The organism is Actinokineospora sp. NPDC004072 (assembly GCF_053604195.1).
Genome location: NZ_JBSGHB010000005.1, coordinates 224,752 through 278,147, shown reverse-complemented (window position 1 = coordinate 278,147; position 53,396 = coordinate 224,752). Strand labels below are relative to the sequence as shown.

Annotated in this window: 55 protein-coding genes and 1 pseudogene (1 of these 56 running past the window's edge); 28 read left to right on the top strand and 28 right to left on the bottom strand. The window is 67.4% G+C overall.

Annotated features, from left to right (window positions below; translation table 11 throughout):
* Positions 1-993 precede the first annotated feature (993 nt).
* Complete coding sequence (locus ACWEPX_RS10265; protein WP_451896793.1) at positions 994-1,368, top strand: winged helix-turn-helix transcriptional regulator; 375 nt, start codon at positions 994-996, stop codon at positions 1,366-1,368.
* A gap of 26 nt (positions 1,369-1,394) precedes the next feature.
* Here the strand turns inward: ACWEPX_RS10265 and ACWEPX_RS10260 are convergent, their stop codons facing one another.
* The 13 genes from ACWEPX_RS10260 to ACWEPX_RS10200 form a co-directional block, all read right to left on the bottom strand.
* Entirely contained in the window at positions 1,395-4,439 is a 3,045-nt protein-coding gene (locus ACWEPX_RS10260; RefSeq protein WP_451896792.1) for a BTAD domain-containing putative transcriptional regulator, read from the bottom strand.
* Between the two features lie 91 nt (positions 4,440-4,530).
* On the bottom strand, positions 4,531-4,968 hold the full coding sequence (locus ACWEPX_RS10255; protein ID WP_451896791.1) for a hypothetical protein: 438 nt from the start codon (positions 4,966-4,968) through the stop codon (positions 4,531-4,533).
* A gap of 54 nt (positions 4,969-5,022) precedes the next feature.
* Positions 5,023-5,475, bottom strand: coding sequence for a pilus assembly protein TadG-related protein (locus ACWEPX_RS10250; RefSeq protein ID WP_451896790.1), 453 nt, complete (start codon positions 5,473-5,475; stop codon positions 5,023-5,025).
* Positions 5,472-5,969: a TadE/TadG family type IV pilus assembly protein gene (locus tag ACWEPX_RS10245; protein ID WP_451896789.1), complete on the bottom strand. Its 498-nt coding sequence runs from the start codon at positions 5,967-5,969 to the stop codon at positions 5,472-5,474. Before ACWEPX_RS10245 ends, ACWEPX_RS10250 begins: the two co-directional genes overlap by 4 nt.
* A complete protein-coding gene (locus ACWEPX_RS10240) occupies positions 5,966-6,385 on the bottom strand; it encodes a TadE/TadG family type IV pilus assembly protein (RefSeq protein WP_451896788.1) in 420 nt (139 codons plus the stop codon). The genes ACWEPX_RS10245 and ACWEPX_RS10240 overlap by 4 nt, the downstream gene beginning before the upstream one ends.
* A gap of 76 nt (positions 6,386-6,461) precedes the next feature.
* Positions 6,462-6,647 carry a hypothetical protein gene (locus tag ACWEPX_RS10235; protein ID WP_451896787.1) on the bottom strand — a complete coding sequence of 62 codons (186 nt, stop codon included), beginning with the start codon at positions 6,645-6,647 and terminating at the stop codon, positions 6,462-6,464.
* 50 nt (positions 6,648-6,697) lie between these two features.
* Positions 6,698-7,591 carry a type II secretion system F family protein gene (locus ACWEPX_RS10230; protein ID WP_354709439.1) on the bottom strand — a complete coding sequence of 298 codons (894 nt, stop codon included), beginning with the start codon at positions 7,589-7,591 and terminating at the stop codon, positions 6,698-6,700.
* Positions 7,588-8,511 carry a type II secretion system F family protein gene (locus tag ACWEPX_RS10225; RefSeq protein WP_451896786.1) on the bottom strand — a complete coding sequence of 308 codons (924 nt, stop codon included), beginning with the start codon at positions 8,509-8,511 and terminating at the stop codon, positions 7,588-7,590. Before ACWEPX_RS10225 ends, ACWEPX_RS10230 begins: the two co-directional genes overlap by 4 nt.
* Positions 8,508-9,959: a CpaF family protein gene (locus tag ACWEPX_RS10220; RefSeq protein WP_451896785.1), complete on the bottom strand. Its 1,452-nt coding sequence runs from the start codon at positions 9,957-9,959 to the stop codon at positions 8,508-8,510. The genes ACWEPX_RS10225 and ACWEPX_RS10220 overlap by 4 nt, the downstream gene beginning before the upstream one ends.
* Positions 9,956-10,798 carry a chromosome partitioning protein gene (locus ACWEPX_RS10215; RefSeq protein ID WP_451896784.1) on the bottom strand — a complete coding sequence of 281 codons (843 nt, stop codon included), beginning with the start codon at positions 10,796-10,798 and terminating at the stop codon, positions 9,956-9,958. Before ACWEPX_RS10215 ends, ACWEPX_RS10220 begins: the two co-directional genes overlap by 4 nt.
* Entirely contained in the window at positions 10,798-11,511 is a 714-nt protein-coding gene (locus ACWEPX_RS10210) for an SAF domain-containing protein (protein WP_451896783.1), read from the bottom strand. Before ACWEPX_RS10210 ends, ACWEPX_RS10215 begins: the two co-directional genes overlap by 1 nt.
* A 118-nt stretch (positions 11,512-11,629) precedes the next feature.
* Positions 11,630-12,673, bottom strand: a complete 1,044-nt coding sequence (locus tag ACWEPX_RS10205; RefSeq protein WP_451896782.1) for a hypothetical protein — start codon at positions 12,671-12,673, stop codon at positions 11,630-11,632.
* Entirely contained in the window at positions 12,667-13,023 is a 357-nt protein-coding gene (locus ACWEPX_RS10200) for a hypothetical protein (protein WP_451896781.1), read from the bottom strand. Before ACWEPX_RS10200 ends, ACWEPX_RS10205 begins: the two co-directional genes overlap by 7 nt.
* A 517-nt stretch (positions 13,024-13,540) precedes the next feature.
* Here ACWEPX_RS10200 and ACWEPX_RS10195 point away from each other — a divergent pair.
* Entirely contained in the window at positions 13,541-14,185 is a 645-nt protein-coding gene (locus ACWEPX_RS10195; protein ID WP_451896780.1) for a prepilin peptidase, read from the top strand.
* Here the strand turns inward: ACWEPX_RS10195 and ACWEPX_RS10190 are convergent.
* The 5 genes from ACWEPX_RS10190 to ACWEPX_RS10170 form a co-directional block, all read right to left on the bottom strand.
* Positions 14,166-15,203: a helix-turn-helix domain-containing protein gene (locus tag ACWEPX_RS10190; RefSeq protein WP_451896779.1), complete on the bottom strand. Its 1,038-nt coding sequence runs from the start codon at positions 15,201-15,203 to the stop codon at positions 14,166-14,168. The genes ACWEPX_RS10195 and ACWEPX_RS10190 overlap by 20 nt on opposite strands.
* Before the next feature lie 44 nt (positions 15,204-15,247).
* On the bottom strand, positions 15,248-16,231 hold the full coding sequence (locus tag ACWEPX_RS10185) for a sigma-70 family RNA polymerase sigma factor (RefSeq protein ID WP_451896778.1): 984 nt from the start codon (positions 16,229-16,231) through the stop codon (positions 15,248-15,250).
* A gap of 88 nt (positions 16,232-16,319) precedes the next feature.
* Positions 16,320-16,844, bottom strand: a complete 525-nt coding sequence (locus ACWEPX_RS10180; protein ID WP_451896777.1) for a hypothetical protein — start codon at positions 16,842-16,844, stop codon at positions 16,320-16,322.
* A gap of 566 nt (positions 16,845-17,410) precedes the next feature.
* On the bottom strand, positions 17,411-17,965 hold the full coding sequence (locus ACWEPX_RS10175; protein ID WP_451896890.1) for a bifunctional DNA primase/polymerase: 555 nt from the start codon (positions 17,963-17,965) through the stop codon (positions 17,411-17,413).
* A gap of 83 nt (positions 17,966-18,048) precedes the next feature.
* Positions 18,049-18,300 carry a hypothetical protein gene (locus ACWEPX_RS10170; RefSeq protein WP_451896776.1) on the bottom strand — a complete coding sequence of 84 codons (252 nt, stop codon included), beginning with the start codon at positions 18,298-18,300 and terminating at the stop codon, positions 18,049-18,051.
* 1,347 nt (positions 18,301-19,647) lie between these two features.
* Here ACWEPX_RS10170 and ACWEPX_RS10165 point away from each other — a divergent pair.
* Both ACWEPX_RS10165 and ACWEPX_RS10160 read left to right on the top strand, forming a co-directional pair.
* Positions 19,648-20,508, top strand: coding sequence for a helix-turn-helix domain-containing protein (locus ACWEPX_RS10165; RefSeq protein ID WP_451896775.1), 861 nt, complete (start codon positions 19,648-19,650; stop codon positions 20,506-20,508).
* A gap of 37 nt (positions 20,509-20,545) precedes the next feature.
* Positions 20,546-20,767, top strand: a complete 222-nt coding sequence (locus tag ACWEPX_RS10160; protein WP_451896774.1) for a DUF397 domain-containing protein — start codon at positions 20,546-20,548, stop codon at positions 20,765-20,767.
* A 145-nt stretch (positions 20,768-20,912) separates the two neighbouring features.
* Here the strand turns inward: ACWEPX_RS10160 and ACWEPX_RS10155 are convergent, their stop codons facing one another.
* From ACWEPX_RS10155 to ACWEPX_RS10135, 5 genes are all read right to left on the bottom strand, one after another.
* Entirely contained in the window at positions 20,913-22,241 is a 1,329-nt protein-coding gene (locus ACWEPX_RS10155) for a GGDEF domain-containing protein (protein ID WP_451896773.1), read from the bottom strand.
* Between the two features lie 411 nt (positions 22,242-22,652).
* Complete coding sequence (locus tag ACWEPX_RS10150; RefSeq protein WP_451896772.1) at positions 22,653-23,933, bottom strand: MFS transporter; 1,281 nt, start codon at positions 23,931-23,933, stop codon at positions 22,653-22,655.
* The gene (locus ACWEPX_RS10145; protein WP_451896771.1) at positions 23,884-24,552 is read right to left on the bottom strand and encodes a hypothetical protein; all 669 of its coding nucleotides are present in this window, start codon (positions 24,550-24,552) and stop codon (positions 23,884-23,886) included. The genes ACWEPX_RS10150 and ACWEPX_RS10145 overlap by 50 nt, the downstream gene beginning before the upstream one ends.
* A 329-nt stretch (positions 24,553-24,881) precedes the next feature.
* Positions 24,882-25,694, bottom strand: a complete 813-nt coding sequence (locus ACWEPX_RS10140) for an SAM-dependent methyltransferase (protein WP_451896770.1) — start codon at positions 25,692-25,694, stop codon at positions 24,882-24,884.
* A gap of 195 nt (positions 25,695-25,889) precedes the next feature.
* A complete protein-coding gene (locus ACWEPX_RS10135) occupies positions 25,890-26,183 on the bottom strand; it encodes a DUF397 domain-containing protein (RefSeq protein WP_451896769.1) in 294 nt (97 codons plus the stop codon).
* A 180-nt stretch (positions 26,184-26,363) separates the two neighbouring features.
* Here ACWEPX_RS10135 and ACWEPX_RS10130 point away from each other — a divergent pair, with 180 nt between their 5' ends.
* From ACWEPX_RS10130 to ACWEPX_RS10120, 3 genes are read left to right on the top strand one after another with little or no spacing between them, the layout of a single operon-like run.
* Positions 26,364-27,149 carry an alpha/beta hydrolase gene (locus ACWEPX_RS10130; protein ID WP_451896768.1) on the top strand — a complete coding sequence of 262 codons (786 nt, stop codon included), beginning with the start codon at positions 26,364-26,366 and terminating at the stop codon, positions 27,147-27,149.
* On the top strand, positions 27,146-27,820 hold the full coding sequence (locus ACWEPX_RS10125; RefSeq protein WP_451896767.1) for a DapH/DapD/GlmU-related protein: 675 nt from the start codon (positions 27,146-27,148) through the stop codon (positions 27,818-27,820). Before ACWEPX_RS10130 ends, ACWEPX_RS10125 begins: the two co-directional genes overlap by 4 nt.
* Entirely contained in the window at positions 27,817-28,611 is a 795-nt protein-coding gene (locus ACWEPX_RS10120; RefSeq protein ID WP_451896766.1) for a tyrosine-protein phosphatase, read from the top strand. Before ACWEPX_RS10125 ends, ACWEPX_RS10120 begins: the two co-directional genes overlap by 4 nt.
* Here ACWEPX_RS10120 and ACWEPX_RS10115 read toward each other — a convergent pair whose 3' ends face one another.
* Complete coding sequence (locus ACWEPX_RS10115) at positions 28,612-29,316, bottom strand: glycosyltransferase family 25 protein (protein WP_451896889.1); 705 nt, start codon at positions 29,314-29,316, stop codon at positions 28,612-28,614.
* A gap of 13 nt (positions 29,317-29,329) precedes the next feature.
* A complete protein-coding gene (locus tag ACWEPX_RS10110; RefSeq protein WP_451896765.1) occupies positions 29,330-30,583 on the bottom strand; it encodes a hypothetical protein in 1,254 nt (417 codons plus the stop codon).
* A gap of 367 nt (positions 30,584-30,950) precedes the next feature.
* Here ACWEPX_RS10110 and ACWEPX_RS10105 point away from each other — a divergent pair, with 367 nt between their 5' ends.
* The 10 genes from ACWEPX_RS10105 to ACWEPX_RS10060 all read left to right on the top strand — a co-directional run bounded on the left by ACWEPX_RS10105 (position 30,951) and on the right by ACWEPX_RS10060 (position 43,695).
* The gene (locus ACWEPX_RS10105; protein ID WP_451896764.1) at positions 30,951-31,607 is read left to right on the top strand and encodes a dTMP kinase; all 657 of its coding nucleotides are present in this window, start codon (positions 30,951-30,953) and stop codon (positions 31,605-31,607) included.
* A 541-nt stretch (positions 31,608-32,148) separates the two neighbouring features.
* Entirely contained in the window at positions 32,149-32,496 is a 348-nt protein-coding gene (locus ACWEPX_RS10100; RefSeq protein WP_451896763.1) for a hypothetical protein, read from the top strand.
* Positions 32,497-32,783: 287 nt separating this feature from the next.
* Entirely contained in the window at positions 32,784-32,957 is a 174-nt protein-coding gene (locus ACWEPX_RS10095; protein WP_451896762.1) for an FxLD family lanthipeptide, read from the top strand.
* Positions 32,958-33,182: 225 nt separating this feature from the next.
* On the top strand, positions 33,183-36,161 hold the full coding sequence (locus ACWEPX_RS10090) for a lantibiotic dehydratase (protein WP_451896761.1): 2,979 nt from the start codon (positions 33,183-33,185) through the stop codon (positions 36,159-36,161).
* Complete coding sequence (locus tag ACWEPX_RS10085) at positions 36,158-37,405, top strand: lanthionine synthetase C family protein (protein WP_451896760.1); 1,248 nt, start codon at positions 36,158-36,160, stop codon at positions 37,403-37,405. Before ACWEPX_RS10090 ends, ACWEPX_RS10085 begins: the two co-directional genes overlap by 4 nt.
* Before the next feature lie 30 nt (positions 37,406-37,435).
* Complete coding sequence (gene fxlM, locus ACWEPX_RS10080) at positions 37,436-39,556, top strand: methyltransferase, FxLD system (protein ID WP_451896759.1); 2,121 nt, start codon at positions 37,436-37,438, stop codon at positions 39,554-39,556.
* A gap of 5 nt (positions 39,557-39,561) precedes the next feature.
* Complete coding sequence (locus ACWEPX_RS10075; protein ID WP_451896758.1) at positions 39,562-40,701, top strand: hypothetical protein; 1,140 nt, start codon at positions 39,562-39,564, stop codon at positions 40,699-40,701.
* Positions 40,702-40,830: 129 nt separating this feature from the next.
* The gene (gene fxlM / locus ACWEPX_RS10070; RefSeq protein WP_451896888.1) at positions 40,831-42,033 is read left to right on the top strand and encodes a methyltransferase, FxLD system; all 1,203 of its coding nucleotides are present in this window, start codon (positions 40,831-40,833) and stop codon (positions 42,031-42,033) included.
* Between the two features lie 124 nt (positions 42,034-42,157).
* Entirely contained in the window at positions 42,158-42,634 is a 477-nt protein-coding gene (locus tag ACWEPX_RS10065) for a hypothetical protein (protein WP_451896757.1), read from the top strand.
* Between the two features lie 113 nt (positions 42,635-42,747).
* On the top strand, positions 42,748-43,695 hold the full coding sequence (locus ACWEPX_RS10060) for a hypothetical protein (protein ID WP_451896756.1): 948 nt from the start codon (positions 42,748-42,750) through the stop codon (positions 43,693-43,695).
* 98 nt (positions 43,696-43,793) lie between these two features.
* Here the strand turns inward: ACWEPX_RS10060 and ACWEPX_RS10055 are convergent, their stop codons facing one another.
* Entirely contained in the window at positions 43,794-44,309 is a 516-nt protein-coding gene (locus ACWEPX_RS10055) for an NUDIX domain-containing protein (RefSeq protein WP_451896755.1), read from the bottom strand.
* A 178-nt stretch (positions 44,310-44,487) separates the two neighbouring features.
* Between ACWEPX_RS10055 and ACWEPX_RS10050 the strand changes: the two genes are divergently transcribed.
* From ACWEPX_RS10050 to ACWEPX_RS10040, 3 genes are all read left to right on the top strand, one after another.
* Positions 44,488-45,090 (top strand): hypothetical protein, encoded by a 603-nt coding sequence (locus ACWEPX_RS10050; RefSeq protein WP_451896754.1) that lies wholly within the window; start codon positions 44,488-44,490, stop codon positions 45,088-45,090.
* Positions 45,091-45,242: 152 nt separating this feature from the next.
* Positions 45,243-45,734, top strand: a complete 492-nt coding sequence (locus tag ACWEPX_RS10045; protein ID WP_451896753.1) for an ATP-binding protein — start codon at positions 45,243-45,245, stop codon at positions 45,732-45,734.
* A gap of 115 nt (positions 45,735-45,849) precedes the next feature.
* Positions 45,850-46,233, top strand: a complete 384-nt coding sequence (locus ACWEPX_RS10040; RefSeq protein WP_451896752.1) for an anti-sigma factor antagonist — start codon at positions 45,850-45,852, stop codon at positions 46,231-46,233.
* 293 nt (positions 46,234-46,526) lie between these two features.
* Here the strand turns inward: ACWEPX_RS10040 and ACWEPX_RS10035 are convergent, their stop codons facing one another.
* Positions 46,527-46,910, bottom strand: a complete 384-nt coding sequence (locus ACWEPX_RS10035) for an STAS domain-containing protein (protein ID WP_451896751.1) — start codon at positions 46,908-46,910, stop codon at positions 46,527-46,529.
* Positions 46,911-47,169: 259 nt separating this feature from the next.
* On the opposite strand from ACWEPX_RS10035, the pseudogene ACWEPX_RS10030 reads away from it, so the two are divergent.
* Positions 47,170-47,775: pseudogene (locus ACWEPX_RS10030) on the top strand (cadmium resistance transporter).
* Between the two features lie 186 nt (positions 47,776-47,961).
* Entirely contained in the window at positions 47,962-48,273 is a 312-nt protein-coding gene (locus ACWEPX_RS10025; protein WP_451896750.1) for a hypothetical protein, read from the top strand.
* 78 nt (positions 48,274-48,351) lie between these two features.
* Here ACWEPX_RS10025 and ACWEPX_RS10020 read toward each other — a convergent pair whose 3' ends face one another.
* The gene (locus ACWEPX_RS10020; RefSeq protein WP_451896749.1) at positions 48,352-49,356 is read right to left on the bottom strand and encodes a hypothetical protein; all 1,005 of its coding nucleotides are present in this window, start codon (positions 49,354-49,356) and stop codon (positions 48,352-48,354) included.
* Between the two features lie 274 nt (positions 49,357-49,630).
* On the opposite strand from ACWEPX_RS10020, the gene ACWEPX_RS10015 reads away from it, so the two are divergent.
* From ACWEPX_RS10015 to trxB, 6 genes are all read left to right on the top strand, one after another.
* Positions 49,631-50,293: an arsenate reductase ArsC gene (locus tag ACWEPX_RS10015; protein WP_451896748.1), complete on the top strand. Its 663-nt coding sequence runs from the start codon at positions 49,631-49,633 to the stop codon at positions 50,291-50,293.
* A gap of 62 nt (positions 50,294-50,355) precedes the next feature.
* A complete protein-coding gene (locus ACWEPX_RS10010) occupies positions 50,356-51,030 on the top strand; it encodes an arsenate reductase/protein-tyrosine-phosphatase family protein (RefSeq protein ID WP_451896747.1) in 675 nt (224 codons plus the stop codon).
* A 51-nt stretch (positions 51,031-51,081) separates the two neighbouring features.
* Entirely contained in the window at positions 51,082-51,813 is a 732-nt protein-coding gene (locus ACWEPX_RS10005; RefSeq protein ID WP_451896746.1) for an MIP/aquaporin family protein, read from the top strand.
* Positions 51,810-52,121 carry a three-helix bundle dimerization domain-containing protein gene (locus ACWEPX_RS10000; protein WP_451896745.1) on the top strand — a complete coding sequence of 104 codons (312 nt, stop codon included), beginning with the start codon at positions 51,810-51,812 and terminating at the stop codon, positions 52,119-52,121. Before ACWEPX_RS10005 ends, ACWEPX_RS10000 begins: the two co-directional genes overlap by 4 nt.
* Before the next feature lie 5 nt (positions 52,122-52,126).
* On the top strand, positions 52,127-52,609 hold the full coding sequence (locus ACWEPX_RS09995; protein WP_451896887.1) for an arsenate reductase ArsC: 483 nt from the start codon (positions 52,127-52,129) through the stop codon (positions 52,607-52,609).
* Positions 52,606-53,396: the 5' portion of a thioredoxin-disulfide reductase gene (gene trxB / locus ACWEPX_RS09990; protein ID WP_451896744.1), read on the top strand. The gene runs 214 nt beyond the window's last position; 791 of the gene's 1,005 nt are visible here — the first part of the coding sequence; its start codon is at positions 52,606-52,608; its stop codon lies off the right edge, out of view. Before ACWEPX_RS09995 ends, trxB begins: the two co-directional genes overlap by 4 nt.

Here is a 53,396-nt window from a genome sequence, read left to right as displayed (position 1 = left end):
CCGGCCGGCACGGCGGAGCCCAGCGGACGCGACCGGCGGCCGGCACGGCGGAGCCCAGCGGACGCGACCGGCGGCCGGCACGGCGGAGCCCAGCGGACGCGACCGGCGGCCGGCACGGCGGAGCCCAGCGGAGCGGACAGCTCATCTCTTGCTTTTCTGGGTTTACGAATGGCGAAATGCCGAGAAATGGTGAATCGCGAGCGCGTTTAATCCAGTTTTCGGCTCATGCGATTCAATCCGAGAGAACTCAAACAAAAGGTTGAGTGTTAACATGGTCGAAATTGTGATTGTCAAGTGCGAGCGACAATCGGATGCAAATTGCTACAAGCGCTCAATTCGAGCCCAGTTGATCGGCGGCGACTGCACGGCTGGATGCCGCCACTGTGATGAACGGAGCAGCGAGAGGTGGGCAATGCATGACGATCAGACGGCGGCAAGTGGGGTACGGATGGATGGTGAGCAACGCAGTCAGGGTGACCACGGGGTCACGAGTAGCGAAAGGTGACCACCCACCCAAATCGACTGTTCATGTGCCTGCCGGCCACCGAGTCGGGCGTCACATCGGTAGCCCCTGCGGGGCCGGTGACCAGGCCGTTCGCGGACTCGGGGGGCTACCGCTCTAGAAGGCAGTTGAATCGGACCGTCGTCCGGTAGGTGACCAGGACACTACGAAGTGATCACTGATCGTGCTGTTGATCTACTAGTTGGTCACTCGATGTGGTGACGCCGGTTCGTCCTAAGTAGAAATACCCTGCACCGGGTACCCCGTTTGACGTAGCGTTGACAACCTTGACACTGATCAACCGAGGCGGCCGATGGCGGAGACGATTATACGCCTTCTGGCCAGAAGGGAGGCGATTCTCATATTTGAATTCCAGGGCTCGCCTGTGCCGCAGGGGTGGGGTGTAGGCGGGCCGTCACGAACCAGTATGGGGGGTGTACATGGTAACGGGGGACGCTAGGTACCTAGCGCGGTCGCGGGATCTCCGCCACGTGCTGAACGGGGAATGGATCACCCACATTCTCGTGGCGTTGAGTGATGGTCCACTTCATTACAGCGAACTTCATACCGTTATTCAAGATATGACGACGTTCGATCCGTGGACCGGGACGGTGCGCAGGATTCAGAGCCGGGCGTTGGGCCGCACCTTGCGGCGTATGGAGACCGCCGGCCTGGTGGACCGGGTCGAGGAACGGACGTTTCCGCGGTCGGTTGTGTACTCGCTGACGCCCGCCGCCGCGGATCTGCTGGTCCGGGCGCGGCCTCTGATCGACTGGGCGGAAGAGAATCTTAATCTGATCGAGCAGCTGCAGAAGGCACCGGACGACGGCGAACAGCCGCAGGACGACGACGAACAGCCAGACTGAGACATCGCTGCACTGGCGGAAGCCGTTCAGCTGGCCGCGGCGTTGTCGGTGGAGACCGACCGCCGGGTGCTGCCTCGACGCTGGAGGAAGTCGGCGAGGTTGAGCGTGTCGGGGCTGGGGCGTTGGCCGATCTCGTCCAGTGTGGTGGCCAGCAGCGCGAGAGTGCGCGGGATGGCGGCGTACTGGTCGAGGCGGGCCTGGGTGCGGATGATGTCGCGGTAGACGCCCTCGTTGTAGCGGTCGAGCTTCCGGGTGCGCTCCAGCAGCATGAGCATTGTTTCTGGGTCGCTGTCGCCGTGTGCGCGGATCAAGGCGCCGAGCGCGTCCAGGACGTCGCGTCGGGTGGCCTCGCGGAACGGTTCGATCCAGGGCACGAGCAGGTCCTCTGCGAGGTCGCCGTGGTAGAGCTCGATGGCGTCGTGCAGCTGGGCCTGGGCCTCGGCGTCGGGTGGGCGGGGCGCCTGCAGGGCGTGCTGGAGTTGCCAGTAGTCGACGACGACGAGTTCGTCGTTGAGCTGGTAGCGGCCGTCGTCGTTGAGGACGAGGTTGATCCTGCCGTCGGTGGCGTCGGTGAGCGCGCGGCGCAACATGGACAGGGTGTTGTGGAAAGAGTTGTACGGCCGCGGTGGCCGGCTGTCGGGCCAGACGGCCTCGTTGAGAACTTCGCGGCGGACGCCGTGGGGGTGCAGCGCGAGGTAGACGAGCAGTTCCCGCTGCTTCGGTGTCAGCGCGCCGCTGAGCTCGTGGTGTCCCTCGTCGCCGCGCAGGGCCAGGTGCAGGCGTCCCAGCACGCGCACGACCAGCGGGCGCTGCGGCGCTGCCTCGTCACCGTTGTTCGGTTTCCGGGGCTCCTCGGCGGCCGGTGCTTGGTCGGCGGCTGGCTTGACGTCCTCGGCGGCCGTGCGGCGGTCGTCGGTGTCGTCGTCCGGGGTGGCTGAGGCCGGGCCTTTCGGCGGGACGTCCACGGGGATGGGCTGGACGTCCAGCAGCTGCAGGCTCGGGGTCGGTGGGGTCTGCTGGTTGTCTTCCTGTTCCGGCGGGCGGGTGGATTCGAGCTGGGTCATCTCGTCGACAGAGCGCTGCTCGGGGACGGGTGGCGTGGGTTCAACGTCGTGATCGTCCGCGGTCGGTGCGAGGTCTTCGCCGGTGAGGCGGCTAGTGGCGTGGTCGGGTGTGGCCAGGTCGGTGGGGCCTTCGGCGTCCCGGAGCACGGCAAGCAGCTCGGTGGCGTCGGTGGTGGGCAGGCTGAACAGGCGTGTGTCGGCGAGGGCGTCGCCGAGGCCGGGGCTGGTCGCGCTGACGGTGCCGTCGTGGCGAACGCGCACGGTCGCGCCGGGGCGCCACTGGCCGAGGAGCACGCCGGCCAGGCCGAGGGTCGAGCCGTTGTCGAGGACGGCTTGCAGGCGCCGTTCGGCGTGCGGTGCGGGACTGGCGAGCAGCACGAGCGAGGCCGGCGTGGGTTGGGATTCGGTCTCCTCGATGGCGTGGCGTGTTCGGGTGAGCAGGGCTGCTTCCATCTCGTCGAGGGCGGCGTCGAGCGTGGTGACGACGTGGACGGTGGACGGCAGGTTTTCGACGTCGGCGCCGTCGAAGACGAGGTGCAGGTCGTCGGCGGGTACGAGCACGCGGATGCCGTCGCCGGGCTGCTGTTCGGTGAGCAGGTGCAGCAGCAGAGCGCGGGCGGCGGCGGTGGCGCCGGGTCCGGCGAGGCCGAGGCCGCGGGTGCTGGCGAGGTTCAAGGCGAGTTCGCGACCGCCCCGCACGCCCACTCTCGTCGGTACGGGGACTGGTTCGTCGTCGGGTTCCAGGGCCCCGGCCGCGGTGATGTGGATCCGCTGTGGGGCCGGCGAGAGGTCCACGAACTCCACGTCCTCAACCGGCCTGCGGTCACTGTCTTCTTCCTGGTCGTACGCGGCCCGCAGAGCGCGGACCACGGGCGCGATCGGCCGCTGCAGGTCGGCGCGGTCGCCGCTGCCGATGCGATAGCGGCGTCGACGCCACATCCTGGCTGACACCGTGGCCGCGGTGATGGCTCCGGCGAGGCCGAGGCTGACGAACACGCCCGTCAGCAGGTCCAGTCCCGGTTCGGCCTGGTCTTCGCGGTGCTCGCCAACCTGGTCCGTCGTGGCCGGCGCCGGAGTGGTGTCCGGTGCGGGCTGTGTCGAGGGTGGCGTGGTCGGCGCGGTGCTCGTCGGTGGTGGTTGCTGGGGCGGCACCGGCGGCTGCTGATCGCCGGGAGGATGCTCTTCGGCTGGGGCGGGGATGTAGGCGGTGATCTTCCAGCCGGGCCGTACGAGGTTGGGCTCGGTCAGCGCGCGGCCGTCGGGCTGCTCGACGCCGCGGTTGAGCTGGAACAGCTCTGGCCAGCGGCTGCCGCCGCCGGGGCCGTAGATGCGTTCGGCGACGCGCCACAGGCTGTCGTAGATCCCGTCGTGCGGGAGCCGGACTTCTTCGGTCACCTGGACCATGCCCGGCGGGGCGGGCGCTGTCCGATCGATCACCAAGGTGGTCGCCGGGACGATGGTCGCCTGCTGAGCCGCGGCCGGCGTGGCCGGGCCGGGCGTCAACGGTGCGACGACCGCGACCGGCGTGAGATCGGCGGTCAGGGCTGCGGTGGTCGGGGTGGGAGCCGTGTACGGGGTCCGGTTGCCGAGCAGGGTCAGCACGATGGTGCCGATCAGGGCCGCGGCGAGCCCGTGCAGCGGGCCGGGTGGGCGGACGTGCGGCCAGGTGATCCCGCGCGCCGCGTCGATGGTGCAGCGCAGGACGTCGAGCGCGAAGAAGAACCAGACGATCCAGCACAGCACCGCCAAGGTGTTGAGGAGGAACTGCGCGCTCATCGGGTTGAGCAGCGTCGCCTGGATCTCGTCCCAGGTCGGCACGTGGTCGGGCAGGGGCCAACCCACGAAGTGCACCAGGGCCCAGGGCAGACCCGCCACGAGGGCGAGCAGGACGACGACCGCGAGCAGACCGCGCACGAACCGGAGCGTGGCGGCCAGCGCCCACCAGCCGGGCTGGCCTGTGCTCTGCCGTATCGGCTTCCGGTGGGAGAAGTGCGAGTGTGCGGTCACGACGTGCTCGATTCCTTGGACGTACAGGTTTACGACTCCGCGGTCGCCACCCGAGACAGCGGCGGACGCTGAACGAGCCGGAGTGGCGGTGTCACGTCACCGACGCCGGAATCCGGATGGACGTGTCCGCCGCGCCGTTGCGAGGCTCGGCGAGCTCGGGTGACGCGGACGTCGGACTGGCCGGCGGGGTCTTCGCTGTGGCCGGCGCCTGGCTCGCATCGTTTTTCGTGGTAGAGGTGCTGGTGGTGGACCGCTTCCGCTTGGGGCGAGTCGTCTTCCGGCCGTTGAGCCACTGGGTGAGGTCCGCGGCCGGTACGTCGGTGAACTTGGCCAGCTCGTCGACGCCGATGACGTCGCTGGACTCAGCGAGGACGTCCCCAAGCTCTCGCTCGATGTCGCTGAGTTTCTCGGCCACTTCTGCCCGCAGCTGTGCGAGCTCGCCGACGCGCTTGGCCGCAGCGGCCCTCTTCGCGCTGCGGGCCGCGTCGGCTTCCTCGACGCGGCGTTCGATCTCTTCAGTCGTCGCCATCGTGGTCTCCTTCCCCGTTGTGGCACTGAATTGGGTACGAGCGTGTGGAGGTGGTCATGGGAGTACTCCGGAGATTCCGCGCTGTGGTTGGGCTTGCCCTGTTGCGGTGACTGTGATTGAGCCGATGCTGACCAGTCCGAGCAGCTGGGTGGGTTGGTTGATGCTGACGGTCACGTTCACGGTGTTGCCGGCCACCGAGACGGTGCCGGTGTGGCCTGCGGCGGCGAGGTAGCTGCGGGCTGCGGCGCTGGCTTGTTGGGGGACCAGGCGCAGGGTGCCGTCGGCGCGGTAGGCGGTCAGGTCGATTTCCTGGGCGCCGGCCCGCGCGGCTTCCTGTGCCTCGCCCATCGCGCGGACCTTGGCGGCCAGCGCGAGTCCGCCGTCGAGCACGAGCCCGGCGAACAGCAGCGCGGCGAGCGTGATGATGACGACGAACGCAGTCACCCGACCGTCTTGGTCCTTGCGCAGCCGGCGCGTTCGGCGGCGCAGCGATGCGGTGTACGTCATTCGGCACCTCCTGCCTGGCCAGGTGCTGACGTGCCGCGCCACACGTCAACTGGGGAGGAGAAGCTGGACTCGAACGTCCGACTGCCGGGCACACCCAGCGAGGTCAGATCCCCGAGGCCGACGCTGCAGGACACGGTGACGGTCACCGTGGAGCCCGGCTTGAGTGCCTGGGTGTCAGTGGACACCGACAGCGATTGGCAGGTGATCCCGGCGGACGCCAGGGCTGCGCTGGCGGTGGCTTGGGCGTTGGCAGTGGCCTGCGAGGGGGTCCGGGCAATGGTGGCGGCACGGGCAGCTTGGTGGGCGACGTCGTTGATCCGCAGTTTGGTGTCGGCCAGTCGGCCGCAGAACACCACGAACAACAGCAGCAGGATAAGCAGCGGGGTCAGTAGAGTGAGCTCGGCTGCGGCGGAGCCTCGTTCGTCACGGCGCAGCGCGCGAATTCGTGCGCACGCCGAGGGTGCGAACGTGGGGAACCGGCGGGCCGCGGTCATGGCGACACCGCCCCAGTGCCGGTCGGTGGGGTGAATTTCTCAACGGGCCCAACGGCTTCGGCGTGAACCGTGAAGGTCGCGAACGGGATCACGTTGATCACGGTCCCGGTGACCGTCACGGATGCCTGGGTCGGCCCTCGCTGGACGTTGACCGATGTTCCTTGCAGTGGACCACTTCCCAGTTGCGTGAGGATTCGCTGTCCCTCGGTGTTGCCCGCGGCGGAGGTGCCGCCGTACACCCGTGCCGCGGACAGTGCTTCGGACGCTGCGGCTTGAGCGATGTGGGTGGCGTGCATGTAGAGCGCGAACTGGGCGATCAGCAGGATCAGCAGCAACAGCAGCGGCGTGGCGATGACGAGTTCGACCGTGCCGGCGCCACGTTGATCCGTTCGCAGCCGGCGCAGCGCCGCCTGCATGCGTGTCCGGTGTGGACGCTCGCGCGTGTTCGGCGTGCGGGATCGGCTGTGGTATCGAGGCATCCTGGTCACCGGCCTACAGGTTGATCCCGTTGGCTTTCTGAGTGACCTTGATGACGATGATCGCGATGACCGCGATGGCCAGCGCCGCCAGCAGGGCAGTGACCACGACCGCTTCGGTCGAGTAACCGCCCTCGTCGCGGCGCAGCCGCTCCAGCTCGACCCGGATACGGGCGATGAGGATCTGAACTTCGGTGAACATCAGCTTCTCCCCTGTGGTTCGGGGTCCGGTATGGACAGTTCTTGTGGAACTCAGAGACCTCCCAACACGCTCGCGAGGGCTGGGAACCCGATGAAAATCAGGAACCCGCCGAACAGCATCACCACGGGAAGGCTCATCCGTTCGGTGGCTGCCTGGGCTTCGCCCTCGGCGTCGGTGAGCTCGCGCGTGCGCAGCGCCGCGGCCTTGGCCGCGAGACTGGCGCGGACGCGGGCGCCTTCGGTGCCGGCGAGGCTGACCGACGCGGCCAGCTCGGACAGCTGGTGCACATCGAGTTCGGTGCCGAGCTGACCGAGGGTCGACCACGGGGTGGTGCGGGTCAGCTTGGCGGTGACCAGCGCGCGGCGCAGCTGTTGGAAGGCCCAGCCCTTGCCGATGTTCACCGCATCCGACAGCGCGCCGTCGACTCCGGCGCCGCCGGCCAGTAGCACCCGGATCAGGTTCAGATAGGCCGACAGCGCGTGCCGGAAGGTGGAGCGTCGCCGCTCGGCTTCCTGCCGGACGCTGATGTCCGGGAGCAGGAACCCGCCGAGCGCGAAGAGGAGGCTGGCGACCGCGGGGACTTCCCAGCCGAGACCGACATCGGCCACGACGAGCAGGAGGTGCATCAGGATCGGCAGCAGCAGCCCGGTCAGAGCCAACGTGGCCTTCTCGGCCAGGTGGTGTTCGATGCTCTTGCCGGTGACCGCGAGGTCGTTGCGTAGCTTGCGGTTGGGCAACCCGAGTGCGGCCAACGGTTTGATGAACGGTCGGCCAACGCGCAGGGCCCAGCCGTCGGAGTCCGCGGTGAGGATCGGCGGTGGCGCGGGGGTCGCGTGCAGCCGGTCGACCAGCGCTCGCAGCGGCGGCCGTGGCGGGAACACGTAGACCACCAGCGCCCACAATCCGACGCCGAGTCCGGCGCCCCACAGCAACGCGCTGATCATGACGACGCTCCCTTCCCGGTGAGTAGGTCATCGACGTCCACGTCGGCGTCGTGGGGCCGGATCGTGGCCAGTTCCGTGAGGAAGCGCTCCGGCTCCCGCAGCCGCGCAATCCTTGCCAGCCAAGCAAAAGCAACAGCAAACAATGCGCCGACGAGCAGCAGCATGATTTGCCCGAACGCGGAGTCATACGGGGCGAGGTAGCCGCGGTTGAGCAGCACCAGCCCGAGGGCGAAGGACAGCGTGGTGATCACGATGACGCGCACGCTGGTCCGGGTGCGGGCGCGGCCGGCTTCGACCCGCATCCGCATGGATGCCTGCTCGCGTGCCTCGCTGGCCAGTTCGCCGAGCAGGTCGGCGAGCTGGCGGGCTTGGTGCTCGGCGGCCAGCACGAGCGCGGAGATGACCAGGTCCGCGGTGGGGTCGCGCAGCTGGTCGGCGAGGTGGCGCAGCGAGGGCGCGAGGCGTTCGCCGCGTTCCAGTCGGACGGCCAGCTCGGTGATCTCCTCGCGGATCGCGTCGGGGCAGGCCGGGGCGGTGGCGAGGATGGCCTGTTCCAGACCGGCCGCGGCCACGAGGGTGTCGCGCAGCATCTCCGTCCAGCCGGCGATCGCCTCGATACGTTCGAGGTGGCGCTTGTGGTCGACGTTCGAGCCGAGGATCCGCGGCAGGCCGACGACCGCGAGGACGGTCAGGATGGCGGCGACCACCCAGCCGGTGATCGCGCCGACGGCCAGGCCGGCGAGCACGGCCACCACGAGCCACCCGACCCGCTTGCGGTCGTGCCGGGCGGCCAGCCAGGCGCTCAGCCGCGACGGCGTCGCCGCGCGGGCGGGCCGGCCGCGGAGTCCGGCGACGATGAGCAGGACTCCGACGGCCGCACCGGCGCCGAGCAGGCCGAACAGGGCGGCGGTCGTGGTCATGGCGTCCACCACCCTTCGCGCCGCTCGAACAGGTCCGGGTCGTAGCCCGCCTCGACGAGCAGGTCGACGGTGTCGGTGCGCAGCGGCGCGCCGGGCACGGCGCGTAGGTCCGGGCCGGGGCGCCAGACCTCGTTGCTGATGATCTGGGCGCCGTCGGCACCGACGACTTCCCGGATGGAGGACACGACCCGCTTGCTGGGATCGTCTCGGGGCTTTTCCAGGTGCACCACGAAGTGCAGCGCCGCGGCGACCAGCAGGTTGGTCGCTTCCATCGGCAACCGCTCGGGGCCCTGCACGGCGTAGGCAGCCAGCTTGGTGAACGCGCCCTGGCTGCTGGAGGAGTGGAGGGTGCCCATACTGCCGTCGTTGCCCATGGACATCGCGTTGGTCAGCGGGATGACCTCCGGGCCGCGGACCTCGCCGACGATGACCCGGTCCGGCGACATGCGCAGCGACTGCCACACCAGGTCCGACAGAGAGATCTCGCCCTGGCCCTCGATGTTCGGTTCGCGGGCCTGCAGCGCCACCACGTCCGGGTGCGCGTCGGTGTCCTCGCCGAGGCCGAGCTCGAAGACGTCCTCGATCGTGATCAGTCGCTCCCACGGCGGGATGGCCGAGGCCAGGCCGCGCAGCAGGGTGGTCTTGCCGATCGCCGTGCCGCCGGTGACCAGGATGTTGCGCTTGGCCCGCACGAGGGCTTTCAGGAAGCTCTCCAGGGCGAGGTCGATGGTGCCGTTCTCGCGCAGCTCGGCCAGGGTGACCTTGGCGAACCGGTGCCGGCGGATCGACACCGACGGCCGCGTGGTGACCGCCATGACCGCCGAGACGCGCTCACCACCAGGCAGCTGGAAGTTCACGATCGGACTGCCGCGGTCGAAGCGGCGCTCTTCCACCCCGGAGCGGGTGGCCAGGTCGCGGATGAGGTCAATCAGCTCGGTGTCCGAGCCGACGACCGGTGGCAAACGGTTGCGGCGGCCGTCGGCGTACTTGACGAAGACGCGGTCGCCGTTGATGTTGATGTTCTCGATGTCGGTGTCGGCCAGCAGCGGTTCCAGGCCGGCCAGGCCGAAGACCTCGTCGAGGACCTGGCGGATCAGCCGCTGCTCGACCTCGGGCGCCACCAGCATCCCGCCGGTGGCGGAGTTGCGAAGTTCAGCCTGCGCGTGCGCCTCGGCCGCGTCGGTCAGGATCGCCTCGGCCAACCGGCGGCGTTGCTGGGCGTCCATCGGCGGGCGGCCAGCGGTCTCGTCAGCCCGGATGCGCCTGCTGAGCTGAGTGGACAACTCGTCGCGCAGGTGCTGCCGCAACCGCTCCACCGCGGCTGCCTCACCCGCGGGCCGGTGAGGCAGCTCCGCCGGTCCAGGCAGGGGCTGGGCAGCGATCTGGTTCGGGCCAGTGCCGTTGTTCGAGGTGGTCAGGCGCGAGTCGCCGAGGCCGGGCCGGGTCATGACGTCGCTCCGTTACGGGTCTGCGGCCCGAGCGGTTGCAGGGCCGCCCCCGAGACCGGCTCGCCCGGAACGGCCACCCGCAGGTGCGGTGCACGAGCGCCGTTGCTCCCAGCCGGCGCGTGCCAGTGCGCGTGAATGTTCAGCGCGATCTTGGCGGCAGCGCGGCCGAGCGCGGACTTGTCGGGCCCACGCCGACCGGTGCCCTGGCCGCACAGCACGGCGGCACCCTTGTCGTCCCGCGGCACGCGACCCATCACCGGGATACGCAGTGCCTGGGAGACCTCCGCGGTCGGGTAGCCGTCGCCGACCAGGACGAAGCACGGGCGGCGCGACCACTGCTGGGCGGCCTGCAGTTTGAGCGCGACGTGCGCGAGCTCGTCGTCATGCGGGCGGGCGACCAGCAGCATCGCGTCCGCGCTCCGGATGATCGGGAACGCAGGCGAGTCGGGATCGACCCGGCCGCAGTCGGCGATGACCGTGGTCTCCGGCTGGTCGGCGGCCCGCCGCAGCGGCGAGGACGGCCCCGAGGCCAGCACCGCCAGGGCGGCGCGAGCTTGTTCGGCGCCGACCGGACCGAGCACCACCCGCAGGCCACCGGGGAGAAGTTGGGTGTGCTGGGCGAGCAGCGTCGGGTCGGCGCCGCCGCGGCCTCGCGCTGCCGCGGCCAAGCTCACCAGGCTCGGTGAGTCGGTCAGCCGGAAGCGGGCCATCAGGTCACCGCCGGCAGGGTCGACTTCGACCACGATCGGGTTCTCCTGGCCCGGCCAGCGGGCGCCGAGCGCGGTCGCCAGGGTGGTCACGCCGGGCGATCCTTTGAGTGAGCAGACGGCGATGAGCATCAGCGGCCTCCTCCCGCGATCGCGACCAGGCTGAGTTGCCCCGCCGGGGCTGAAGCAAGTGCCCGCGCGTCCGATTCGGACAGTTGCAGTGACACGACGGTGGTTTGCTCGGTCTCACGCGTGGCGATACCGGTCACTACCGCGGTCCACGACGATGTCTGCCCGGACCCGGTCGAGGTTCCTGTTGCCGTGCCCTGTCCTGGCGTGGTGAGGACCGCGACGGTGGTACCGGGCGACAGGTCGGGCGGGAACTGTCCCGGCTTGAGCCCCACAGCGGCAATTGCCTTGCCCTGCGCGGGAATCTGCGGTGCTCCGAGGACAGACCGGGTCACGAGCGAGCCGGCGGGCAGGCTGAACGCGACTGGCTGTCCCACCACCGTGGACGCAGCTGATGCGGGCATGACGTCCATGCCGGTGTCCGCCGCCATGCTGATCTGCTTAAGATCCTGCGCGGTGAGGATCTGGCCTACGGCAACGGGACGGGCCAGCGCGAGAACGCTGTCCCTTTCTCCCAGCTGCATTCCGGCGAACACACCGCCGGCCGCACACACCAGAACAAGCAGGACGCCGAGCAACAGGTAGGGCACGCTGCGGCGCCGACCGCTGCCGCTCAAGCGCGAAGGAGTCTTGCCGTCACGGCCGGCCCACGCGTTCGGCGACGCCTGCTTCTGCGCCGTCGTGTCCGTGCTGGTCGAACCTGCGGTAGTGGTCACCACCGACCTCCTTCAGGCATGACGCCATCGCGACGCGTCGACTCGGGTGTTCGACGTGCCTTGCTCAACAGGGCGTTTCGTTGTGCACGCCCGCCCTCGTGAGGCGGGAGGCTTCGGTTCAGCCGGTCGCGATTCCCTGGCTCTCCGCCACGCGGAACGCCACCGACGCCGAGGTCGTCATGTTCGGGAACGTGCCGCCTTGGCCCGCGCCGGACCACGTCACGGTCCAGTTCACCGTGGCGGTCACCGGGAAGGCGTCGGCGCGCTGCCCGGCCGAGGACGTCTTGTAGGTGTAGCCGCAATCCGGCGAGGCGCTCTTCGGGTCGCCACCGGCGGGGAAGGGCGAGCCGGGGCTGGTGCAGGTCACCGAGCCACCGTCACCCATGGACCAGGTCACCGAGGTCGGCCTCGCGACCGCGGTCACCGACACGCCCGGCACCGACGCGGTGGCCGAAACGTCGCCCCAGCTGCTGCGGTCCAGCCACAACCAGGTCGGCAGGCTGACCAGCTGATCGCCAGCCGGATTCGCCTTGATCTTCGGAGCGGGCAGCCGCAACTGGTTCCGCGCCTGCGCCGCGAGCTCGGCAGGCGACGGCAGTGGCACCGGACCCGGCTGACCGTCCGCGATCCACACCGGCGGCCGGTACAGCGCATCCGCGAAGCCGGGCCCAGTGCACTTGTAGACGTACCAAGCACCCGACGGCGGCTGGGCCTGCGCGAACCGCGGCTGCGTGACCGCGAACTGCGCGGTGGCCGGCTCCCGCTGCGGCCGGTAGACCGCAGGCACCGCGGTGACCGCACCGGACTTGGGCGGCACGTGGAAGGCCGCCGGCTGCGCGCCTCCCGGTGGCGGGCCCTGGTAGTCGCTGCGTTCGTAGCCGCACTGGGCCAGGTTGTTGTTGCCGCCGATGATCGTGTCGCCGTTGGCGTTGGCCTGCCCCGTGCCGGGGTTGTTCTGTCCGGGGTTGCTGGGCTTGCCGTTTCCGTTGCCCTGGTTACCGGTTCCGGGCCGGGGGTTCTTGCCTGCGCCGAGTTCGCAACCAGGGTTGGGGTACTGGCTGCAGTCGGTGAATCCCCAGCCGCCGTCCGCGAACGCGGGTACTGCGGTCGCAATGAGCACGGCCGCAGACAGGCCGGCAACGACTCCTAAACGTTTCAACACGAGCCCACCGCCTCTACTGCGAAGCGGGTGACCCTCCACGTGCCGTCCTGCTGCTTCTTGACTTCCGCGGTGATCGAGCGTCGCCCGCCCGGTGTGTCGTTGACCAACTGGCCGTTCTTGTACTTGAGCCAGCCGCTGTCGTCTCCGCAGTCCGAGATCATGACCGTGGTGGGGTTGTCCGGTGGTTCCACCTTGGACACCTGGGGGTTCGTCTTCGGCTCGCCCTTCGTCACCACACCATTGAGGTGGTCCGTGTACAGGCTGCGGTTGATCACCCCGAGCGCGTCGCCGGTCGCATACTTCGCGAGTTCGGCCGACTGCCAGTCGGCGGTCTCGCCGGCCTTGGCCATCTGCCGCCACATGCCCGTGTAGGCAGCCGTCGCCTGCTGACGCGCGGTGTCCGCCGGAGAGACCGACGACGGCGGAGCGCTGGTCGTTGGTGGCGGCGTTGCCGCCCCAGTCGTGCCCCCAGGCGTCGAAGACGGATTCGAACTACAGGCCGCCAACGTCAGCGCAACGAGTCCAACAAGAGCCAGTCCTACCCTGCGCCGGCCGTTGCGGCCGTGTACGTTGCCCCCGACCACGTGCACCCCCTCGGATCTGCGAAAATTCCTTTCGATCTACTGTGGTACACCTCACGTCTACCTGGCGCCCCCTAGGAGACCGCAATGTCCCTATGAAGGGACACAAGTGTCGGAACAGCGAAAACGGGTCAAAGTTCACCCAAATGGGTTAATGACGGCGTGTCCAAATGGCGCTGAGTAGTAGGTTCACTACACCGGAAGGCCGTAACCAGGGGGCTACAGGGGGTACAGCGTTGGCGAGCTCTGTTACACCCGCGAGCAGGCAAACGGCGCGAGCGTCTCGGTGACCGCGCTCAGCATCGCCGGCTGGGGCCTTGTCGGACTCGCCGTCGCCAGCGTCCTGCGTATCGCCCTCCAGCGAAGCTCGCTTCTGCCAGCGGGGTGCGAGCGACTGGCGCCACCGGTGCTGCTCGAAGCAGTCACCGCGGTTCTGTTCTCGGCACTGGCCTGGCGCATCGGCGCCGTCCCCGACCTGTTCGCCTACTCCTGGCTCGCCGCTGCTGGCGTCCTGCTGGCTGCGATGGACTGGAACTCCCGCACGCTACCCACCAAGCTCATCTGGCCCAGCGGATTCATCCTCGTCGCACTCTTCGGCGTGGCCGCCCTGCTCGACCACGACCCGTACCCGCTCATCCGCTCAGCGGCCGGCATGCTCGCGCTCCTCGGGTTCTACGGAGCGCTCTACTTCCTTCGCCCCGGCCAGCTCGGCGGCGGAGATCTCCGACTTGGGGGCATGCTGGGCCTCGCGCTGGGCTGGAGTGGTTGGGCGGCCCTGCTGGCAGGAACACTGCTCGGCTGGCTCGGTGCGGCCATAGCATTGGTTGTGCTGCGTACCGTCCGGCGGGTGGAACCGAGCAACGAGGTCTCCCTCGGGCCGTTCCTCGTCGTTGGTGCGCTTGCTGCGATCCTCATCCAGCCGACGACTTAACGTCCACGAGGCTGGTCCTCCCATTCGGTGCGGAGGGTTGGTCCCGACGCCCCAAGGTTCGGGCGCATACCGCGACACACGCGTAGGGACACGTCAGGCCACACTCACTCTCGCGGCCATTGCCGACCAGAGAAGCCAGGTTGCTCGCTTCACCCGTGACAGCCCGCCTCCGGCGGAAGTCCGCTGACGTCAGCGTGCGCGACAGCGCCTCCCACATCAGGTCCACCGGTACGTCCTGCTCCTTGGACAAGTCCTCAACGGTCGTTCCGGTGATCCACCGCCTGGCCACCGGCCGCATCGCCATGGCCGCGAGCTTGATCCGCGCGGCGCGTCGTCGCGACGCCATCCGTGCGGCCTCGGAGCGGGTCCGCTGAACCCCTGCATCACGTACGAGGCTCTCGACGACTCCGCGCGTGCGGCCTGTGCGCTCGGCGACCTCCCGCGCGGAGAGGCCCTGTTGATAAAGAGCGACGAGGCGCCTGGCCTCCTTGATGCGAACCTTGGCCATCCTGTTGGGACCTTGTCGCACAATGGCATCAGCAGCGTCGAGCACGTCGTAAACCACGCGCGAACCGATCTTCAGGTGCTCGGCAACCTTGGGATAGGACCAGCCCGTCGCGGTGTAGAGGTGGATGATCTGTTGCCGTAGTGCGCCAGGCACGTGCGCGCTCAGTGCCTCACTGATGGTGCGCGTGATGCCGGCCTCGGTGACTACGCGATTGATGGTGCTGGGCGGTCGCCCCACGATCTTGCTGATCTCTAGGGTCGAGGTCCAGCGCGTGCCAGTCCATGTCTGGTACAGCGCGATAATGCGCTTCTTCTCTCCTGTGGTCAGTCGGCGCTTCTTGCGTCGTGCCACGCCGGCCTTCTCGATGGTGTTTTCCACAGCCGTGCGAGAGCGGTTGATTTGACGAGCGATGGCCGTATTCGTTGGCCATCGGCCGTCGACCTTGGTCAGGTACAGGTCGATAATCGTCTGCTTCTCGGCGGCGGTCAGCCGCGGTGCCCGCGAAGACATACTGGGGTTCCGTTGGTACCTAACAACTTTGATGCTCAAGACGGCTAGCTCGCCAGCTTCACGACGGTGACGTCGCGCTCAGCGAGCGCCGCCGACGGCCACCGTCCGCGTTCCTGTTTGCGAGGGCTCTTACGAACCTGGGTGCAAGACCGTTTTCCAGCTGCACGGCCTCGGAAGCACGTGTTGATCTCGGCAAGTTCCAACGAAAGCGTGCGGCATGAACCGCACTCAGCAAGGTGGTCACGAACCTGCTGAGCTTCCCGCGCCGGCAGTCCGCGCCGAGTCCAGGCACCGAGCCGATCGACCGTAGGCTGGCAACGTGTTGCCGTTGCGCCTGCGAGATGCTCTTGTAGGTATGCCTGCCGAAGTCCTTCGCGCGCCCGGTAAGCCAACGCGGCCACACCATTGGCTGTCAGACCAAGTTTCGGACCTACCTCTGCTGGTGACCTACTTTCGATCTCGGTTAGCCAAAGGACCGTCTGCCATCGTTCAGGCAGCCGAGCAAACGCCTTCGCCGCAAGCTCCTTCTCAAGGCCAGCCGACGCGGTGTCGTTGAACTGCACGCTTACGAGTACCGGGTTTACCGCGGTCGTCACGTCCTCGGTCAGCTCAACCTGCCGGTCCTTCCGCGTTTTGTCGTAAGCCGTGTGACGCAAGGCCGTGAGCAGGTAGGCGCGGAACGCCGAGTCTGGGCCTCGGCCAACTTGCAGGGAACTAAGAACCTTGCTGAACGCCTCCGACACCAGGTCGTCCACCTCGATGACCGAACGGGTGAGCTGACGAGCAAGGTTGTATGCAGCGCCGACATGGCGTACGTACAACTCGCCATAGGCTGCGACGTTTCCGTCGCGGACTGCGTTGATCAGCCACTCGTCGTCGGGGGCGATCGCCGATCGACGCGACAGAGACCTTGCCGACGGCGCATCCGTTGGCACAAAGGTGTTCTCCCCAACCTGATCGGATGAGCGTGCCCAGCTCCTGTAGCTCCGGTCACCCGCTTGAGCACGTTCGATGCAGCCCGCAGTCATTGTGCATCCCGACGTTGAAACCGCGTACCCTTCGTGGCGACACAAGCAGTACCGACCGCGTTCGCAGCCAGAGTCTTCATCGGGCGACTCATTGATTGCTCTCCTTTTCGATGTGACGGGCAATCAGCCGACATACGAGGTAGTAGTTGTCCAGTACGAATCGGCTGGAGAAGCTGCGGTCTTTCAGCGCGTCAGCCAGGGCTGCGCCATCTGGTGTTTCGGGAAAACGACTTGCCCGCGCCTCGCGGCGCAGGTGCAGCAGCTTCGCGAGGTGGAGCTCCAGCGCGCCGAGATCCGGCAACGGTGCTCCGAACCACGCCTCCGCGTTGGGACGGTCGATCCATTCCCAGACGATCGCGTCGCTGAGTCCTGCCGGACTGCGAACGGAGGCGAAGTGAAACAGCCGGATGAGGGCGTCTCGGGAACCGGGGACGTCTCGCTTCGCGCTTGTCACGAAGGCGCCACTGAGCGGGTAAGGACTCTTGTCCACCGCACGCATAACGTTCAGGTGCTCCGCAAAGACCAGTGCGAGACGGTCCGCAGCCGTGACAGGGCCGGAAGGCTGCGCCGAAACGCCGAGCACTCCGTGGGTGCGGCGTACGTTCTGCGCCAACAGAAGTGGTGACTCAGTTGGCAGGTGCAGTACCAATCTATCGTTGCCAAGGCTCGCATGCCTCGCGACTCCTGGCTGCCACCTCAAGGGGCACTCGGAACTGGCCAGGATCAACAGGCCGAGGCGACTCGTGCCAGGGAGTACCGGCATTTCCGCTGGAGTGAATGTCCGTTCAGGTGGGTTGCTGGCCCGACTGCTCATAGGCTCGACACCCCAAAATCGTTTTGTTTCAGCAAGTTCGGATGCCCCGATCGATCATGGAGGAACTGGAAACTTGAGGAGGCCACGGCATAATCGATCAGGTTTCGGCTGCGACAAGCCGTCCTTATTGAACGAAGGAGTCGCGGCGAGGAGACTGCGACGCGGCCGGACAGATCGGGGCGCGGGACCGGCCGCGTCGCAGTCGGGAATCAGGCCGGAGCGGAGCCGCTTCGGAGGCCGGGCGATCAATGTCGCCTTCATGCCCTCCTGACACTGTGCGTCTTCGACGCTGTGGCCTGACGGCCGACGCGGCCCTGGCTCGGGGGAGGCTTCCAGCCTGGGCCGGTCGGCGATTTGGTGGCACTTCATGCTGGTCCACTTCGGACAAGGTCGGTTGGATCACTTTGGCGAGGGAGCGATGACCTAGCCAGTTCCCGCTGGAGAGCGAAGATGTTCGGGAGCTTCCAACCAACGGCCGTCGGAGAGATGCGCCATCGGTAGAGAGGCTCATCGACAGCAGTCGGCGGCAGTACCAACCGTTCCCCTCGTGCGAGTTGTCGACCTACGAGATCAAAATCTTCGAGAACAGGTGGTCGTTGACCTGCCGAAGCGAGCATGTAGTCGGTGCCGAATGGAGCGGCGATGATCGGTCCAAGCAGGCCAGCGGCACGGAGAGAGTGGATCGCATTCCGCGACACCAGGCCGGGAACCTCAATGGCCTCGACGAACGATCCGCAACCCAGAAGTATTGGGTACGGTGCCCTGGTCCACACATCCAGGGCTTCCTCGGCGTCAGTGATCTCGTCGTCACAGAATCCCGAAACGGCTGCGGATGTTAGCGGCGCCGGTCGGACTGGCCAACCGCGGCGGACGTAGTTGACCGCTGCATCGCGTACCTCGGTAAGCCACAGTCCGGGCATCGGGTGAGGTGCTCCGGTCATTGTTGTCTCACTCCCAATAGGACGAGTCCGAGATGGATGGCTCGCCGCAGGCAGTCAGGCGCTCACTCTTGTGAGTGCCGTGCGCGTCTCTGGGATCTCTCGTCGAGTTCGATCGGTCCCGTGTCAGCCTCGTCGGCCGACCATCCGTATTCCTCATCGGCGGAGTCGTTGTCCTCGACGTAGAACTCGTCGCGGGTTCTCCGAGCCGCATCTCGTGCGCAGAGCTCGCCGTAGACGAAGGTGATCACGACGATGAGTACGGCGACGACGAGCGTTTGCCAGCCGGTGATCGTCAGCGGTCCGCATTCAGCCATGACTGCGCTCCTCTTGACGGCAGCAGGCTCGCGCAACGGATCCGCGAATGATTCGAGGTGGCTTCGGCCTGCCAGGTGCGTGGGCTTCAGGTCACCGGGCTTCAGAGCCTGCGAGCCTGATCATGGCAATGACGAGCGACTGTTGAGGCAGATCTCGGCCTGCGACCAGTGGTCGCTGCCACTCTCGTAGCCCAAGTTGTTCTTCCTCTGGCGTGGGAAGCGCCAACCGTTCTCCACCTTTGTGGACAGTCGCACCGAGGCGTAGTAAGTCGAGCGTCGTGTCATCGTTGATCGAACTGGGGGAGCCAGTAAGGAAGCTCCATCGCTTCCTGCCGGGGTCGACGACTACTGGGCCTCCGGACATCGCGATGTTCAGACGCCGCAATACATCCGTCCCGATCGGCGTTGGGGTCGTGATAGCTCCAACAAGGCCGCCGACATTGAGGAAGATGCATCGAGACGGGAAGTCGAGTGCGACCGGAAGACCGTGATCGTTGTAGTACTGGCCGCAACGCTGTGCCGTGGGACCAAATTTTGGATCACAGCCAGCGAGCTGATCGAGATCGTCAAGCGTAGCGACAGCCACTGCTGATCATCTCCTTTGTGGACACTTTGGAGTGTTCAGCGCGAACCACGCACGCAAGGCCGCGGTCGTCCCTTTACGGCCGTGCCACTGGACTTTCCGGGGACCTATCGTGTTTAGAGCCCGAGGATCAGACTGTGGCTGGTCGATGCATGCGGGGTGCGCAACACTCGATTTGAGGCTTCAGGAACCGTGACTGGCAGATGCAGTCCGCCGTGATCGAACAGGAGCACCTCCATTCGCTGCGTGAGAAGCGCGAGCGTGGCGGCCAGTCGGCAGATCGCCTGGAGGTCGGCGGGCAGGTGACGGCGATCGCCGGAGCACTCGCTGGTGCTGTGGAACCTCGGCGGGGAGGCCGCTGTCGGGGGAAGCAGCCTCCCCGCCGAGGGGCTCGTTGACGTGCCCGGCCGCGATGCGCGCCAACACCCTGGCGCGTGCGGTTTGGCACCGCCGGTCGCGCCGGCCGTCGAGCCACTTGCATGTGGCCCACGCCAGCCAGCCCAGACCAGCGAGAACCACAACGAGGGTCAGCGCCGCTACGAGCACGTAGATCAGCCACTGCGGCATGCGGACCCCTCCTTCGTGGCTGCAGACGGACGGTGTACCGTGTCCAGTCATCTAAAGTCAGATTATCGGAACTAGCTTCCGACCGTACTCCGATAATCGGAATTTAGATATGCACCCAGATGGGTGGTTCTACTTGAGTACGCTGTGTGACCAGCGAGGATGGAACGAGCTCACCGTCCGCTCGGGAAGGGCACCGCATGGCCAAGGTCACGCCGACCGCGAAGAAGCTCCTGCTCGGCAAGGAGATCGAGCATCTGCGCGAGCTCGCAGGCAAGTCGCAGGAGGAAGCGGCAGCGCTGATCGAGAAGGGCCAGAGCAAGATCGCCGCTCTGGAAGCAGGGCAGGCCAGCATTACCCCTGGCGACCTGCTTCTGTTGCTCGACGGCCTCGGCGTGACTGAACAGTGGCACAAGGACGTGCTGCTGGAGCTGCGGCGGAACAACCACCAGCGCGGCAAGTGGACCGGCATCCGCAGTCACTACAGCGAGCAGTTCCGCACGATGGTGGACCTGGAGGAGCACTGCGACCTCATCCGCACCGTCGAGTGCGAGGTGCCTCCGGGCCTGCTGCAGTGCGAGGCGTTCATCCGCGCGCTCTACAAGCACGCTCACACTGGCACGGACCTGGACGCTCGCGTTCAAGCGCGACTGGCGCGGCAAGCGATCTACAAGAAGTCCGACCCACCCGAAGTGGCGTTCGTCATCTCGGAGTCTTCGGTCCGCCGGGAGTACGGACCGCCGGAGGTCATGCGCGAGCAGGTCGAGTACATGATCGAGATGTCGAAGCGGCCTAACGTGCGCCTTCAGCTGCTGCCGTTCAAGACCCGCGTGCAGAGCGCCTCGATCGGCAACCGCTTCGTCCTGCTGCGGATCCCTTCGCCGGGAGTCGCCGGCCCGCTGGAGTTCGCCTACACCGAGAACGAGGGCGAGCTGCGCTACCTCGACGACAAGGCCGCCGTGGCTGCCCATGACAGGGCCTGGTCTCGCCTCACCGGCGCCGCCCTGAGCTTCGAGGCGACCCGGAAGTTCCTGCGTCAGGTGGCCGACGAGTACAACTGAAGCACCACCACCGGCTTTTCAGTCAAGGAGCGCCTCGATGGCCAACACCCCACCGGACTTCGCCCCCCACGAGTTCCGCAAGTCCAGCTTCAGCGGCGAGAACGGCAACAACTGCGTGATGGTTGCGCAGCGTGACGGCTGGGTCGCGATCTTGGACAGCAAGGCTGGCCTCGACGGTCCTCGGCTCGTCTTCACGGCTGACGAGTTCGACGCCCTGAAGACCGGTCTGAGCACGTCGTCCGACGACCCGAACTGTTGACGCGGGAGGTGCTTCGATCTTCGATGCTGCCCGGCTGCCACCGCGACCTCGCGGAGTAGGCCGGTGGTGTGCGGTTACGCGGTCGCGGCTCGGCGGCTCACGGCGAGCCGCTTCCTTCCCGCGTCGTCGGCAAGTGGTCGGTCGTCTACGCCGGTTCAGTCGGCCCCGGCTGCGCGGGGATCCGACTGGTCGCCAGGTGTACCTGATCCCGGCCGTTGTTCTTGGCCTTGTACAGAGCCGAGTCAGCAGCCTGGAGGAGCTCTTCGAGCGTGCCGATCCCTACGCTGGGGTACATGGCAGCGCCGATGGAGACCGTGAGGTCGTTGATCGTGACCGCCTCGCCCTCCTCGGTCGTCGCAGGGATGACCAGGCCATGGATGCGGCGGCGGATGCGTTCGGAGATCCTTCGGACGTTCTCGGCGTCGACCTCGGGCAGAAGGACGATGAACTCTTCGCCGCCGAACCTGCCGGCGGTGTCGTAGTCACGGGTTTCGGCCGCGAGTTCCTGCGCCACTGCCCGGAGCACCTGATCGCCAACGATGTGGCCGTAGGTGTCGTTGATGACCTTGAAGTGATCGAGGTCGAGCATGAGGACTGCCATGCCCGTCCCTCGAACCTCGGCGCGCTCCAGTGCGCGTTGGGCCATCTGGTGCCACCACTCCGGGGAGTACAGGCCGGTCTTCGCGTCAGTGCGGGCGGCCCGCCGAAACTGGGCGAGAAGAACCCCGCGATGCATCGCCACCAATGCGATCACCACTCCGGCGAGAACCACGGAGTCGCGGACCACCAGGGTGGCGGCAACCAGGCCCAGGCCGAATGCCCCGGCCTCAAGCCAGTGCTCGCTGAAGTTCTCGAACAGCTGAGATGGCTTGATCTTCGGCGACGAGATCAGGATCGCCGCGAGAACCAGCGCACAGTTGATCATCCACCGGAGTGCTGCGGCGCCCGCCACGACGGCGAGGTCGACCAGGCCGGTCGGCAGCGAGTTGTGGGGGACTCCTGGGTACTGGCTCATGCCAAGGGCGAGTACGGCGACCGCGGCCTGGGTGCCGCACAGCACGGTCGAGCAGGAGAACGTCCAGCGATACAGCGGAACGGGGCGTTGACGCGGCCAGACCCGGAGCCACGCGACTGCGTAGGTGAGCACCACCATCCCGGTCGCGAGGATCGGCGGGCAGATCAGCACCGCGGCGAAGGACCAGACCGACTTCGTGTCCAGGTACGGACCTGTGCCGGCAACGAACTCGCGTTGTCGCTCGATCGCGCGGGTCAGCTCGATGTACACCAGGGCGGCGACGGCCAAGAAGGCAAAGTGGATCAAGTCGGTGCGAGTGACCGGCTGAAGGAACGCCGTTGCAGTCGACGCTCCAACCGCAATGGCCCCGACGACCAGTACGTAGACGACAACGTGCCGGGGAGCCTGCCACAGGCTCCAGCCAGCGACTCCCCTCCACGGTGTCTTCAGCGTCCGCACCAGCCTTCACCTGCGCAAACAGTGCTGCCTTTGTCCGATCTTGGCCAATTCGATCCCACCGTAACCGAATCTGTACCCTGCGTGGGCTCGATGACCAGGGACGATGGTCGAATAGCCGGATTGCACCCGGATAGACCAGCGAGTGAGTTCGCATCCTTGTCGGGGAGGAGGTGAACCGCCATGCGCGACGTGAACTGGTGACCCACCCCGCCTCGTCCGCCGCGGCCCGCGTGACCTGCGGCGTTGACCAAAGATTCACGTAGATGAATCTCCTGTTGATCGCGTCGGGCGTACTCCGCTCGTGCGCTTCGAGTTGCACCAGGAGGTGAACCACGATGCGCGATGACGTCAATTGGACCCGTTGAGCCACTGTCGGTGATCGACCCCAAGCCAACTCGGTCAATGATCTGCTCAGCCACGTCCCCGATTGGCCGCATGCGTCAGCTGCTCATGCTCTCGTCGGTCTCGCCTCGCGAAGCCCGTTGAGGCGAGACCGCGCGAGACCACGACATGGCGGCGGTGCATGCTTGCAACAACGCCGCCGAGAGCTGCGAGTGCGATCACCTTTGACGGTTCGAGCACCTGAGCCAGCAATCCAGCCATCACGATGGCGACGCCTTGGGATGCACGCAGGGCTGCGACGGCAAGTCCCACGGCCTGGGCTCGGGCATGCTCGGGGGCGGCCTGCACATAGACCGAATTGGTGATCATGTCGTGTGCGCTGGCTGCGCCGCTGATCCCCCACAACACGACGGTGAGGCCCAGGCCCGGCGCCCACCAGGTGGGCACCAAAAGCGCGCAGGTGATGATCGCCAGCGGACCCAACAGCACAAGCCGCCGTTCCGGCTGTATGCGCTTCAACAGCAGCATGCCGACCACCGTGCCGAGCGGGTTGGCAGCCAGCAACCAGCCGGCGCCCAGCGTGCCGGCGCCAATCTCAGCCGAGTACGGAACCGCCAGGCCCTCGGCGACCACATAAAAGCCCGAGAGGCACGCAATCCCGAGCAGAACCCGCAGCTGACGATCGTGCGCGACCAGCCGAACGCCAGCCGCTATTGACCGGCGATGCGGCAACCGCCGCCCCGCGTCGGATCGAGCGCCAGGTCGGTGGGGCCCGACGCCGAGCCTGATCACCAGGGCGGACACGACGAACGTCGCCGAGTCCACAAGGAGCGCGCCGACCGTACCGAGACCGCTAACCACCGCAGCTCCGGCGCCGAAACCCAGGACGAGTGCGAACTGGTAGGTCATGCTGATCAGCCCGATCCCGACCGTGAGCTGGTCACCGCGCAGGATGTCGGGAAGGGCTGCGGTGCTCGCCGCCCCGAATGGCACCGCAAGCAGTTGGACCCCGATCAGCAGGGCGATCTGGCCGATGAGCGAGAGTCCTGGAATGGCCATCGCTCCGACGAGCGCGGCCCGCGCGAGGTCCGCGGTGACCATCACTGCCCTCCGCGAGTAGCGGTCAGCGATCACCGACAACGCGGCCCCTCCGATCAGGTCGGGAACGAAGGTCACGGCATAGGTGAGTGCTGCCCAGCCCGCAGAGCGGGTTCGGTCGAAGACAAGAACCGTGAGCGCGACTCGGGCGAGCTGGTCACCCGCCACGGACAGGACGTGGGCAGTCCAGAGCGCGCGGAACTCAGAGTTGCCGAACACGTCCCGATAGGTCGCTGGCTGCGTCATGCCCATCAGAGTCTCCACGCGAAGAGTTCACGGCAAGCGGGCTGGGCACGTTGATGGCTGTCGGCCTGACGGAGTCGGAAACATGCTCCGTTCTGGCTGTGCGTCCGCGCCGGCCGATCCTTCGGACGAGGCCGGCGAGCCATGTCCACCAGCGAGTCCGCCGCGGCTCCGGTTTGGCTGCAAGCTCGGGAATCTGGTCCGCGAGCTTGGCCGCACGGGCAGCGATCCTGGTTGCGTCCGCGCGACGGATCGTCATGGGGCGTTGCTCGGCACGAGGTACATGAAGATCACTAGGAGGTGGGTGCTCAGTGGTCGGCGCATCGGGATGTTTTGGATGGACAAGCCTCAGCATGGCCTTGAGCGTTAGGTCGACATTTCCCTGATAGAACCAAACAATCGTTTCAGGAGAGAAGATGTCGGCCTCGCCACGCCTGGGCACACGAGCCGCGGTGACACGGTCATCGCCACGAATGTTGACGATGTCGATGTAGTCGTCCCACTCGTATGCCCCGACGATGACGGTCGGCTGGCTGCGACCGCCGCAGAAGTAGAGGCTGAAGCCGTCCCTGGCGAACTCCCAGAGCAATTCTTCCGTGTCCGCGGATTCCAGCAGTTTCTTGCCCATGCGCTTACCCGGCCCAGTCCGGGAGAGATGACCGGCGGAGGCGGGAAGCCGGGGGGCTAACTTCCCGTCTCCGCCAGCCTCCGACTACGTCCGGCGATGCTGTCGGGGTTGACGCCGTCGTGTGCCGGAGGATCTCGCTGCCGAAGGTGGGAGACGTCGACGTGGCCGTCGTCGCAGGGAGGAGGGTCATGAGGCTTTCCGGGTGTAGTTGTCGCGGTACCTGCAGCCTGCGCCACAGGTGCAAGATCAGCTATCCCAGGAGCCTGCCGTGTTGCTGGACAAGTCGACCATGAGCTGGACAAAATCTGGACATCGGTCGCCTGATCAGGCTAGATCGTCTTGATACCGACGCCTCCGTAACACAGCGAGCGGCGGGGGCGGGGGTCGGCGACTTCCCCGAAGTCGGGGCGCCACAGTGGGAGAAGGACGACGCCAGGCGGCATGAGGTCGAAGCCGGCGAAGAACTCGATAATCTGCTCTCGTGCGCGAGCTGTGACCGGGTTCTTCGTGTCCTTGTACAGTTCAGCCGCCCGCGCGAGATCCTCCGGAAAGTCGTCGTCCGTTGCGTGAGACATGACGAAGGCGCTGTCTGGGCAGAGTGCATCGCGGTAGGCAGCGACGATGTTCGCAGGGCCTTCCTCATCTCGCACGAAGTGCAGGGCGGCGCACATGAGGACCGCGGTCGGTTCGCGGAAGTCGATCAGTCGCAAGGTCTCGTCGTGCCCGAGCACCGTCTTGGGCTGACGTAGGTCGGCCAGGATGGTCGTCGCGTTCGCGTTCTGTTGGAGCATCAGTTCGCCGTGAGCCACGGCTACCGGGTCGTTGTCCACGTACACGACGGTGCAGTCAGGGTTCTCGTGCTGAGCGACCTCGTGCACGTTGCCCACCGTGGGGACTCCCGAGCCGAGGTCCAGGAACTGCCGGATGCCGGCCTCGTTGACGAGGTAGCGCACGGCCCGGCGCAGAAATGATCGATTGATCCGGGCGATGTCCTTGGCGGGGATGACTTCCAGCACCTTGTCGGCCAGGTATCGATCTGCCGCGAAGTTGTGTCCACCGCCGAGGAAGTAGTCATACATCCGAGCCACGCTCGGCTGGTCGGTATCCACTCCTGCTGGAACCCAGGTCGCATCATCGCTCATGGCGCCCGCTCCGCGCTGCTCCATCATTTGGACGGCCTGAAGCCGCCGAACCGCTCATCGAGGATTGCTCCACGGATCGAGCATGCTGCGACACAGCAAGATCAGCTAGCCCATCCGCGGGCCGAGTTTTTGGACATGGCCTGGACACGTTCGCAGAGGTAAACCAGTGGCCTTTGGGTGTTCACGCAGGTGTCGTCAGTCGGCGCTCGGATCAGGGCCTGAGCGCTCTTCCTGCTCGAACTCACCGGCGAGGATTCCACGAGTGAACGCGTCCCATTCGGCCGGCGTGAAGACCAGCACGGGGCCCGCTGGATCCGCCGAGCTGCGCATCACCGTGTACACGACGCCGTCGGTGTGCTCTACGAACGCAAGCTCGACGTGCCGATCGCGCCGACGGCCGGCGTCGTATCGCTGCCATTCGGCGGACGTCAGGTCAAGTTCAGCCCGCACCGCGAACTTGTCGTCGTAGATCGGCGCGCTGTCTCCCATGAGTCCCATCGTGCCCCTCCCGATCGGGCCACCTGGACGAGCCCATGACACCCAATTCGATAACAGAGCGTAGCAATCTATAGCGAAGAGTAATTGCCCGGCCTGCTCGGGCCGCTCGATCACCTCGGGCACACTGGTCAAGCGCAGACAGTCACGTCTGGTGACAAGGGAGCAGCTGGAATGCAACAGGTGGAGTTGACGTCTATCGACGGCATGCGGCTCGACGCCGCGTGGCATCCTGCCCGTGTGCATGGGCACCGAGGCATGGTTGTCCAGGCCCACGGGATCAACGCCAACATGACCGAAGGTGGGATGTTCGTCCGTCTCGCCGAGCAGCTGGCGGAAGCGGACTTCAACGTGTTGCGGTTCTCGTTCCGGGGACACGGCGACAGCCACGGAACACAACGGGGTATGACGATCGCGGGCGAGATGCTCGACCTGCAGGCCGCCGTCGAGTACATGGTTGGCCGTTTCCCAGGTCCATTGGCGATCGTGGCATCGAGCTTTGGCGCGGTATCCACGTCGCTGTCCCTTCCGTGGCTCGGCGACCGCCTCGATCGGCTGGCTCTCTGGAACCCCGTGCTGGACCTACAACGCACTTTCGTCGACCCAGAACTGCCGTGGGGTAAGGAAAACTTCAACGTGGATCAGCAGAAGCTGCTGTCCACACAGGGATTCCTCATGCTGGACGGCGAGTTTGAGGTTGGCCGAGTCCTGTTCGAGGAGTTCCATCACTACGAGCCGCTGAAGTACTTGGCAGCGAGCACGGTCCCCGCACTTGTGGTGCACGGTGACCAGGACACCGCGATCTCGTACGAGATCGCACAGCAGGCGGCTGCCGCCAAGCCGAACACCGAGTTCCACACGGTCCGCGGCTCAGACCATGGGTTCGACACGCGGGAACGAGAGGACGAGGCGGTCGCGGTCACAGTGGGATGGCTGATCAACGACCGGGAGTCGGCGTGAACATCACCTCCCTCTACGCACCCGTGAACCTCGACAGCAGCAGCATCGTGGGTGAGCACTGCGTCCTGGGCTATCCCAAGGAGGCGCGCCTGCGAGCCGAGCAGCAGAACCCCGGCTCCTCGCTGATCGGTGACCAGGTCACGGTCGGACCGAAGTGCTTGCTGGCCAACCACATCGTGATCTACGAAGGGGTTCAGATCGGTGCGGACTGCGTGATCGAGGATCGTGTGCGAATCGGGTACAACAGCTTGATCGGCGATCGAACCCGCATCGTCTACGGAGCATACGTATGTGATCGAGTCACGATCGGCGTCGACGCGACGGTGGCGGGATTCATCTGTGACGGCACGACTATCGGCGATCGATCCACTGTGATGGGCGAACTGGTGCACGAGTACACCCGCCCTCATGAGGGGTGGTGGGACGTTGACGAGGAACCGCCGGTGATCGAGGCCGACTCCGTGGTCGGCTATGGAGCACGTGTGGTGGGTGGGGTCCACATCGGCCCGCGCAGCTATGTCGCAGCAGGCGCAGTAGTAACCAAGGACGTGCCGCCTGAGTGCGTCGTGACAGGCGTCAACGTCCAGACCCCGGCCGAGCAATGGAAGGGACGCCGACTGCAGAACCTGATTGGGCACTGGCAGTCGTTGTCGAAGGTCCGCCTGCCGTGACGAACGGCGCTACCAACCTCGCGCAGGACACCAAAGCCGATGCAGTGGCAGAGCTTCGTGATCTCGACTGGCCGGCCTGTCTGAACGCTCGCGATTTGGGTGGTCTGCCTGCCGCAGGGGCTGGCCGCATTCGCGAGCAAGCACTGATCCGTTCCGATCGGCTCTCACGTCTCACCGACGACGGCGTCGAAGCTGTTCGGCAGCTGCGCCCCAGTCGTATCATCGACTTGCGCACCGCCGCCCAATGCGAACGTGAGCCAAGCCTGTTCGCTGCCGCGGACATGTACTGCCACGTGCCTCTGTCGATTCCGATTGACCCTCCCAATCGCCAGACCCGCTTGGTCGACCGCTACAGGTCCAAGTTGGACCTCTACCGCCACCGATTCGTGCAAGCTGTGGCAGCTGCGGCAGATGCACCGCCGGGCCCGGTGGTAGTGCACTGCCAGGCCGGCAAGGACCGCACCGGACTTGTGATCGCGTTGATCCTCAAAGCCGTTGGCGTTCCCGACGATGCCGTAGCGGTCGACTACGCCGCTAGCTCCGCACGACTCGGCGCCTACTACACAGCGAAGCGAGCCGACATCAAAGATGCGGAGCTGCTGGAGCTCGTTCGCGAACTCCACAGTGCCCGTGCAGACACGATGGCTTCCACGCTGTCCTACCTGCGCGACGAGTTCGGCGGTGTCCAGTCTTATCTGCGCCGCGGGGGTCTCGTCGGACGCCAGCTGGAAGCCCTTCGATCGCGGCTCGTCGTGCGGTCACAACCTTCGAGCACGCGGGCTCGCGCTTAGCTACGGCTCGACGAAGTCGGAGTCCTCTGTATCACTGCCGGCTTCATCCTTGGGGCGCTGACGAACCAGCGGCGGATCAAACGCCAATGCCTTGAGCTGCTTTGGGAAACGCACCCGTACGTCGGGGCGCGGATGCTCGATGTAGAGGGAGGGAAGGAACTCGTCGATCGGCACGATCGCGTGCTCCAAGTGCGTCGCAAGCAGAATGTCGAGAGCAGACCGGGTAAGCAGGTAACCAAAGGTGCAGTGGCTGTACGCGGGTGATACGAAACCAGCGGCTACTGGCTGATCTTTTTCAGGCTCAAGGGGAAAACGTCCTAGGTAGAGCAAGTCGAACGGGCTGCCGGAGACGACGCGGCGTAGTCCAACGAGCAAGTCCTCAAGGAACGTGGATCTGACGATCGCATCGTCTTCGAGGATGACGACGAACTTCTCGTCGCCGTTCTCGGCAGCGTGCCGCCAGCAGGCGAGATGTGCCAGCGTGCAGCCGATCTCGCCGTACTTCAGAGGCCGGCTCCACCACGGATTGTCGGACGTGATCTTCCACGGGAAGAGCTTGTAGCCGGCGGCTTCCAGTTGATGCCGGGTTAGTTCGTGGCCGTCGAAGGGCCCGGTCCAGTCCGACGTGAAGGTGACCGGCAGGTCGGGTGGCAGGGTCTTGGCCATCCACGTACGCCGATCTGGGCGCCGGGGCAGATTGATCACGTACGTGCGGAGGTCAGCGGGCGTGATCAATGCGACGGATTCCTTTTCCGGTTCGATCGTCGAGGTAGCGGTCGGAGTTGTCGACGACCGCGGTAAACGGTTCGTTGTGTCGGCGAGCAAGCAGTAGCAGCGGGTTGACCATGGTCAGGTCCGTGACGTCGGTGATACCGCCGATTCGCCTGGCCTCGGTCACCAGGACGAAGTCGGCATCGCCAACCTGCTCGGTGACGTAACGGACGCTCCGCGCGCCGCGCTCGGCTTCGAGCAGGCAGCGAGCAGAACCGAGCACACCGAGGGTCAAACACCCACCGAGCAAGAAGACCGTGGTGCCTTGCGCGAGTGTGAGACGGGTCAACACAGCGAGGTCTTCGAGCAATTCCTGGCGTTGAGTCCACCGTGGCCCCAGAGTGAGCCCGCCCAGATCGGGGATAACCAAGGGGTCGTCCTCGCCGAGGGGGTGAGGTTCGAAGTAGAACGGCAACTGCGGGAGGAACTCTCGGTACTTCGCGTTCCAAGGTGGGCCGCCGACGACCACCAGGACATCCGCCTGCGTGTCGTAGTACTCGGACGGCGCGAAGTCTCGGATCGTCACCATCGGGGCCAGCTGCGCGAACCGAGTCCGCAAGTAGATCAGCGTGTCCAGGTCGGCGAACTTGGCATACCGTAGGTAGTTGCGGTCGGTCGGCGAGGCGTACTCGGGCAGTTCGTTTCCGGGGATCTCCGAGCAGACGATGTCGACCCGAGAGCCGTTCGATAGCCGCCAGAATGCGCGGAGGTCGTCCTCCCAATCTGCCGTCTGGCCAGCCGCGGGCTGAACCTGGTGGGGACGACCCACTCCGTTGCTGGAGGGCGACGTCCGGGGCTGCACAGACACGTCGGTGTTACTCAAGAGTAGGTAGGCGAGAGTGTCCAGAGCTCGGTCGGCGTGACGCCGTACGGTCTTCGCCGCACACTTGCGCAGCCGCGCCAGCGACTCCTGCCGTTCTGTCAATGTCGGGTACCGATGCTCGGTGACCAGGTTGAAGTCCACCTCGACGTACAACCGCTCATCGTCGGCCAAGCCCTCGATCCCTCGCCGAAGCACCGCCACGAGCTGGTTCACCTCCTCGACTGAACCAGGCTCGCGGACCGACCCGTTGGCGAGATACGCCCGGACAGGTTCGGTGAGCGCGGAGAGCAGCGCTGTCGGTCGAGCCAGGCCATGACCTTGGCGCAAGCGCTTTAGGCCGTCTTTGACCTCGTCGACGGAGAGTGAGGGGCTGGACACCCTGTCCAGCATATGTCCAGCTGCTGGGCGGGTGACCAGCAACACGGATAGCGGATGGCCTAGTCGATCAAGGCGCGGGGCAGCAGGCTGGGAACAGGCGGTATTTCACCTGCCATGTGCAACGAGCAGGCCGCTCCACATCTGGGCCGGTCGTGGTCACAGCTCAACCCAGGAGGATGAACGTGCCAGTGGAATCGGCGCTCGCGAAGAACGAGCTCCGCCGGGCGCTTACGCCGACGACAGCGATCGTCGGGGTCGGCGCTCCAGGGACCACGCCAGGCTCGCGGGAGCTCACGCTCGGGCCAGCGACGAGCGCGGTCTGAATCGGCCTCCAGTACCAGGTCAACACCCCTCCGAGAGAGCTCCCATGGAACAGATGTCTGGCGTGTTCGTCAGCGTGGACGGCCCCTCCGGCGTCGGCGTCAGCACGACGGTCCGCGCGCTCGGCGAGCGCCTGCGTACGGCCGGGGTGCCCCTGCACCTCACGTCCGAACCGAGCGAAACCGACATCGGCGCGTTGGCTCGTGCGAGGGTCCATGTCGACACGTCGGGGCCAGCCCTCGCGTGTTTGTTCGCCGCCGATCGATACCAACGCCTGGAAGCTGAGATCCGACCCCGCCTTGCAGCCGGCGAAGTTGTCGTGAGTGACCGGTACGTCCCGACCGGCTTGGTGATGCAGCGACTTGACGGCGTCGAACTGAACTTCCTCCAAGCCGTCAATGCCCTGGCCGACCCTCCTGATCTTGCCGTCATCCTCACCGCTGACCCGGACAAGATCGCCGAACGCCTACAACGAGGCGGCCTTCGCAGCCGCTACCACAGCCGTCCGGACGTCAGCGTGCAGGAGACCGCCCTGTACAGGGACGCTTCCCTCGCACTCGCTGCTGCTGGCGTGCAGGTGCTTCGGCTGGAGACCAGCCTGTACCCGCCGGACACACTCGCCTCGATGATCTGCACCCGCATCGAGGCTCTTCGCGCACATCGACACACGCCCGTTCAGCCAGCCTCGGAGCCTGCACCGTGACAGTTTCTCATCGCTCATTGACGTCGCTGAGGGTCCTCCACCTCGGCGAAGACCTGGCCGTTCACCAACTCGGTTATGGCTCGACGCAGCTCGCCGGAGCTGTCCGGCGGGCCGGAATGTCTGCCATCCAGATCCGCTCGCCGTGGGGAACCGACGACGCCCTGGCCACCCGAGCCCAGACCTCAACCGGCCCCGCGGCGGCGTGATCCGATGGGCGGGATCCGCGAGGTCGTTGCCGTGGTCGTCGTGGCTGACAGCCTTACCGGGCAGGTCGCCACAGCGATCAACGAACTTACCGCGCACCTCCCGCTTCCGGACGAGCCATGGGCCTGCCCGCTGTGCTCGGCCGAATCATGGCCATGCTCCCGGTTCCACACCGCCGCCCACCAGGTAATGACTGCCCGGCTACGGCTTCCCGACTGGATACCGAAGGACCTCCACTCCCGGCTGTGGCCGCAGCCGAGATCCCCCGCCCCGCCACCCGCACCACGCCCCCAGTCCGCCCCGCAATCGGATCCCTGGTTCGACGAGGAGTCCCCCCATGGATGAGTGCCTGGCCTCGACCCTCGACACGGCAGTTCTCGAACGCCTGGAATACCTCGACCGGCTGGTCGCCAAATCCGACGAACCGTCCCGCGCCTCCTTGGCGAAAACGGAGATCACCCGTTTGGCGGATGCCTGGCGGGCACTGCTGAAACTGCACGCTCCCAACGAGCACGGCCGCTGCTCGGAATGCTCCGGCTGGCTACGCCCACGCCGACACCCCTGCACCGTGTGGAGCACTGCCCACCAACACCTGATCGCCGCCGACGGTTCCCTCGCAGCTGGAGCTGGCAGGCATGCCGCGGCCACGGGAGGGCCAACCGCCGTGACGCTTGCGGCTTCATGACGGGAGTCTCCGTCAGCTGCACCTTCTCCAGCCAACTGCCATTGCGTTCAGCACCCTGCAAAGCAAAGGAGAGATATCGACGCTAAATCGGGGCGCCGCCCGTGTTATCGAACCTCGTGATTGCCGACTCATCGTTTTTGCGCGGTATGAGCAACTCGACGGCACCCTCAAATGATCAATGTTCACTCATCCAGCTTCGTCAGGCCACTTGAAAGCGTTGACCGGACGTCGGTTCCTTGGCTGAGTGCGCGAATCCCGAAATCTGCACCATCGCGAAGGGGAAACCTGTGACTGTTCAACTGGATTACGCAGTAGCGCCGATCGCGCCGACGACGGAGTCGTCGGAGTTCGATCTCGACGTGACCTTGCTGGAGGTGGTGGATCCGGCTCACCTCATCAACATGACCGATGACGGCTGCGGACAGACCTGCGAGAAGTCGACCTGCATCAGCGCCGCCTGATCGTCACGACATGACCGGACGCCACCACCTCGAACGGTGCGGGGTGGCGTCCGGTCTCCACACGTGCTCTTACGGGAAGGGTTCCTGGTGAGATCGGCTATCCACGGCGGCGCAGGATTCCGCGCCATGGGCGGTGCATTGGTTCGCGCCGTTACTCATAGCGGCCTGGATCTGCCGCAGTGGCCTAACCCGTCGGGAACTGGTTCATCCGCAGTGGCAGCGTGGTTGGACTGGTTGCGCCAGGTGTGGGCCACCGAGTCTGTTAGCGATGCCATTGGCCACGCCAGTCCTCGTTTGGCGGAGCAGATACGCACGTTGTGCGCTTCGAACAATCCCGGCGAGCGGGAGACGCGGCGGGCGGTGCTGTCCGTCGTCCGCTATCTGGCCCGCATGACCTGCCGACCGACTCCGAACGGCCTGTTCGCCGGGGTGGTCCCAGCGAGTTTCGCCCACCGGGCCCACCGGCGGTGGGGCACCGCGCACCGTGCTGTCGCCCGAGGCGAGTCCGGTTGGTTGGCCGAGGTCATCAGGCAACTGGAGCGTCGGCCCGAAGTTCTCCTGAATCTGCTCGTGGTCGCGAACACCACGGTCATGGTGCGTGGTGACCGCCTGGTCGTGCCGTACCGGCCGAGCTTCCGCGACAGGGGTACCGGCGCAGTAGAGGTCTCCTTGCGGCACACCGCCCCGGTACGCGCCGCCTTGGATGCTGCGCGGACACCGATCCGCTTCGAGGACCTGTGTACCAAGGTCCAGACCGACTTCCCTGACGCGCCATCAGCGACGGTAACCGCGATGCTCACCAAGCTGGTCGCCCAGGGTGCGCTCGTCACCAGCCTGCATGCACCCAGTACGCAGCCCGACGCCTTGGGGCATCTGCTTCGAGAGTTGGAGCCGGCTGGTGAGGCCGCGGCGAAGGAGTCCGCCGCGCTCGGGGAGATCCACACTCTGCTGCAGCGGCACCAGCGAGAGTCTCTGGACGCCAGTCGCGTGTTGCGTGCGGAAGCTGTTGCCCGGATGCATCGTCTTGCCCGCACCAGTCGGCACCCCGTCGCGGTCGACCTGCGGCTGGATGCAGAGGTCGTCCTTCCCGACGCAGTCGCCTGCGAGGCCGAGCGTGCCGCGATGCTCCTGACACGCTTGAGTCCCTACCCCCACGGCACGCCCCTGTGGGGTAACTATCACCGGCGCTTCTACGAGCGCTTCGGCGCCGGCACGCTCGTACCGCTCTTGGAGCTCGTAGCGGATAGCGGCATCGGCTGGCCCGACGGGTATCCCGGTGCGTCGGCTGCTCCGCGGCGCCCGCAGCACCCACGCCGGGACGAGGCTCTGCTGGCTCTGGCCCAGGGCGCTGCGCTCGACGGGCGCGTAGAAGTGGTCCTGGACGAGGCGCTGATCGCCGAGCTGGAACCGACGGGCACCGGCCCAGCCCGGCTGCCCTCCCATCTGGAGCTGTGCGCCCGCGTGGACGCCACCAGCATCGAAGCGCTCGGACGCGGCGACTTCCGCATGACGGTCACCTCGGTCTCCCGCGCGGCGGGCGTCGTGACCGGCCGATTCCTGCACCTGCTCACCGCGGAAGGGCGGGACGCGCTGACTGGTGCGTTGGTCGACCCGCCGAGCGAGGACGAGGTGCTGTTCGCGCAACTGTCGTTCCCACCGATGGACCCCGCCACAGCACACGTCACCCGGACCACGCAGGTCCTGCCCACGGTGATCAGCCTCGCCGAGCACCGCAACACTGCCTCGGCGGATGTCCTGACGGCGAGCGATCTCGCCGTCGGCTGCGACAGCCACCGCCTGTACCTCACCGCTCCCACCCTCGGCAGGAGAGTGGAGGCATGGGGGATGCACGCACTCAATCTCCGCAAGCACACCCCGCCCTTGGCCCGCTTGGTAACCGAACTCTGCCGCGCCCAGTGCGCGCAGGTCACCGACTTCGACTGGGGAGCCGCCTCAACGTTGCCGTTTCTGCCGCGGCTGCGCGTCGGTCGCCTCGTGCTGGCCGCTGCGCGCTGGCGGCTGGTTGCCGGCGATTTGCCCGGCCGGAGCGCGAGCTGGGAGGCATGGGCCACCGCGCTGACCGACTGGCAAAGCCGCCGTCGGCTGCCGCGCAGGGTGTACCTCGTCGACGGGGACTGGCGACTGCCGCTAGACCTCGACGAGGACGCACACCGAGTGCTGCTACGCGAGCACCTCGCCACCCACCCGCACGCGGTGCTGGAGGAAGGCCCCACCGAGGATGCCGCCGGATGGTTCGACGGCCGGGCCCACGAGGTCGTCGTGCCCCTGGGCGCTCGCCAGCCGCAGACCACGGCGCAACCGCCACGCCCGACACCCCAGCGGATCGTCCGGCCCGGTGAACACGGCCTGTCGCCCGGTGCGTCCCCGCTGCTGTTCGCCAAGCTCTACGGCGACCCGCAACGTCAGAACGCGGTGCTCGCCGAGCATGTGCCCGCGCTGTTGGCGGAGTGGGGCGAAGACGACGAGCCGCGGTGGTGGTTCCTGCGGTTCCGCGAGGGCGACGAGTACTACCTGCGCCTGCGCATCGCGCTGCCCAGCTCCGACCCTGCGGTGTTCGGCGAGGCCGCCGGCCGGGTCAGCGCCTGGACCGACCGGCTCCGCCGCCTGGGTGTGCTGCGCGAGGTGGCCTTCGCGACCTCCTACCCGGAGACCGGCCGCTGGGGCTCGGGCGCAGCGCTGACCGCCGCCGAGGCCGTCTTCACCGCCGACTCCCGTGCCGTGCTCACCCAGCTCGCCCAGCCCGTGCACCTTCACCAGCACGCCCTGGCCGCGGCGAACTTCGCCGCCATCGCCATCGCCTTCACCGGAGGAACCAAAGCCGGGATGCACTGGCTGATCGACCACGTCCCGGCCAAGCCGCCCGCCGTCGTCCCTCGGCCGGTGTTCACTGAGGCACGGCGCCTGGCCGACCCCAGCCAGGACTTCCGCGCCCTGCGCGACGCACCGGGCACGGCAGCGATCGTCGCGACGTGGGCCGAACGCGCCCAGGCCCTGACCGCTTACCGAGCGCGTCTGTCCGGGAGCGACGCTGAGGGCGTTGACCCGGACGCCGTCTTGGGGTCGTTGCTGCACACCCACTTCCTGCGGGCCTGTGGCATCGAGCCCGAGGACAAGGCGGTGTGCCTCTACCTGGCGCGGACCGCGGCCCTGACCTTCACCGCCCGCGCGGGAGGACCTCGATGAACGCCGACCTCGCCTCCGACACCGCGGTCGAGTTTGCGGCGGAGATCGCCGATCGCCTCGCCCGGCCCGACGCCGCCGACTTGCCCACCGATCAGCCGTGGTGGCACCAGTCCCTCGCCCACGGGGCTCCCGGCGTCGCGCTGCTGCACATCGAGCTGGCGGCGGCCGGGACACGGCCGTTCGACCGTGCCCACGAGTGGTTGACCGTGGTCGCGGGCAAGCCGGTCACCGCCGGGCCAAGCACCGGCGGGTTCTACGGCGCGCCGGCCGTCGCCCGCGTCCTCGCGGGTGCTGCCGCGGTCCGCGCCGGCACGTACCGGTCCGCCCTCGCGCCTTTGGCCCGGCAGATCTCCGCCGACGCCCATGCCCGCGTCGACACCGCGCACACGCGCATGGACGCCGGGATGTTGCCGCTGATGGCCGAGTTCGACACGATCCGCGGCCTCGCCGGTCTCGGCGCGTACCTGCTACACCACGACCCCGGCGGCACCGCCCTACGGGCCGTGCTGGGTGCCCTGGTGCGCCTCACCCAACCGGTGACGATCGAGGGAGAGGAGCTGCCGGGATGGTGGACCCTGACCGGTCCCACCGGTCGCGTGGAGGACGAGTTCCCCGGCGGCCACGGCAACTTCGGCCTCGCGCACGGCATCAGCGGCCCGCTGGCGCTGCTGGCCCAGGCCCTGTGCCGAGGCATCACCGTGGACGGGCAGCGCGAGGCGGTCGAGACGATCTGCGCGTGGCTGGACTCCTGCCGCATCGACACCCCTGGTGGGTACCGCTGGCCTTACATGATCACCAGGGACGAGGCGCGTGCGCGGCCCAAGCAGGTGCGGCACAGCGGGGCCGTCCGCCGCCCGAGCTGGTGCTACGGCGCGGCCGGGATCGCTCGCGCCCTGCACCTCGCTGCCCTGGCCCTGGGCGATGACGCGGGCCGCCAGATCGCCGAAGACGCCTTGATCAGCGCGGTGACCGACCCGGCCCAGGATGCGTTGGTCAACGACACCTCGCTGTGCCACGGCTACGCCGGACTCGCCCGCATCACCGCCCGCGCCGCGACCGACGCGACCGGACCCGCGGCGACCCGGCTCCGCGCGCTGGCCACCGACCTGGTCCACCGCGCCCACAGCCAGCCCGTTCCCGACGGGCCCGGTGTGCTGGAGGGCGCCGCCGGGGTCGGCTTGGCCGCCCTCGCCGCCGCAACCGAGCCCGCGACGGGCTGGGACACCTGCCTGCTGATCACCTGACCTGACCAACCGAGAGGAGACCCTGCGCCGATGCCGCCGGATAGCCGTTGGCACCACTACCTGGTCGAGTTCGCCGACCCGCCCACCGCCGAGCACACCGCCGCGACCCTGCTCGCGCCCGTTCTCGACCAGGCCCAACAGGACGGCGAACTGGACACGTGGTGGCACCTGCGCAAGACGCCCGCCTGGCGGCTGCGCTACCAGCCGGTCAACCCCGACACGACCGTGGTCGACACGCTGCTGGCCGAGCTGGAGACCGACGGGCAGGTCGCCCGCTGGACTCGCGGCATCTACGAACCTGAGACCCTTGCCTTCGGCGGCCCCGCCGGGATGGACATCGCGCACACGCTGTTCCACCACGACAGCCGCCACTGCCTCACCCGCGCCACGGCACCAACAGCCTTGGGCCAGCGGGAAACCACCGTCCTGCTGTTCAGCGCGATGCTGCGCGCCGCCGGGCTGGACTGGTTCGAGCAGGGCGACGTCTGGGCCAAGGTGGCTGCACTCCGGCCCGTCGCCCACACCAACCACATGGACTCCGAGCGCACCGAGCGGTTGAGGCAGGCCGTGCGGCGCCTGATGACCACCAACACGCACAGGATCACCGACGTGGCACCCGACCAGGTGCCCGAGACATGGGGGGCCGCGTTCGACGCCGCCGGCCGCCACCTCGCCACACTTGCCCGCGAAGGGCAGCTCGATCGGGGGCTACGCGCGGTCCTGGCGCACCACTTCATCTTCCACGCCAACCGCGCCGGACTCTCCGGACCCGATCAGGCCACGCTCGCCGCGCTGGCCGTCAACGCCGTCTTCCATGCCGATTCACCGAGCACGCCTACCCGGCAGGCACCAGCCGGGACCACCTCCAACACCGTTAGGGTTCGCGCAATGACGACTACTGTGAGTGACGCTGCCACCGACTCCGCCGACGAACTGCGCGCCAAGCTCACCGAGCGCCTCATCAAGGACGGCACCATCCGCACCGACGCCGTCGAGGCAGCGTTCCGCCAGGTGCCGCGCCACCTGTTCCTCCCCGGCCTCCCGCTGACCGAGGCGTACGCCGACGAGCCCGTCTATACCAAGCACGAGGGCGACGGCACCCGCATCAGCGCCGCGTCTCAGCCCAAGATCGTCGCCATGATGCTCGAACAGCTCGGCATCCAGCCCGGCGAGCGGCTGCTCGAACTCGGCGCGGCCACCGGCTACAACGCCGCGCTGATGGCCACCCTCACCGGCCCAACCGGGCACGTCACCACCATCGACATCGACGAGGACCTTGTCGCCGGTGCCCGCGAGCACCTCGCCGCCGCGAGCATCAGCAACGTCGAGGCGGTCGCCGCCGACGGCGCGCTCGGCCACCCGGAGACCGCACCCTTCGACCGCGTCATCGCCACCGTAGGCGCCCACGAGATCCCCGCCGCTTGGCTCGACCAGCTCGCACCCAGCGGACGTCTGGTGGCTCCGGTGCGCCTGCGCGGGTGCGCCTCGCGCAGCATCGTCTTCGAACGCGACCAGGACAGCTGGAGCAGCCTGAGCAGCGAGATGGCGATCTTCATGCCCCTGCGGGGCCTCGGTGACGACGCCCGTCGCGTCCTCGACCTCACCAGCACCGGCCTCAACCCCGGTGACGTGACGTTGCAGACCCACAAGGACAACAACCACGCCACCGACCCGGACACCCTCGCCGGAGTCTTCGACACCCCCGCCCGCGAGGTGTGGACCAGCGTGCACTTCGTCCCGAGGGAGTCCTTCGAGTGGCTGGACCTGTGGCTGGCCTGCCACCTGCCCAACCCCCTCATGCGCATGGAGGTCACCCCAGCCGCGAAGGACAGCGGCCTGGTCCGACCGATGTTCCCTACCGTGGCGATGGCCACCACCGCCGCCGACGGCAGCCTCGCCTACCTCACCATCCGCCCCGCCGAGCCCGGCCCGGACGGCGGCCGGCGCTACGAGGTCGGCGTCATCGGCCACGGCCCCAGCGGCCAGGAACTCGCCGAGCAGGTCGCGACCGAGATCACCACCTGGGACCAGCGCTTCCGCTCCTCCACCGTCCGCTTCGCCATTCCCGACACCCCGCCCCAGCCGGACACCAACCCCGGCCGCGTCCTTCTGGACCGCCCCACCAAGCCCATGACCGTCACCTGGGAGTAACGGACATGGACCCCACCGGCCAGTTCGCGCGCCGCTTCCCCCTTGTCGCCCGAACCCGCCCGGCCTGCGTCCCGCTGGCCCGGCGGGTGGCCGGGCTGTGCGACCGAGCTCGTGAGGCCGCACGCACTGGCGACATCACCGAGGCAGCCGCAGTGCACAACCAGGCCGCGCTCATCGCCTCCGACTGCGGCCTGCCCGACCTGGCCCGGCAGTGGTGCCACCAGCAGGTGAACATCTACCTGCGCGCCCGCCCCTTGGGCGCGCAGGTAGCCCGCCTCACCCTCGAACCGATCACCAACCTCGCCCGCCTCTACATCCGTGAAGGCCAAGGCGAGCGCGCCTTCACGCTGATGGACACCCTGTTCACCGCGGTCTCCTCCCGCACCAATGCCGACGTCGACGGCATCGAAATCCCGGCCGACCTCACCGACTCCGCCGAGACGCACCAGCACATCCGCAGCTGGCTGTGGGCGGTATTGCTGGCCACCGGTAGCCGGGCTCTCGCCGCCGCCGGACGGTGGGCGGAAGCACGAGCCCGGCTGGGCGAGTACAAGGGCATCGGCCGCCGGATGCTCGACGGCCGCCAGGTCGCGGTCATCTCTCACGCCGTATCCGGAGACACCGACAGCGCCCTCGCCCTCCTCGCCGACACGACCCCAGGAGAACCCTGGGAGAACGCCGTGACCGCATGCCTGACCGTCCAATGCCAGGAGGCATCGGGCGTCGCCGACCTGGCCGCACTTCTGGACCAGTACCACAGTGTCGACACCACCTCTACGACTGGCTTGGCGGTCTTCCACACGCGGCTCGGTTTGTCCTTCGTCGACGCCATTGGCACCGTCGAAGATCCACTCGCGCGCCAGATCGCCCTCGATCTGACCGACTACGTCACCACTACCCGAGACGGATATGCCGCCCGCGACATCCTCGCCCACAACGGCTGCCGCGAACTGCTCACCCACAACCAAACCCGTGAACTGACCGAGCTGGTCGATGCCTGCGCGCTCGGCCGCGGCACGATCCCGGCCGCACTGCTGGCAGATCTCACGACAGCGCTGGCCGACGCCGAAGAGGTTATGGCGCGCAGCATGACCGCGGTCGCACCGGCAATGTCCGGCAATGCCCACGCTCCAACAAGTCCGTAGTGGATGCTCTAGGCAGAACCGTTGGGTCATAACGGAATTGCCTACTTTGCCGGAGAAAAGGCGACCATCAGCCACAGCTGGCTAACACGAAGACGTTGACACGAAGGAAACGATGGATACCACCACTACATCGCCGGAAGCGCTGCGTGTGGCCATGGTCGAAAGGTCCGGAAGGCGGGACACGCACAACGCAGCGAGGTCGAGCGGGTTCTGCGCGACACACCGCGGCACGAGTTCGTGCCGGAGGCCGACTTGGCGGTCGCCTACGACCCCTGGCAGGCGGTGGTCACCCACCGGTTCGACGACGGCCGGTCGTTGTCCTGCGCGTCGGCGCCGTGGCTGGTCGCAGCGATGCTTGACCAGCTCGACGTCCAGCCTGGCAACCGCATCGTGGAGATCGGCGCGGGTACCGGGTACAACGCGTGCCTGCTCGCCCAGTTGACCGGCCGCGCCGACCTGGTGACCACGATCGACGTCGACCCGGACGTTACCGCGAAAGCCAAGCAAGCATTGGCCTCCACCGGCTACGGCGACGTACACGTGATCACCGGCGATGGCGGGCTCGGCCACCCCGACCACGCCCCGTACGACCGCATGATCGCCACCGTCTCGCCGTGGGACATCCCCACCGCGTGGTGGAAGCAACTTGCTCCTGGCGGACGGCTGGTCGCTCCGCTGCGATGGTGCGGCCAGGGACGCAGCGTCGCCTTCACCTACACCGACGGCCGGTTGGTCTCCGACTCGCTCCACCTGTGCGGCTTCGTGTACCTGCAGGGCGAGGGCGAAGGCGAACTCAGCGGCCCGATCACCGCGGACGAGCTGGTCACACTCCACTGGGACCGCGATCAGCCCATGGACATCACCGCGCTGGCCGGTGTGCTCGACCAGTCGCGCGTCACCGCCTGGTCCGGGATCACCATCGCCCGCAACGAGTCCCACGACGGGCTCTGGCTCCGCCTGACCGTCACCGATCCGCGGGTGTGCAGGCTCAAGGTTCATGCCGACGTTCCGCCCGAGGTGTGTGACCCGATCGGGGGCTGGTGGCGTATGGCCCTGGTCGACGGCGACACGCTGGTCTACCTCACCGCCCGCCGTCTGGAAGCCGGCGACGAGGTGTGCTGGGAGCTGGGGGCGATCGGTCACGGCACGGCCGCCGTCGCGCTCACCGAGTACCTATGCGATGAGATCAGGGCCTGGGGGCCCGAGCGGAACCAGCGCCCTCCGTCGCTCATCGTCTACCCGGCTGACACTCCGGACAGCGAGCTCGCCGGCCCCGCCATCGAGAAGACCCACAGCAGGTTTGTCCTGACGTACGACGACGTGGCCTTGTGAATTTCAGCTCGCAGCCAAGCTAAGAGGGGACATCTCGATGATCCGCCTTCACCATGCCGCAGCCGGAATTGCTAGCTCGCGTCATCTGGCGAACCCACTTCACTCGTGATCTCGGACAACGCACATGACACCACCAACCAGCAACCGCCTCGACGCGGTGCTCGCGAGGGCCCACGGAACCGCCCTCACCGACGCACTCACGGCCGCTGCTCGCGGCGGCGATCTCGAACCGGTGCTGACTTCTGCGGACGCGATCCTGGCGCAAGGCTTCTACATCGGCACGCGAGGCGAGCTGATCGCCGGGATGCTGTACCGCCTGCAGCTGCACGACTACGACATGGGAACCTCCACTGCGGACTACTTCCGGCTCAGCAAACGCTTGGTGGAGAAGGAAATCTGTACGCCCGCAGACATGAAGTCTGCGACGTGCGGGGAAATCCTCATGCGCGGACTGGCGCGCGGCTGGCTGGAGCCGGAACTGTACGACCCACTTGCAAAGGCATCCCGCGGCCATCCGGACTGGGAGCGCGCGATGTCGATGATTGCCCGAGGCAACCCTGGCCCTTTCCGGAACAAGGGCGCTGCCGATGGCCGCCAGTGAATGCCCGTGAACGGCGATGTGCCGAGAACAAGACCGCTAACGCCAGCACAACAGCCCTCGGCGCCAGCGTTTGAACTCAGGGCGTCAACCAATGCGCGGTTTTGAGAAAGATCATGCCGAAGCTCCTGCCGTACGACGTTGACGACGACGAAGTTGCCGAGCAGTACGTACGCGAAGCATTGCGCCGATCGCAGCGGGGCAACTGGACGGCTTTGCTCGCCGACGACCGCGTCATGCAGACCTACCGGGTGCTGCGCCGGATCGAAGTCGGCGCAGCCCAGGCCCACATCCGCCACCGCGAAGCGATCAGACAGGCTGAGATCGACCGGGATGCGGGCATGATCAGCGACGAGGAGTTCGCCGAGAACTACCGAGCCTTCGCGGACTGGCGACAGCGTGCTGCCGTGTTCGACGGAATCCTCCGGCAGTACCTCGACATGGCCGTGGACCGAGTGCGGATCCTGCGCAGGGATCCGGTCGTGGACCGCCTCCGGCGCACGCTGCTGACTCTGGCGCTGGCTGTGGATGCCCACCGCGACGCACACGCCGGGGAGGAGTCGCTGGCCGACACCGCGCTATGGGCGAGGCTGAGCACACTGCCGTGGCCGGCCGCTGCGGGTGCCGAGTTCCGCACTCTCGCCGAGGCCGTGGCAGCCGAGCGATCTCGGCGGGGTCCAGCGCGCGTCAACGGCGAGGGATTCATCGAGTTTGAAGGACTCCGTGTGTTCGGCGAGACCGTGGACGTCGCCGACCTGATCTTGGAGGTCACCAACAATGGCGATCCGTCGATCTCGCGGCCGAAGCTCGTCGACCTGTGGAAGCAGCGAACTCCAGACCTGACCGACACAGCTGCGGCCAAGGTCACGGCAGACCGCCAGGTTGGTAGTTATGCCTCGCATCGTCTGCGGAAGGCTCTGCTATTCCTGGAGAATCTCGGTGCGATCGCTCGCGAGGCTAGCGAGGTCGATACGTGGATCATCGTGACCAATCGAGTCAAGCTCCGTGAACTGCGCCGCCGATGGGACGACAAGTACTTCGCGATGTATGACCTCGGAAACTGATGTTGGTCCAACGTGGACCTGACGTAATTCGTAGCACTGCCCGACGGGGCCCTGAGCTTGATCGACAGGATCCTCAAACGGTGCACTTGCAACGGAGGTCAATGCGCCCCGGCTGCGTGCTCCACTGCCAATCGGTGCACGAACGCGCGGATGCGGTCGCGGTCCTCCGGGAACACGCTCTCCCACGTCTCATCCAGGTCAATCCACTTCGAAGGCTGACCGCTCTCCCCGCCGAGCGGAACATCACGGCCGATGACGGCGCCATACGACAGACTCAGCGTCGGCGCCCAGTCGGTACGGAAGGAGCGAACAGCGACCGCAGCCGGCACCGGCAGCAGTTCACATTCCACGCCGGCCTCCTCGGCAAGTTCACGGGCCGCAGCGGCCCGCGGTGTCTCGCCTGGCTCGACCTTGCCGCCAGGCGGTACCCATCCGCGCACGCGGTGCTGTACGAGCAGGATGTGGGTATAGGACGGGTCGGTGACCCAGACCTCGGCCGCGAGCGGCTCCATCAGCGTCTGACGGGCGCGGAGCCACGCCTGGGCGTCATCGAACTCCATCACAGCGAGGCGAGCATCGGCGACTGCCGAGTCCAGAGTCGTCTGGTCGATCACCCGAGGAAGCCTATGCCGCCACCTGGAGAGCCCGGTCCTCCGCCACGACGGCTGACCCCACCGGCACGCGCCCGTGCCAATGGGGAAACACCCGAATCCTGATAGTCACCCGACCGGACGACCCGGACCCGCGCGTCGCACCGGCGCTGCGGCTGCCCGAGTTGCGATCCTGACCACGATGAGTCAGGAAGTGATGCCGATGAGTTCCGACAACTCGGCGTTCGACGCGGCAGCCGCACGAGTCCGCACCCTGCACGACGAACGCGCGGCACTGCTCGAACAACTCCTCGCCGCAGAGGACGAGCTGATCCGCCAGGCCGCGGCGGCGCACCGCGCGGGAACCCTGGACGCGCGGGGGCTGCTCGCCGCTTACGACCTCGTCCGGGACGGAGGCATCACCGGATTCGCCGCACGCTGGCACAAGATCATCCCCTACGACCGCCTCGCCCTGCGGCGCATGGCCGAGGCCACCCCTAACACCCCGGATGGCACCTGGAGCGGGAATACCGGTTGGGAAGGACTCGACGATTCGGTGTTCCCACTCCGGGGCACGCACGTGGTCTATGTGCTGTTCGGCAACGCCGGCACCCCGGTGCGCATCGGCATGACACAGGCGTTCCGGGCGCATCTGAAGCGGCTGCACCGCGACGGTACGGTCTGGCAGTCGTGGAAAGCCTGGCCCTGCGAGAACCGTGAAGACGCCGTACAGACACGCAAACGCATCACCGCGCAGTACAGCAAGCCGAACATCGCCGCCGCACATCACGCATCTGGCCAGTGAGCATTGGCGAGATTGCTGCACCAACTCGACGCCGCCACGAAGGTGACGCCGATCGACCGGCGCTAGGCGAGCGCCGCGCTGCGTTAGCGGGGGTTTGCTGTCCCGGAACGGCGGGTATCTACCGAGCACATCGGGCTGCGTCAGCAGGTCGAGTGACCAGGGTGGTGGGGTGGGTCATGTCGCTGCAGCCGGGGCGGAGAGTTGACAGCGAGTCCGCGCCGAGGACCTTCACCTGCCGCCTCGACGCGACCTCCACTCGCGAGGTCCGCGACCTGGTCCGTGGCCTGCTGGCCGATCACCTCGGCGTCATCGTCGACGACGCCGTCCTGGTCATCGATGAACTCGTCAGCAACGCGCTGCGACACGGCCACGCTCCCCGCACTTGTCGGCTCGCTCTGATCAACCACGGCCGATGCCTGCGAGTCGAGGTCGATGACACCGCCCCGGAGCAGCCGCGGCTCCGGACCCCCGACGCCTCCGGCGGACGTGGCCTGGTCCTTGTCGACCGGCTCGCCACAACGTGGGGAGTCCAGCGCTACCCCCACCACAAGACCGTGTGGGCCGAGTTCGCCTTGAACCGCCCAGGCAGTAGCGGTCACACTCCACACCTGGCCATGGTTCCCACCCGTCCACGCCAGGACTAGCGAGCCTTGTCACGCGTGCTCGGCGCCTCCCGCACTCACTCGCGATCGGGCTCGTCGGACGAGGCGGCGCCGCGGCTACCGGCCGGTATTGCTTCGTCGGGAGTACCGTTCGACCGTGAGCACCTTGTCCGACTCCGGACCGCCAGCAGCAGTGGACATCGTCCACCGCGACGTCGACGGCATCCTGGTGGTCGAGGTCACGGGCGAGATCGATCTGGAATCCGCACCAGCAGTTCATGCCGCGGTCCTCGCCGCGATCGACCACACTGCCGGCGAGCCCTGCATCCTCGACCTGACCGCCGTCACGTTCCTCAGCTCCGCCGGCCTTACGGCGCTGTTGGACGCCACCACTCACGCCGAGAAACGTCGTGAACCGCTGCGTATCGTGGTGGACTCCAACCGTCCCGTGATTCGGCCGATCGAGATCACCGGACTGGATGGCGTGCTCAAGCTCTACCACACCGTTGACGAAGCGTTGAACGCTGGCGCAGGGCCCTAACCGCCAGTCGAAATGGCACGGAAGCTCTTCGGCAAGGGAAGTCTTGGACAGGCACCGGTCCCAACTTCGCCCTGGCGAGCCCCGAGGTGGTGAAACACGGGCCAGCCGCCGAGCGACGTCTCCGGTTAGGCGTGCCCGACCCCTTGGGGCACGCCAGCGACCCCGGCCCCCGGACCCTGTCCGCCGGGGTCGTGCTACCACCGACGCACGTGTCCTGTCGTCGCTGCCCGCAGTAATCCGCCGTTGGCAGACCAACGAGATCCGGGAGCTTCGGTCCAGCCGAGGCTGGCCGATCACAGCTCGACGAGCGGGATGAGGGTGTCCAGGCCGGCAAGTGCGAGTTTGCGTCGCACGCTCGGCGACGGTTTGACGCGGAGGTCCCGTCCCTGGTCGATGCAGCGCCGGGCGAGCATGACCAACTCGGCCGCGCCTTCGAGGCTGAGAAACGTCACCTCAGTCAGGTCGACCACCATCGCCGGGGTCGGCGCGGTCTGTGCGCTCGCGGCCTGGGTGAACGCCTCGTCGATCGTGTTCATGAAACCAGGCGGGATCTCGCCGCTCACGGGAAAGGTGACCGCACCCGCGACGACATGTGCGACTACGCCCGCCGACGATCCGGTCACGCCTGCCGATCCCGTCACGCCGTCAGAGCTGGCCCCGTCGGCGACTGTGTCCATAGCTGTTCCGTTCTGTCGGCTATCCGCACATGACCTGCGTGCCCGAAGCGCGAGATGTGTTCAGGAACGTCACGCTGAGATATCGGACAGCGTAATCGCGATTAACCCGGCGCAAGCCGACAGCGCAAGCTGACAGCGGCCAGCAAGAATTCCCTGAGTGCGGCCCGCTTAGCATTGTCACGGTCCGTCGCCATGCCGGAGATCGCTACCGCGGTTCTAGCCCCAGAGCCAGCCATGGTGCTCCGGTAGGTTCCCGGCCATGGACGGGCTCACCGGAACGGTCGCGGCGGCAGCCGGCGTGTTCGCCGGGACGAACGTGGACGACATGATCGTGCTGACGGTGTTGTTCCTGTCCTCCCGAGCCAGCGGGAGTCCGCGCCCGTGGCAGATCTGCGCCGGGCAGTATGCCGGCATCGCGGTCCTGGTGCTGGTGTCGGTGGTTGCCGCACTCGGACTGACGCTCGTCCCCGACGACTGAGTCGGCCTACTCGGTCTGGTCCCCCTCGCCTTCGGGGTCAAGGGCCTACTGGCGGCCATCCGCACCCGCAACGACGGCCGGGACACCGCTCCCGCCGTCGCGTCCGGGCTGGTGTCGGTCGCGACGGTGACGATCGCCAACGGTGCCGACAACATCTCGGTCTACACCCCGGTGTTCCGCAGCATTGGCGCCGGTCCCAGTGCCGTCACCATCCTCGTGTTCGCCATTGGCGTCGCCCTGTGGTGCCTGGCCGGGTCCTGGCTCGGCTCCCACAAGAAGATCATCCAGATCGTCGAACGCTACGGGCAGTGGCTTGTTCCCGCTGTCTTCATCACGATCGGCAGCCTGATCGTCATCGAATCCGGAGTCCTCACCAAGATCATCTGACCACTGGCGTCAATTTTGTGCGGCAGCTACAGAACGTGAAAACCGTGGCCAGATAGCTCCCCGCAACTGGCCGCCACCAGGGAAGCCCAACTGGCCACCAGCAGCAAGCTCTGCATCACCACGTGGTGACCGACACACCATCCGACCGGACTCGAATGTATGTTCGAGTCGAGCTACGATCCCGTCATGGCACCAGGTTCGACCGGCGGCATTGGCAAGACGGCGCACCCGCACAGCAGGGCGCGCTACCGGACCACCGTGCACGGCGCGGTGGTCGTCGTCCCCACTCGCTGCCCAAGCGGACTCCACGTGCTGACCAGCGTCGGCTACCGCATCGTCGAAACAGGACACACGCTGCACGTCACCTGCGACGCCTGCCCTCCCATGGCAGCGGAGAGCGCCTGGTCGTTCACCACCAACGGCCAGCAAGCGATCTCCGCCGAGTTCGACGACGGCCCCTACGCCGAACTCTTCACCAGCCCGGCTCAGCCACGATGACCCACTCGCCAAGGACGCCTCGGCGGTCAACGGCCAGCACCACAGGCGTCGGAGAGCCCCCGCCTGGCGTTACGTTCGTCAGAACGGTGGCTCTGGCTTGATCTGTTCTGCGAGAGCGGTGAGTGCCGGGTGCTCGTCAGCAGGCCGAAACGTCATCCAGCGCCGAACGAACTGCTCGGCGGCCAACGAAGCCGTGAACTCGTCGCTGAGGCCGCCTGGGAATCTCCGCTCGGCGATCCTGGCCACCCAGTCGGCGAGGTCGGCCGCGCCGTCCGGCACGGGCTCCAGCACCCGAAGCGCGTCTTCGAGGGAGCGTGCCGTCAGCGTCAGTCCGCCGGCGGGGTCGAACCACAGGCCGTAGGCGAGGCCGAGGCGGTAGTCCCGAGGCCAGGTACTCAGATCGTCGGATTCCAGGCAGGGCTCCAGCCCATCGCGCCGGACCACGAACGTCTCTCGCATCACGCGCTGGCCCACGGCGACGCCGATGCTGCGTTGGTGCCGCGGATCCAGTGCGGGGAGATTCGCCGCGAGCAGACGTCGTTGCAGCGTGCCCGCGTAGAAGGTCTGGGGCGTCACCACGAGGTCGTTGATCAGTGAGGTCGGGCGGCCTTCTGAGAAGTAGCCGAGCCGGCGCAATGCCCATCGGGACCAGAGCAACCCGCCGTCGAGGGCGAGGGCGACCATCTCGTCGCGGAGATCGGGGGTCCGCGCACGGCCGTGTCCGCCGCCGAACTCGTTTCTGATGTTGCCGAGGTTTCTCGCGATCTTGCTTGCTTGGGTTGCGAGCTGGCCGAACGTGGACTGGTTGGCCAACTCGTGCCCTGGCTGCCCGGTCAGCAGCGTGTGCGCCTGGGTCACGACCGTGTCGAACGCGGTGTTGGGCGCTGCCGGTGTTCCGTCGATCTCCAGCACGATGCGGGAAATGCTTTCCACCAGGCACTTGATGTCACTGAGAGCCTGAGAGCCGTCACCTGCGGCCAGCGAGCGCCATAGCCGGTCCGCTTCCCGCTCGATGCAGGCCCAGTGATCGTCCCCGAGATAGTCGGGACGGGCGATCTCGAAGCGGGCGTACAGGTCGTTCACGCTCCCGAGCATCGCACGCGACCGTCGGCCTCGACGGAGGTGACCAGCGCGACGACCGGCACTTCATCCGAGCTGTCCGGCTCGGCGGACGTCGCGAAGCAGCCGAGCAGGTTGCGCTCTCGAACTTCTCGCACTTGACCCGCGCACTTCACTCAACCACTATTGAGTCAATCAACGCTGAGCAAGTCTGGTGTTGCCGTCGAGCATCGCCCCATCCGACCAGCAGCCCGATCGGGTCCTCCGATCCGCCGCTCTCCCAGTTCAGAGGCACACAGTGACCGAGACACAGGACTACCACCGCCGCGACCTGACCATCGACCAGCAGGTGGCGCTGCGCACCGCCGCCACGCGCTTGGGTGAGCAGTTCGAGGGCGTGTTCGGGCAGGAGACCATCGAGAGGTTCCTGCACTCCAGCTACGACCAGTTCGCCGCGCACGGCAAGATCCTGAACTTCCTGCCGCTACTGGCCGAGCGGTTCGCGCGGCAGCGACTGACGGCGTTGGCTCGCGTGGAGGGGCACGCCCATGACGGCAAGCCGACGGTGTTGTTCTTGTGCGTGCACAACGCCGGGCGCAGCCAGATGGCGCTCGGGTTCTTCCAGCATCTGGCGGGCGAGAGGGCCGTGGCGTGGTCCGGCGGCTCGGAACCCGGCTACGAACTCGACCCATCGGTGGTGGCCGCGATGACTGAGCGCGGCATCGACATCACCGGTGAGTTCCCCAAGCCGTGGACCGAGGAGATCGTCCGCGCCGCCGATGTGGTCGTGACGATGGGATGCGGGGACGCCTGCCCGGTGTATCCGGGCAAGCGCTACCTCGACTGGGCCCTGGACGACCCGGCGGGCCGCAGCGTGGACGACGTCCGGCCGATCCGCGACGACCTCGAACGTCGCGTCCGGGCCCTGCTGGACGAACTCGGCGTGCCCGCGAGCGTGTGACCTGCCTCGCGCTCGTGCTTCCCGCCTTGACCGAAGCAGGAGACTCAATCACCATTGAGTCAATGAACACTGACTGGTCTTCGGAGCTCACGGCACGGGCCCGCGTCCACGCCGCGCTGGGCGAGCCTGCGCGGTTGGCGATCGTGGACCGGCTGCTGCTGGGCGACGCCTCCCCGAGCGAAGTCGGTGCGGAGTTGGGGTTGCCCAGCAACCTGCTGGCGCACCACGTGAAGCTGCTGGGACAGGCGGGCCTGGTGGAGCGGTCGCGGTCGGAGGGCGATGCCCGCCGCACCTACCTGCGGCTGCGCACGTCGGCGCTGGCCGGGCTGGTGCCCTCCGGGGTGCGCCAAGCGCGGCGGGTGGTGTTCGTCTGCAGCCGCAACTCCGCCCGCTCGCAGCTGGCGGCGGCGTTGTGGGCCAAGCGCAGCGCCGTGCCCACCGCCTCGGCCGGCACCCAGCCTGCCGAGCGAGTGCACCCGCTGGCTGTAGCCACGGCTCGCGCTCATGGCCTGTCGCTGGCCCGTGCCCGTACCCATCACGTCGAGCAGGTCGTGCGTCCGGACGACCTGGTGGTGGCCGTGTGCGACAACGCCCACGAGGAACTCGACCCCGCCGACCGGCTGCACTGGTCGGTGCCCGACCCGGCTTCGGTGGGCACCGAGGAAGCCTTCGACTCCGCCTTCCGGGACCTCGCCGACCGGGTCGAGCGCTTGGCCCCTGCCGTCCACACTCCCTGACGCGCCAACATCGACAGCACAGTCCGAAAAGGAGTCGCGATGACGCGGCCGTTGTTCCGCACGCTGCTGGCCGAGTTCCTCGGCAGCCTGCTGCTCGCCGCGCTGGTGATCGGCTCCGGTATCGCCGCCCAACGCCTGTCCCCGGACGATGTGGGCCTGCAACTGCTGGAGAACGCCGCCGCGACCGCCGTCGGGCTCTACGCCATCATCCTGATTTTCGGGCCGGTCAGCGGTGGGCACTTCAACCCGGCGGTGTCCTTTGTGGACGCGGCGTTCGGCGGCCTGCCCTGGCGCCGCCTTCTGGCCTACATTCCTGCGCAGGTGCTTGGCTGTGTAGCCGGGGCGGTCGTGGCGAACGTGTTGTTCGACGCCGCACCGATCAGCGTCTCCACCACCGCACGCGCCACCTGGTCGCACGGCATCTCCGAGGTCGTGGCCACCCTCGGACTGCTGCTGGTGATCTTCTCGCTGGCCCGCTCCGGCCGAGCCGAACGCGCCCCGGCCGCGGTCGGCGCCTACATCGGCGCGGCGTACTTCTTCACCAGTTCCACCAGTTTCGCCAACCCCGCCATCACCGTCGGCCGCATCTTCAGCGACAGCTTCGCCGGCATCGCCCCCGCCTCGGTACTCACGTTCATCCTCGCCCAGATCATCGCGGCCGTGATCGCGCTGCCGCTGCTGCGCGCCTTGTATCCGAACGCCTCGGCGCACGCCGAGGACGTCGTCCTGCCCCACCCGACCGAGAGCACCGCCACCGAGAGCACCGTCAAGGAACGGCTATGACCTCACCGTCGCAGTTCCCGCCCGCCGACTCCACACCCATCCGCCACGACGAGCCCGGCACGCAGGCACGGCCCGCCGAGGTCGTCGCGCTGCTCGATACCGCCGCCACCGAGCTGGCCCGCGAGTTCGACGGCGCGGTCGAACCCGACACCGTCCGCCAGGTCGTGGCCCACGCCTACGACGAACTCGCCGCCGAGGCCACGATCGCGCACCACCTGCCCGTGCTGGCCACCCGGAACGCACGCCGACGTCTTGCCGCCCTCACCACCGGCGCCCCCGCGGCGACCGACAGCGAAGGAACCGCGTGATCAACATGTCCCAGACCTCAACCCCCGAGAACGAGATCGCCGAGGCCGGTACGTCCTCGTCGGGCAAGCCGTCGGTGCTGTTCGTGTGCGTCCACAACGCGGGCCGCTCGCAGATGGCCGCCGCGTGGCTGTCGCACTTGGCCGGTGACCGGGTGGAGGTCCGCTCCGCCGGGTCAGCCCCGGCTGATCAGGTCAACCCCGCCGTGGTCGAGGCCATGCGCGAGGTGGGCATCGACATCTCCGCCCAGACCCCGAAGATCCTCACCTACGACGCGGTCCGCGAGTCGGACGTGTGCGTGACCATGGGCTGCGGCGACGCCTGCCCGGTCTTCCCCGGCAAGCGCTACCTGGACTGGAAGCTCGCCGACCCCGCCGGACAGGGCGTGGAGGCGGTCCGCCCGATCCGCGACGAGATCAAGACCCTGATCGAGGGTCTGATCGCCGAGATCCTCCCCGCAACGGCCCGCGCCGACGGAACGACCGCGTGAGCGCCGCGAGCACACCGATCCGTGAGGTCGTGGTCGTCGGCTCCGGCCCGGCCGGGTACACCGCCGCCCTCTACACCGCCCGCGCCCAACTGGCGCCGCTGGTGTTCGCCGGGTCCGTCTCCGCGGGCGGGGCGCTGATGACGACCACCGAGGTGGAGAACTTCCCCGGTTTCCCGACCGGCATCGACGGCCCGGACCTGATGGCCGGGATGCGCACCCAGGCCGAGCGGTTCGGCGCGGACATCGTCGACGACGACATCGTCGCCGTCGACCTCACCGGCGAGATCAAGCTGCTCACCGACACCGCTGGCACCGTGCACCGCGCCAGGGCGGTGATCGTGGCCACCGGATCCGGGTACCGCAAGCTCGGCCTGCCCCGCGAGACCGAACTGTCCGGCCGCGGGGTCTCTTGGTGCGCGACCTGCGACGGGTTCTTCTTCCGCGACCGCGACATCGCGGTGGTCGGCGGCGGGGACACCGCGATGGAGGAGGCCACCTTCCTGACCCGCTTCGCCCGCTCGGTCACCGTCGTGCACCGCCGCGGCGCGCTGCGCGCCTCCAAGGTGATGCAGGACCGGGCGTTCGCCGACCCGAAGATCACCTTCGCGTTCGACAGCGAGGTGGCCGAGCTCAAGCAGGATGGCGGGGTGCTGTCCGGAGTCGTGCTGCGTGACGTGATCACCGGCGCCACTCGCGAGCTGGACGTGACCGGGTTGTTCATCGCCATCGGCCACGACCCGCGCACCGAGTTGTTCACCGGCCAACTCGACCTCGACGAGTCCGGCTA

What these genes read in the sequence shown, in the direction of transcription:
- ACWEPX_RS10235 (WP_451896787.1), bottom strand. Translation starts at nt 6,647, where the DNA reads ATGTTCACCGAAGTTCAGATCCTCATCGCCCGTATCCGGGTCGAGCTG.
- ACWEPX_RS10075 (WP_451896758.1), top strand. Translation starts at nt 39,562, where the DNA reads ATGGACCCCACCGGCCAGTTCGCGCGCCGCTTCCCCCTTGTCGCCCGA.
- ACWEPX_RS10150 (WP_451896772.1), bottom strand. Translation starts at nt 23,933, where the DNA reads ATGGGCATGACGCAGCCAGCGACCTATCGGGACGTGTTCGGCAACTCT.
- ACWEPX_RS10215 (WP_451896784.1), bottom strand. Translation starts at nt 10,798, where the DNA reads ATGCTCATCGCCGTCTGCTCACTCAAAGGATCGCCCGGCGTGACCACC.
- ACWEPX_RS10185 (WP_451896778.1), bottom strand. Translation starts at nt 16,231, where the DNA reads ATGACTGCGGGCTGCATCGAACGTGCTCAAGCGGGTGACCGGAGCTAC.
- ACWEPX_RS10135 (WP_451896769.1), bottom strand. Translation starts at nt 26,183, where the DNA reads ATGGGAGACAGCGCGCCGATCTACGACGACAAGTTCGCGGTGCGGGCT.
- ACWEPX_RS10160 (WP_451896774.1), top strand. Translation starts at nt 20,546, where the DNA reads ATGGCCAACACCCCACCGGACTTCGCCCCCCACGAGTTCCGCAAGTCC.
- ACWEPX_RS10145 (WP_451896771.1), bottom strand. Translation starts at nt 24,552, where the DNA reads ATGGGCAAGAAACTGCTGGAATCCGCGGACACGGAAGAATTGCTCTGG.
- ACWEPX_RS10060 (WP_451896756.1), top strand. Translation starts at nt 42,748, where the DNA reads ATGCCGAAGCTCCTGCCGTACGACGTTGACGACGACGAAGTTGCCGAG.
- ACWEPX_RS10065 (WP_451896757.1), top strand. Translation starts at nt 42,158, where the DNA reads ATGACACCACCAACCAGCAACCGCCTCGACGCGGTGCTCGCGAGGGCC.
- ACWEPX_RS10085 (WP_451896760.1), top strand. Translation starts at nt 36,158, where the DNA reads ATGAACGCCGACCTCGCCTCCGACACCGCGGTCGAGTTTGCGGCGGAG.
- ACWEPX_RS10225 (WP_451896786.1), bottom strand. Translation starts at nt 8,511, where the DNA reads ATGACCACGACCGCCGCCCTGTTCGGCCTGCTCGGCGCCGGTGCGGCC.
- ACWEPX_RS10170 (WP_451896776.1), bottom strand. Translation starts at nt 18,300, where the DNA reads ATGGCTGAATGCGGACCGCTGACGATCACCGGCTGGCAAACGCTCGTC.
- ACWEPX_RS10105 (WP_451896764.1), top strand. Translation starts at nt 30,951, where the DNA reads ATGGAACAGATGTCTGGCGTGTTCGTCAGCGTGGACGGCCCCTCCGGC.
- ACWEPX_RS10230 (WP_354709439.1), bottom strand. Translation starts at nt 7,591, where the DNA reads ATGATCAGCGCGTTGCTGTGGGGCGCCGGACTCGGCGTCGGATTGTGG.
- ACWEPX_RS10165 (WP_451896775.1), top strand. Translation starts at nt 19,648, where the DNA reads ATGGCCAAGGTCACGCCGACCGCGAAGAAGCTCCTGCTCGGCAAGGAG.
- ACWEPX_RS10240 (WP_451896788.1), bottom strand. Translation starts at nt 6,385, where the DNA reads ATGCAGGCGGCGCTGCGCCGGCTGCGAACGGATCAACGTGGCGCCGGC.
- fxlM (WP_451896759.1), top strand. Translation starts at nt 37,436, where the DNA reads ATGCCGCCGGATAGCCGTTGGCACCACTACCTGGTCGAGTTCGCCGAC.
- ACWEPX_RS10000 (WP_451896745.1), top strand. Translation starts at nt 51,810, where the DNA reads ATGACCTCACCGTCGCAGTTCCCGCCCGCCGACTCCACACCCATCCGC.
- ACWEPX_RS10220 (WP_451896785.1), bottom strand. Translation starts at nt 9,959, where the DNA reads ATGACCCGGCCCGGCCTCGGCGACTCGCGCCTGACCACCTCGAACAAC.
- ACWEPX_RS10200 (WP_451896781.1), bottom strand. Translation starts at nt 13,023, where the DNA reads ATGGCCAAGGCCGGCGAGACCGCCGACTGGCAGTCGGCCGAACTCGCG.
- ACWEPX_RS10175 (WP_451896890.1), bottom strand. Translation starts at nt 17,965, where the DNA reads ATGCCCGGACTGTGGCTTACCGAGGTACGCGATGCAGCGGTCAACTAC.
- ACWEPX_RS10190 (WP_451896779.1), bottom strand. Translation starts at nt 15,203, where the DNA reads ATGTCTTCGCGGGCACCGCGGCTGACCGCCGCCGAGAAGCAGACGATT.
- ACWEPX_RS10130 (WP_451896768.1), top strand. Translation starts at nt 26,364, where the DNA reads ATGCAACAGGTGGAGTTGACGTCTATCGACGGCATGCGGCTCGACGCC.
- ACWEPX_RS10035 (WP_451896751.1), bottom strand. Translation starts at nt 46,910, where the DNA reads ATGGACACAGTCGCCGACGGGGCCAGCTCTGACGGCGTGACGGGATCG.
- ACWEPX_RS10245 (WP_451896789.1), bottom strand. Translation starts at nt 5,969, where the DNA reads ATGACCGCGGCCCGCCGGTTCCCCACGTTCGCACCCTCGGCGTGCGCA.
- ACWEPX_RS10050 (WP_451896754.1), top strand. Translation starts at nt 44,488, where the DNA reads ATGAGTCAGGAAGTGATGCCGATGAGTTCCGACAACTCGGCGTTCGAC.
- ACWEPX_RS09995 (WP_451896887.1), top strand. Translation starts at nt 52,127, where the DNA reads ATGTCCCAGACCTCAACCCCCGAGAACGAGATCGCCGAGGCCGGTACG.
- ACWEPX_RS10140 (WP_451896770.1), bottom strand. Translation starts at nt 25,694, where the DNA reads ATGAGCGATGATGCGACCTGGGTTCCAGCAGGAGTGGATACCGACCAG.
- ACWEPX_RS10250 (WP_451896790.1), bottom strand. Translation starts at nt 5,475, where the DNA reads ATGACGTACACCGCATCGCTGCGCCGCCGAACGCGCCGGCTGCGCAAG.
- ACWEPX_RS10025 (WP_451896750.1), top strand. Translation starts at nt 47,962, where the DNA reads ATGGCACCAGGTTCGACCGGCGGCATTGGCAAGACGGCGCACCCGCAC.
- ACWEPX_RS10010 (WP_451896747.1), top strand. Translation starts at nt 50,356, where the DNA reads ATGAACACTGACTGGTCTTCGGAGCTCACGGCACGGGCCCGCGTCCAC.
- ACWEPX_RS10100 (WP_451896763.1), top strand. Translation starts at nt 32,149, where the DNA reads ATGGATGAGTGCCTGGCCTCGACCCTCGACACGGCAGTTCTCGAACGC.
- ACWEPX_RS10255 (WP_451896791.1), bottom strand. Translation starts at nt 4,968, where the DNA reads ATGGCGACGACTGAAGAGATCGAACGCCGCGTCGAGGAAGCCGACGCG.